Origin of the sequence: Thermococcus sp. (genome assembly GCF_026988555.1) — an archaeon.
GTDB lineage: Archaea > Methanobacteriota_B > Thermococci > Thermococcales > Thermococcaceae > Thermococcus.
Genome location: NZ_JALSLB010000027.1, coordinates 1 through 55701 on the forward strand (window position 1 = coordinate 1; position 55701 = coordinate 55701).

61 protein-coding genes and 1 tRNA gene (1 of these 62 only partly in view) are annotated in these 55701 nt (G+C 52.8%); 32 read left to right on the forward strand and 30 right to left on the reverse strand.

Annotated features, from left to right (window positions below):
• Positions 1-558, forward strand: a 558-nt coding sequence (locus MVK60_RS03575) for a molybdopterin-binding protein (protein WP_297436533.1), incomplete at its 5' end; no start/stop codon positions are given.
• Positions 559-880: 322 nt separating this feature from the next.
• Here the strand turns inward: MVK60_RS03575 and MVK60_RS03580 are convergent.
• Together MVK60_RS03580 and MVK60_RS03585 are read right to left on the reverse strand one after the other, a co-directional pair.
• Entirely contained in the window at positions 881-1975 is a 1095-nt protein-coding gene (locus tag MVK60_RS03580; protein ID WP_297436534.1) for a DUF835 domain-containing protein, read from the reverse strand.
• A 4-nt stretch (positions 1976-1979) separates the two neighbouring features.
• On the reverse strand, positions 1980-3047 hold the full coding sequence (locus tag MVK60_RS03585) for a hypothetical protein (protein ID WP_297436536.1): 1068 nt from the start codon (positions 3045-3047) through the stop codon (positions 1980-1982).
• A 114-nt stretch (positions 3048-3161) separates the two neighbouring features.
• Here MVK60_RS03585 and MVK60_RS03590 point away from each other — a divergent pair, with 114 nt between their 5' ends.
• Positions 3162-4439, forward strand: a complete 1278-nt coding sequence (locus MVK60_RS03590; protein WP_367270833.1) for a phenylacetate--CoA ligase family protein — start codon at positions 3162-3164, stop codon at positions 4437-4439.
• 86 nt (positions 4440-4525) lie between these two features.
• Positions 4526-5776, forward strand: a complete 1251-nt coding sequence (locus MVK60_RS03595; protein WP_297436663.1) for an HD domain-containing protein — start codon at positions 4526-4528, stop codon at positions 5774-5776.
• Between the two features lie 13 nt (positions 5777-5789).
• Here MVK60_RS03595 and MVK60_RS03600 read toward each other — a convergent pair whose 3' ends face one another.
• A complete protein-coding gene (locus tag MVK60_RS03600) occupies positions 5790-6749 on the reverse strand; it encodes a transcriptional regulator (RefSeq protein ID WP_297436540.1) in 960 nt (319 codons plus the stop codon).
• A gap of 44 nt (positions 6750-6793) precedes the next feature.
• On the opposite strand from MVK60_RS03600, the gene MVK60_RS03605 reads away from it, so the two are divergent.
• From MVK60_RS03605 to MVK60_RS03625, 5 genes are all read left to right on the forward strand, one after another.
• Complete coding sequence (locus MVK60_RS03605) at positions 6794-7330, forward strand: GNAT family protein (RefSeq protein WP_297436542.1); 537 nt, start codon at positions 6794-6796, stop codon at positions 7328-7330.
• 29 nt (positions 7331-7359) lie between these two features.
• On the forward strand, positions 7360-8634 hold the full coding sequence (gene tiaS, locus MVK60_RS03610; protein ID WP_297436544.1) for a tRNA(Ile2) 2-agmatinylcytidine synthetase TiaS: 1275 nt from the start codon (positions 7360-7362) through the stop codon (positions 8632-8634).
• A gap of 50 nt (positions 8635-8684) precedes the next feature.
• Positions 8685-10058, forward strand: coding sequence for an ATP-binding protein (locus MVK60_RS03615; protein ID WP_297436546.1), 1374 nt, complete (start codon positions 8685-8687; stop codon positions 10056-10058).
• The gene (locus MVK60_RS03620) at positions 10055-10447 is read left to right on the forward strand and encodes a hypothetical protein (protein ID WP_297436548.1); all 393 of its coding nucleotides are present in this window, start codon (positions 10055-10057) and stop codon (positions 10445-10447) included. Before MVK60_RS03615 ends, MVK60_RS03620 begins: the two co-directional genes overlap by 4 nt.
• A gap of 206 nt (positions 10448-10653) precedes the next feature.
• On the forward strand, positions 10654-11043 hold the full coding sequence (locus tag MVK60_RS03625) for a hypothetical protein (RefSeq protein ID WP_297436550.1): 390 nt from the start codon (positions 10654-10656) through the stop codon (positions 11041-11043).
• Positions 11044-11122: 79 nt separating this feature from the next.
• On the opposite strand, the gene MVK60_RS03630 is transcribed toward MVK60_RS03625, so the two are convergent.
• Genes MVK60_RS03630 through MVK60_RS03645 form a run of 4 tightly spaced genes read right to left on the reverse strand, consistent with a single transcriptional unit; the run spans position 11123 to position 12839 of the window.
• Positions 11123-11245 carry a PIN domain-containing protein gene (locus tag MVK60_RS03630; protein ID WP_297436552.1) on the reverse strand — a complete coding sequence of 41 codons (123 nt, stop codon included), beginning with the start codon at positions 11243-11245 and terminating at the stop codon, positions 11123-11125.
• 17 nt (positions 11246-11262) lie between these two features.
• On the reverse strand, positions 11263-11574 hold the full coding sequence (locus MVK60_RS03635) for a PIN domain-containing protein (RefSeq protein WP_297436554.1): 312 nt from the start codon (positions 11572-11574) through the stop codon (positions 11263-11265).
• Positions 11571-11768, reverse strand: a complete 198-nt coding sequence (locus tag MVK60_RS03640) for a hypothetical protein (RefSeq protein ID WP_297436557.1) — start codon at positions 11766-11768, stop codon at positions 11571-11573. Before MVK60_RS03640 ends, MVK60_RS03635 begins: the two co-directional genes overlap by 4 nt.
• Before the next feature lie 60 nt (positions 11769-11828).
• Entirely contained in the window at positions 11829-12839 is a 1011-nt protein-coding gene (locus MVK60_RS03645) for a deoxyhypusine synthase (protein ID WP_297436559.1), read from the reverse strand.
• A 322-nt stretch (positions 12840-13161) separates the two neighbouring features.
• On the opposite strand from MVK60_RS03645, the gene MVK60_RS03650 reads away from it, so the two are divergent.
• From MVK60_RS03650 to MVK60_RS03670, 5 genes are all read left to right on the forward strand, one after another.
• Positions 13162-13512: a hypothetical protein gene (locus MVK60_RS03650; protein ID WP_297436561.1), complete on the forward strand. Its 351-nt coding sequence runs from the start codon at positions 13162-13164 to the stop codon at positions 13510-13512.
• 307 nt (positions 13513-13819) lie between these two features.
• The gene (locus tag MVK60_RS03655; RefSeq protein ID WP_297436563.1) at positions 13820-14377 is read left to right on the forward strand and encodes a hypothetical protein; all 558 of its coding nucleotides are present in this window, start codon (positions 13820-13822) and stop codon (positions 14375-14377) included.
• 1 nt (position 14378) lies between these two features.
• Positions 14379-15215, forward strand: a complete 837-nt coding sequence (locus MVK60_RS03660; protein WP_297436565.1) for an ABC transporter ATP-binding protein — start codon at positions 14379-14381, stop codon at positions 15213-15215.
• Positions 15196-15888 (forward strand): hypothetical protein, encoded by a 693-nt coding sequence (locus tag MVK60_RS03665; protein ID WP_297436567.1) that lies wholly within the window; start codon positions 15196-15198, stop codon positions 15886-15888. The genes MVK60_RS03660 and MVK60_RS03665 overlap by 20 nt, the downstream gene beginning before the upstream one ends.
• Before the next feature lie 200 nt (positions 15889-16088).
• Positions 16089-16868 carry an SDR family oxidoreductase gene (locus MVK60_RS03670; protein WP_297436665.1) on the forward strand — a complete coding sequence of 260 codons (780 nt, stop codon included), beginning with the start codon at positions 16089-16091 and terminating at the stop codon, positions 16866-16868.
• A gap of 36 nt (positions 16869-16904) precedes the next feature.
• On the opposite strand, the gene MVK60_RS03675 is transcribed toward MVK60_RS03670, so the two are convergent.
• The gene (locus MVK60_RS03675; protein WP_297436569.1) at positions 16905-17777 is read right to left on the reverse strand and encodes a zinc metalloprotease HtpX; all 873 of its coding nucleotides are present in this window, start codon (positions 17775-17777) and stop codon (positions 16905-16907) included.
• A gap of 116 nt (positions 17778-17893) precedes the next feature.
• Positions 17894-19552: a thermosome subunit beta gene (gene thsB / locus MVK60_RS03680; protein WP_297436571.1), complete on the reverse strand. Its 1659-nt coding sequence runs from the start codon at positions 19550-19552 to the stop codon at positions 17894-17896.
• 166 nt (positions 19553-19718) lie between these two features.
• Here thsB and MVK60_RS03685 point away from each other — a divergent pair, with 166 nt between their 5' ends.
• Together MVK60_RS03685 and MVK60_RS03690 are read left to right on the forward strand one after the other, a co-directional pair.
• A complete protein-coding gene (locus MVK60_RS03685) occupies positions 19719-20066 on the forward strand; it encodes a hypothetical protein (RefSeq protein WP_297436587.1) in 348 nt (115 codons plus the stop codon).
• Entirely contained in the window at positions 20041-20703 is a 663-nt protein-coding gene (locus MVK60_RS03690; RefSeq protein WP_297436589.1) for a Kae1-associated kinase Bud32, read from the forward strand. The genes MVK60_RS03685 and MVK60_RS03690 overlap by 26 nt, the downstream gene beginning before the upstream one ends.
• A 2-nt stretch (positions 20704-20705) precedes the next feature.
• On the opposite strand, the gene MVK60_RS03695 is transcribed toward MVK60_RS03690, so the two are convergent.
• From MVK60_RS03695 to MVK60_RS03705, 3 genes are all read right to left on the reverse strand, one after another.
• Complete coding sequence (locus MVK60_RS03695) at positions 20706-21299, reverse strand: hypothetical protein (protein ID WP_297436591.1); 594 nt, start codon at positions 21297-21299, stop codon at positions 20706-20708.
• Positions 21300-21444: 145 nt separating this feature from the next.
• Positions 21445-21714, reverse strand: coding sequence for an AAA family ATPase (locus tag MVK60_RS03700; RefSeq protein WP_297436593.1), 270 nt, complete (start codon positions 21712-21714; stop codon positions 21445-21447).
• 259 nt (positions 21715-21973) lie between these two features.
• A complete protein-coding gene (locus MVK60_RS03705; RefSeq protein ID WP_297436596.1) occupies positions 21974-23719 on the reverse strand; it encodes an endonuclease MutS2 in 1746 nt (581 codons plus the stop codon).
• A gap of 104 nt (positions 23720-23823) precedes the next feature.
• Between MVK60_RS03705 and MVK60_RS03710 the strand changes: the two genes are divergently transcribed.
• On the forward strand, positions 23824-24024 hold the full coding sequence (locus tag MVK60_RS03710; RefSeq protein WP_297436599.1) for a hypothetical protein: 201 nt from the start codon (positions 23824-23826) through the stop codon (positions 24022-24024).
• Positions 24025-24268: 244 nt separating this feature from the next.
• Here MVK60_RS03710 and MVK60_RS03715 read toward each other — a convergent pair whose 3' ends face one another.
• From MVK60_RS03715 to MVK60_RS03755, 9 genes are all read right to left on the reverse strand, one after another.
• Entirely contained in the window at positions 24269-24610 is a 342-nt protein-coding gene (locus MVK60_RS03715) for a hypothetical protein (RefSeq protein WP_297436601.1), read from the reverse strand.
• Entirely contained in the window at positions 24538-24801 is a 264-nt protein-coding gene (locus MVK60_RS03720) for a hypothetical protein (protein ID WP_297436603.1), read from the reverse strand. The genes MVK60_RS03715 and MVK60_RS03720 overlap by 73 nt, the downstream gene beginning before the upstream one ends.
• Before the next feature lie 38 nt (positions 24802-24839).
• Positions 24840-25307, reverse strand: coding sequence for a cyclic pyranopterin monophosphate synthase MoaC (gene moaC, locus MVK60_RS03725; protein ID WP_297436605.1), 468 nt, complete (start codon positions 25305-25307; stop codon positions 24840-24842).
• Between the two features lie 33 nt (positions 25308-25340).
• On the reverse strand, positions 25341-28223 hold the full coding sequence (locus MVK60_RS03730) for an intein-containing RctB family protein (protein ID WP_297436607.1): 2883 nt from the start codon (positions 28221-28223) through the stop codon (positions 25341-25343).
• Between the two features lie 41 nt (positions 28224-28264).
• Positions 28265-29422 (reverse strand): M48 family metallopeptidase, encoded by a 1158-nt coding sequence (locus MVK60_RS03735; RefSeq protein ID WP_297436608.1) that lies wholly within the window; start codon positions 29420-29422, stop codon positions 28265-28267.
• A gap of 101 nt (positions 29423-29523) precedes the next feature.
• Positions 29524-29685, reverse strand: a complete 162-nt coding sequence (locus MVK60_RS03740; RefSeq protein ID WP_297436610.1) for a hypothetical protein — start codon at positions 29683-29685, stop codon at positions 29524-29526.
• A 92-nt stretch (positions 29686-29777) separates the two neighbouring features.
• Complete coding sequence (locus MVK60_RS03745; protein WP_297436612.1) at positions 29778-30236, reverse strand: hypothetical protein; 459 nt, start codon at positions 30234-30236, stop codon at positions 29778-29780.
• The gene (locus MVK60_RS03750; protein WP_297436614.1) at positions 30167-31090 is read right to left on the reverse strand and encodes a tRNA (cytosine(49)-C(5))-methyltransferase; all 924 of its coding nucleotides are present in this window, start codon (positions 31088-31090) and stop codon (positions 30167-30169) included. The genes MVK60_RS03745 and MVK60_RS03750 overlap by 70 nt, the downstream gene beginning before the upstream one ends.
• A gap of 9 nt (positions 31091-31099) precedes the next feature.
• Positions 31100-31528: an archease gene (locus MVK60_RS03755; RefSeq protein WP_297436616.1), complete on the reverse strand. Its 429-nt coding sequence runs from the start codon at positions 31526-31528 to the stop codon at positions 31100-31102.
• A 57-nt stretch (positions 31529-31585) separates the two neighbouring features.
• On the opposite strand from MVK60_RS03755, the gene panB reads away from it, so the two are divergent.
• The 3 genes from panB (at position 31586) to MVK60_RS03770 (ending at position 33840) form a co-directional block, all read left to right on the forward strand.
• Positions 31586-32446, forward strand: coding sequence for a 3-methyl-2-oxobutanoate hydroxymethyltransferase (gene panB, locus MVK60_RS03760; RefSeq protein WP_297436618.1), 861 nt, complete (start codon positions 31586-31588; stop codon positions 32444-32446).
• Entirely contained in the window at positions 32443-33108 is a 666-nt protein-coding gene (locus tag MVK60_RS03765; protein ID WP_297436620.1) for a glycosyltransferase family 2 protein, read from the forward strand. Before panB ends, MVK60_RS03765 begins: the two co-directional genes overlap by 4 nt.
• 300 nt (positions 33109-33408) lie before the next feature.
• Positions 33409-33840: a hypothetical protein gene (locus MVK60_RS03770; protein WP_297436622.1), complete on the forward strand. Its 432-nt coding sequence runs from the start codon at positions 33409-33411 to the stop codon at positions 33838-33840.
• 69 nt (positions 33841-33909) lie between these two features.
• Here the strand turns inward: MVK60_RS03770 and MVK60_RS03775 are convergent.
• Positions 33910-33986: transfer RNA gene (locus MVK60_RS03775), tRNA-Thr, on the reverse strand.
• 55 nt (positions 33987-34041) lie between these two features.
• Positions 34042-34860: a phosphatase PAP2 family protein gene (locus MVK60_RS03780; RefSeq protein WP_297436624.1), complete on the reverse strand. Its 819-nt coding sequence runs from the start codon at positions 34858-34860 to the stop codon at positions 34042-34044.
• A 155-nt stretch (positions 34861-35015) separates the two neighbouring features.
• Here MVK60_RS03780 and MVK60_RS03785 point away from each other — a divergent pair, with 155 nt between their 5' ends.
• The 3 genes from MVK60_RS03785 (at position 35016) to MVK60_RS03795 (ending at position 37270) form a co-directional block, all read left to right on the forward strand.
• Complete coding sequence (locus MVK60_RS03785) at positions 35016-35468, forward strand: HAD family hydrolase (protein WP_297436667.1); 453 nt, start codon at positions 35016-35018, stop codon at positions 35466-35468.
• Positions 35469-35471: 3 nt separating this feature from the next.
• The gene (locus MVK60_RS03790; protein ID WP_297436627.1) at positions 35472-36101 is read left to right on the forward strand and encodes a YigZ family protein; all 630 of its coding nucleotides are present in this window, start codon (positions 35472-35474) and stop codon (positions 36099-36101) included.
• A gap of 74 nt (positions 36102-36175) precedes the next feature.
• Entirely contained in the window at positions 36176-37270 is a 1095-nt protein-coding gene (locus MVK60_RS03795; RefSeq protein WP_297436630.1) for an ATP-binding protein, read from the forward strand.
• Here MVK60_RS03795 and MVK60_RS03800 read toward each other — a convergent pair.
• The gene (locus tag MVK60_RS03800; protein WP_297436631.1) at positions 37257-39953 is read right to left on the reverse strand and encodes a DEAD/DEAH box helicase; all 2697 of its coding nucleotides are present in this window, start codon (positions 39951-39953) and stop codon (positions 37257-37259) included. The genes MVK60_RS03795 and MVK60_RS03800 overlap by 14 nt on opposite strands.
• Positions 39954-39984: 31 nt before the next feature.
• Positions 39985-41640 (reverse strand): bifunctional aspartate transaminase/aspartate 4-decarboxylase, encoded by a 1656-nt coding sequence (locus MVK60_RS03805; RefSeq protein ID WP_297436633.1) that lies wholly within the window; start codon positions 41638-41640, stop codon positions 39985-39987.
• 90 nt (positions 41641-41730) lie between these two features.
• Between MVK60_RS03805 and MVK60_RS03810 the strand changes: the two genes are divergently transcribed.
• From MVK60_RS03810 to MVK60_RS03820, 3 genes are all read left to right on the forward strand, one after another.
• Positions 41731-43509 (forward strand): ribosome biogenesis/translation initiation ATPase RLI, encoded by a 1779-nt coding sequence (locus MVK60_RS03810; protein ID WP_297436669.1) that lies wholly within the window; start codon positions 41731-41733, stop codon positions 43507-43509.
• A gap of 251 nt (positions 43510-43760) precedes the next feature.
• Positions 43761-44969 (forward strand): hypothetical protein, encoded by a 1209-nt coding sequence (locus tag MVK60_RS03815; protein WP_297436635.1) that lies wholly within the window; start codon positions 43761-43763, stop codon positions 44967-44969.
• Between the two features lie 130 nt (positions 44970-45099).
• Positions 45100-46089 (forward strand): AIR synthase family protein, encoded by a 990-nt coding sequence (locus tag MVK60_RS03820; protein WP_297436637.1) that lies wholly within the window; start codon positions 45100-45102, stop codon positions 46087-46089.
• Here the strand turns inward: MVK60_RS03820 and MVK60_RS03825 are convergent.
• Positions 46086-46955, reverse strand: coding sequence for a type I restriction enzyme HsdR N-terminal domain-containing protein (locus MVK60_RS03825; protein ID WP_297436639.1), 870 nt, complete (start codon positions 46953-46955; stop codon positions 46086-46088). The genes MVK60_RS03820 and MVK60_RS03825 overlap by 4 nt on opposite strands.
• 80 nt (positions 46956-47035) lie before the next feature.
• Between MVK60_RS03825 and MVK60_RS03830 the strand changes: the two genes are divergently transcribed.
• The 3 genes from MVK60_RS03830 to MVK60_RS03840 are packed head-to-tail and all read left to right on the forward strand — an operon-like array spanning position 47036 to position 49802.
• The gene (locus MVK60_RS03830; RefSeq protein WP_297436641.1) at positions 47036-47833 is read left to right on the forward strand and encodes a class II glutamine amidotransferase; all 798 of its coding nucleotides are present in this window, start codon (positions 47036-47038) and stop codon (positions 47831-47833) included.
• Between the two features lie 44 nt (positions 47834-47877).
• Positions 47878-48285 (forward strand): cyclic nucleotide-binding/CBS domain-containing protein, encoded by a 408-nt coding sequence (locus MVK60_RS03835; RefSeq protein ID WP_297436643.1) that lies wholly within the window; start codon positions 47878-47880, stop codon positions 48283-48285.
• 5 nt (positions 48286-48290) lie between these two features.
• On the forward strand, positions 48291-49802 hold the full coding sequence (locus MVK60_RS03840; protein WP_297436645.1) for a metallophosphoesterase: 1512 nt from the start codon (positions 48291-48293) through the stop codon (positions 49800-49802).
• On the opposite strand, the gene MVK60_RS03845 is transcribed toward MVK60_RS03840, so the two are convergent.
• Both MVK60_RS03845 and MVK60_RS03850 read right to left on the reverse strand, forming a co-directional pair.
• Positions 49792-50682 (reverse strand): 2-phosphoglycerate kinase, encoded by an 891-nt coding sequence (locus MVK60_RS03845; RefSeq protein ID WP_297436647.1) that lies wholly within the window; start codon positions 50680-50682, stop codon positions 49792-49794. The two genes, MVK60_RS03840 and MVK60_RS03845, sit on opposite strands and share 11 nt — an antisense overlap.
• Entirely contained in the window at positions 50679-51977 is a 1299-nt protein-coding gene (locus MVK60_RS03850; protein WP_297436649.1) for a 2,3-diphosphoglycerate synthetase, read from the reverse strand. The genes MVK60_RS03845 and MVK60_RS03850 overlap by 4 nt, the downstream gene beginning before the upstream one ends.
• Before the next feature lie 126 nt (positions 51978-52103).
• Here MVK60_RS03850 and MVK60_RS03855 point away from each other — a divergent pair, with 126 nt between their 5' ends.
• The gene (locus tag MVK60_RS03855) at positions 52104-52283 is read left to right on the forward strand and encodes a hypothetical protein (RefSeq protein ID WP_297436651.1); all 180 of its coding nucleotides are present in this window, start codon (positions 52104-52106) and stop codon (positions 52281-52283) included.
• A gap of 76 nt (positions 52284-52359) precedes the next feature.
• Positions 52360-53238 (forward strand): MBL fold metallo-hydrolase, encoded by an 879-nt coding sequence (locus tag MVK60_RS03860; RefSeq protein ID WP_297436671.1) that lies wholly within the window; start codon positions 52360-52362, stop codon positions 53236-53238.
• A gap of 17 nt (positions 53239-53255) precedes the next feature.
• On the opposite strand, the gene cas4 is transcribed toward MVK60_RS03860, so the two are convergent.
• Positions 53256-53888, reverse strand: a complete 633-nt coding sequence (cas4, locus tag MVK60_RS03865) for a CRISPR-associated protein Cas4 (protein WP_297436653.1) — start codon at positions 53886-53888, stop codon at positions 53256-53258.
• 172 nt (positions 53889-54060) lie between these two features.
• Positions 54061-54396: a hypothetical protein gene (locus tag MVK60_RS03870; protein ID WP_297436673.1), complete on the reverse strand. Its 336-nt coding sequence runs from the start codon at positions 54394-54396 to the stop codon at positions 54061-54063.
• A gap of 129 nt (positions 54397-54525) precedes the next feature.
• Here MVK60_RS03870 and MVK60_RS03875 point away from each other — a divergent pair, with 129 nt between their 5' ends.
• Together MVK60_RS03875 and MVK60_RS03880 are read left to right on the forward strand one after the other, a co-directional pair.
• On the forward strand, positions 54526-55374 hold the full coding sequence (locus tag MVK60_RS03875; RefSeq protein WP_297436655.1) for a class I SAM-dependent methyltransferase family protein: 849 nt from the start codon (positions 54526-54528) through the stop codon (positions 55372-55374).
• 215 nt (positions 55375-55589) lie between these two features.
• Positions 55590-55701: the 5' end (the start) of an aldehyde ferredoxin oxidoreductase family protein gene (locus MVK60_RS03880; protein ID WP_297436657.1), read on the forward strand. The gene runs 1790 nt beyond the window's last position; only the first 112 of its 1902 coding nucleotides appear in the window; it begins with the start codon at positions 55590-55592; its stop codon lies beyond the right edge, outside the window.

A 55701-nucleotide genomic window follows, 5' to 3' on the forward strand; every position in this document is an offset into this window, starting at 1 on the left:
AACTCGGTGATGCTGGAAAGCCTCGTAAGGAAGTACTTCGGTGAGCCAGTCTTTTACGGAGTCTTTCCTGACGACGAAGAAGATATAAGGGGCGCAATAGAGAGGGCCAAGAATGAGAACGACCTCATTTTGGTTACCGGAGGTTCTGCCTTCGGCGATAAGGACTTCGCCCACCGCTTCGTCAAACTCCTTTTCCATGGAACGACGATAAAACCGGGGAGACCCATAGGCTATGGCGAGCGGATCTTCATAATGAGTGGTTATCCAGCGGCTGTCTTTGCCCAGTTCCACCTCTACGTCAAACATGCCCTGGCAGAGCTCGTCGGTGCTAAGAACTACGAGGTTCGCGTTAAAGCAACGCTCACCGAGCGTGCATCAAGCCAGCTCGGAAGACACGAGTTCGTGAAGGTGTGGTACGAGAACGGGGAAGCCAGACCGATCAAAAAGAAGGGCAGCGGAATAATAAGCTCGCTCGTGGAGAGCAACGGTTATATAGTTATCCCGGAGGACAGTGAGGGGTACCTCGAGGGAGAGACCGTGGAAGCCGTGCTCTACTGAGGTCAAGGGCATCTGTACAGAACGGACTGGGAAAGGCCCGCCTCTCTGTTTTCTTCGTTTGGGGGTGAGATATGGCCCGCCCGTAACACCCGCCCCCATCGAAGCCTACGGCAGAACTCGGGCGGGTTAACCCAGGCGGGCCGAGAAGTGTGCCCGGTCTGGGTTTCCCACGGTCATTGCGCTCCGTAACGCGGAAGGCCCTCCCGCGGGGACCTCGCTGTAAGACCGGGCTGTGGCCCCCGCATCGCCCCCCGGTTCATTCGTCCCCGGGGTCCTCGCGCGGGGGCAAAAAGGGTTGGAGGATTCCGTATATAAGGCTACCTCAACCGACCAGCTTATGAAGTTGAGCGAAGAGCTTCTCCCCCAGACTCATGTTGTCAACGACGAGTATCAGGGTGCCGTTGTTTACCACGACGAAGTCCCGGAGCTTCGCGAGGAACTTCATAACGCTGTCAGGTGGGTTGTACACCAGCAGGTACTCAATGCAATCCATGAGCACTATACCCCTACCTCCAGCCTTCGAGGTCTCCTGCAGGTACCGATAAGAAACCTCGGTTATCCTGGCGAGGTTCGTGGGGATTATGGTCTCTTTGATCTTGTCGTTGAAGGGAACGGTGGTGACGAAGTAGAAGCGCCATGCCTTTGGAACGTCGGTAACATCCCTTATAAAAGCGAGAACCGGAACGTCTTTGAGCTTGTCTTTGATTTTCCCGTATTCTTCAGTGTTAATTATCATAACACCGGGTTCAATTGGGGTCTCTGAGGCTTCAACCGGTTTCACGTTCATGAAGGATTCGGAGGACATCAGTCTCAGCATAAACATTACCATCAGGACTATCAGGGTTGTTGACATGGAAAACCCTATGGGCGCGTACCACTCGTGGATGCCGAAAAGGGCGGCGGGAACCAGATGGAATCCAAAGAGCACGATGCTTATGTATAGATATCGGGCAGCGCTCTTGTATATATCAACGGTCTCCCTGAGGAGCATCCCGGCCGTTATAACAAACATCCCCGTTATGCCGAGGGAAGCAGCCGCCGTGGTGGTCCACACAGCATCTTTGGTGTACGCATAGACCCCAAGCATGTAGAGCATAAATACGGTTGGCATTGGAATGAGAATGTAGATCGAGTCGCGTGGCACTTTGAGGGATTCTTCCTCCAGAAACTTCGCGGCCCCGTAAAGGAGAAACGCTGAGAACAACGTGAGAGAGATGTAGCTGAGCTCATTGAGGGTTGGAGACCCAAACGCACTCAGCAGTATGGCAATGAAATCAAAGAACCACGCAAGTGAAAATATCAGCGCGGCCTTTCTCCTGTTCTTGAGGTATATCCTGAGGATGAGAAACATGGCGGTTAGGTCGGCGATCATAACTACAACGCCCTCAGCCATCACCACCTGCTGCAGCACCGCCATGAAATCACCTCAACACCCGGCGCTCCGGGTCTCCAAACCCATCCCATCTAAACGGACCTTCCGGGGGAGTCCTGACCGCGGTTTCGTTCTCAAGCTTCACCACCAGGAGCTCCGGACGGGCGATGAGCATTCCGACCTGCCCCCTGTCACCGTACCCAACGACACGGTACACCCCTTCTTTCCTCACGGGTAGTATCACCGTGAAAGGATAGTTGGGATAATACCAAAAGCTTTTCGCATGCATCATACCAACGAGGTCGCCGAAACCGTAGTAACCGTACATGGGTATGAGCCTCGTCCCGCTGAACTTCTCCAAGAGGTACTTGAAGAAGGCGTAGTCTATCCCCACACCGCTCACTATGGCCGTCTCGATGTTCTCGCTGTAGGGCTCAAAGAGCATCATCAGCGGAGGGGCCGACCTGACGGTGTTTATCATATCGGCCTCCATCACCCGGTGGGTGTATTTCACGAGGGGATCAAGAAGCTTGAGAACCGCTTCAATCCCCTGTTCTGCCAGAACCTTCTTCGTTCCATCGGTTTCCATTCCTATGAAGTACAGAACGCCCCCATAGCTCCAGACAAGTTCGCTTATCTCATCCTGGTACCAGCCATAGGGACCGTGAGCCAGCGCCCTCATCTGGTGCTCCCCAGTGTAGATGCGGTCCAAACGATAGATAGAATCAAGGGCAGCGCGTAGGTATGCATGCAGGTAGTGGAGATATTCTCTGTCCCAGTGTCCTATGGCGCGTTCCCTTGTTGTTCCAGAGGACTGGTAGAACCTGATGTGCCCTTGGTAATCCCTCGGAACGAACTCCAGCCAGTGGTTGCGCAGGTATTCCTCCTCGGCCACCAGGCCGGCGTTGAGCAGGTTCTCAAAAACCTCCTCCAGAGTTCCCTGGAACACATCATCCAGATTCGGTTTGAGCCTTTCATTGAGTCCCATCCAGTACGGCGTATTATGAAGATGAAACTCAAAAACTGCCCTGAGGTATTCCACGGTGTCACTGTTTTTAACGTTCAAGGGATTATCTTGAAATTTTCCCAACATGTTATCGAATTTCGCGTACCTCATGCTGTGAATTTAGTCCCTTGGAGTATAAAACTTTTCCCATACTACGGTTCGTTGGAGCAAACCCAATGTTTAAATAAAATGAATACACAGTTCATACGGTGGTTACCTGTGGATATGATTGCAGGTAGAGTCGCTAAGGAGGACCTCTCCGATTTAAGGTACACCCTTGAGAGGGCCCTTGAAACAACGGAGTTCTGGAGAAGGAAATTCCATGGGGTAGACGTGGATGGTATAACACCATCCCGGCTCTCGGAACTTACCGAAACCGTTAACATCACACCCCACGATCTCTACAGAACCGATGAGGTCTGGCCCGAGTACATCAGGAGGGGTACCGTGTTCCACGCCGTGATGAGGACAAGTGGAACCACCGGGAAGCCCAAGCGCGTTCCCTACACGCGGGACGACAGGTTCAGGACAGGAAGACAGATCGAACCCTGGGTGCGGGAGTATATGGACAGGGGGGATCGGATCGCCTCGTTCTTCCCGCCGCTACCCTCCTCCTCCGGTATGTTCGCGTACGGCGGATTTGAAGCCATCACCGCAAAGGCCGCGTACTACCAGATCCCCATACAGTACCTCTTGGATAAGAACATGCTCCTAAGCGAGCTCAGGGACATAAAACCAACCGCCCTCTTCTGCTTGACCGCGACGGCCTACAACCTCGGCCTTATTCTCCCAGAGAGTATAAAGAAAGACATCCAGACAATAGTGGTCGGGGGAGAGACGCTAACGCCGGAACTCGCCAAGGCCACCTTGGAGCTCTTCGAGGATGCTGTTATAGTGGACAACTTCGGCTCAACCGAGGATGCGATCACTGGATATCGGGTCGTCAAAAGCGGGAAGACCACCCCGTTCACGTTCCCAGACTCGGCGGTTATCCTCAAGGACAACAACGATGGCTACTCGGAGTACAAGAGAATGTATATAACCAAGGTCATGCACGAAGGAGAGCTAACGGGGCTGCCGCTCTTCAACTACGATATAGGGGACCTAGCCAGGATAGCCGACGGGAGGGTTATGAACATCATCCGCGTCAAGGACGTTGTGAGCCTCGCGGGGGCCAAACTGCACATCGACCAGGTTATGGAGATAGTCTACAATCATCCAAACCTGCTCGACTTCGTGATGATATACCACCCACTCTCCCCAGAAAACCCGAAACCCAAGGTTATCATACGGGTGGCGTACAGAGAAAAGAAGCCGCCGGGGATAGAGGATGAGGTCAGGGAACTCATCTACGAGGCAAACAACCCCGTCAGGTACGAGGTCGAAGAGTCCAAACAGGCCGAGCTCATCATCGAAGCGGTGCCCCCCGAAAACCTTAGGGCGGACCTCCCCCAGAGGCTGGGGAAGACGAAAAGGATATACATAGTCGGCAGGGATCTCTGACCCATTTTCTTTTAACCTTCTACCCCGTTGTCACAATGGCGAAAAATTATTTAAGCAATTTCTCGGAATTCCAACCGGTGATGGGTATGGATGGAAAGATCATCCACGACGGGATACACGGCAGTATGAAGATAAGCGGTCTAATCCTGGATCTCGTTAAGACACCTGAGTTTCAGCGTTTGAGGAACATACGACAGCTCGGTCTTGCCTACCTCGTTTATCCGGGCGCGAACCACACCCGTTTCGAACACTCCCTGGGGGCATGGGATATAGCAAGACGGCTCTCCGCCGAAGTTGGTCTGGATGAGAGTGAGAGCATGCTCCTCCAGGTCGGGGCGCTCCTCCATGATATCGGCCATGGGCCGTTCAGCCACACCTTTGAGAGCATCTACAAACACTACGTTAAGGAGCACGACCATATGCGCCTCGGTCAGGACATCATACTGGGCAGGACGAACATAACGGAGAGGGAGGATGGAGGCAAGATACCCGAGATAATCGAGGCATACGATTACGACTTCACGGCCAGAGACGTTGCCGAGCTGATCCTGGGCAGGCATGGAAACCCCTACCTCGGGCATATGCTCCACGGCGACGTTGACGTTGACCAGCTTGACTACCTCATAAGGGATGCACACTACACCGGCGTCGCCCACGGCATAATAGACATGGAACGACTTCTGAAGGTCCTAAAAATCCACGACGATGAACTGGTGGTTGACGAGAAGGGTATAGAAGCCGTGGAGGGCATGATGGTGGCAAGGTCCCTCATGTACTCCAGGGTCTACTTCCACCACACGGTTAAAATCGCCGAGGGTATGCTGACCAGGGCCCTGGAATTCGCCTTGGAGGAGGACCACCTATGGGACTTCTGGAGGATGATCGATTGCCGAGTTCTGGTTGAGCTGGAGGATCTGGAGGGACTGCCTGTGGAGATAGTGCGGAGAGTTAAATACCGCGATCTGTACAAGGCAGCGGTCTTGGCGAGTGCCGATGACCTGAGCGCCGAGGAGAAGAGGGAGCTTCTGGCCGCATACCGAAACGTGAAAAGAAGGCAGGAAATGGAGAGGGCTCTGGCTGATGCAGTCGGTGCGAGGGAAGGCGAAGTCATTCTGGAGTTCAGCATAGCGGACCTCATGCTCAGCGAGCCGAGGCTGAAGGCCACAGAGATAAACGTCCTCCTAGACGACGGAACGATCGAGCCCCTAACAAAGGTCACCCCACTGGCCAACGCCCTTAAAAGACGACAGACACCGAGATGGGCCGTCCTGATAGCGGCACCTTCAAAATACGTGCCAAAGGTCAGGGAGACGTGGAGAAAGATTGTATTTGGATGAATCGAAGAGGGGACTACCTGGAGAACAACCCTTTCTTTATCTCCCTCTTCAACTCCTCTATGAGGTCTATGAGTTCATCCGCATCCCGAATCTCCCTAAGGCGCTCCTTGGGTATGAGAGGGACCTCCCCAACGACCTGTGTCTTGGTCTTCTCCAGTATGAAGACTCCGTCGCTGTTTATGATCTTCCCAACCTCGGCAACCATCTCGGCCCGTTTAACGGTTGAGCTCGTCTTTTTCTCATCAACCCCCGTTAGTATCCTGAACTTATCCTCCTTGGAAACTGCGTTAAACGGTGCTTTCTTCACCTTGACAACGCCCAGACCCAAGAGGCGCAGACGCTCGAACACCTCCTGTTCAAGGGGAGTTTCGGGCTTAACGTCCAGCCTCGCCTCCACGGTTGAGTGCAGAACGTCTATGGGCTCCGCGAGGGGTTCGTCGAATATCTCCTCAAGTCTGAGGGCAACGTCTATTGAAACCGCCTGCTCCCCACGCTCGTAGTTGAGGAGACTCTTTCGGGAGACACCTGCCATCTTGGCAAGTTCATTAATGGAGTACCCGTACCTCTCCCTGAGTTCGCGCAGGAGGCTACCGTTCACCCGGACATAAAAGCCGCCGCGCTCGGCAAAGATCGCCGGAAGTTCGTTTTCAACGAGGACGTCGTAGAGGGTCTCGGGCCGGAGGGAGTATATGCCGAAGCGGTCGTAAACCACCCCCTCCTCCAGCTCGGAGTTCTTGGTTTTAATGCCGATTATGAGGGGGGATGCGTTGAAGAACTTTGAGAGGCGCTTGAGATCCTCGGCCTGCTCCTGGGTCACGGTATCGATGTTGGTAACCACCTTTATGAACAGCAGGAGGAATAACCTGCTCGCCACTAGGTCGAAGCAGGAGCCCTTAAACTCAAGGCGGGCGGTCTTATACCCTGTACCCCTTAGAATGCCCTCCACAGCCCGTATGAGTCTTTCCCTGTCCATCATACTTAAATAGGATTTCCCCTTAATAAACTTAAGGTGTTGATATGAGACCGATAATCATCAAAGGAAGGCTCGTCTCCCTTGGAGTGCTCACCCGGGAAGATCTAAAACGGTTGTGGATGTGGTACAACGACAGAAGCGTGAGGTCGTACCTCTCTTTCCCCGGGGAGGTCTACTTCTACGAAGATGAGCTTGAGTGGTATGAGGCACTGCGGCGGGGGAAAAAGCGTGAGAAAGTGTTTACCATCCTGGAACGGAGCAGTAAAGGGCTCACCGGGGTTGTGGGCCTTCACGGCATCGACCACGAGAATGGCCGTGCGGAAGTTGGATACTTCCTCTCACCGGAATACTGGGGAAGGGGCTACGCGACTGAAGCAGTTGCACTCGCCCTGAGGTACGCTTTTGAGTGGCTCAACCTGAGGAAGGTCTACGCCCACGTCTTCGAGACGAACCTGGCCTCAATAAGGGTCTTGGAAAAGAACGGTTTTAATCTAGTCGGAAGGTGGAGGAAACATCAATACGTGCCGGGGGAAGGCTTTGTCGACGTTCTCATGTACGAGAGGTTCCGTAGTGGCGTTTGATTTTTAAACCCCCCCTCCCTTCTTCAACCATGCTCCTCCAAATTGGAATCGACGACACAGACTCACCAAACGGCATGTGCACCACCTACATAGGTGCGCTCCTTTACAGGGAGCTTTCCCGCATAGCGGAGCCAATCGACCTGCCGAGGCTGATAAGGCTCAACCCAAACATCCCCTACAAGACGCGCGGCAACGGAGCGGTCGCGATGACCTTCGAGGTCGATGAGTGGGTTATCCCCAAAATCAAAGACACCGTCCTTTTCTACGTTAACCAGCTGGCAGACTTCACCCACGAGAACACGAACCCGGGAGTTGTCTTCTTTGAAGGGAATATTCCAGAAGAGCTCCGCGAGTTTTCGCTTAAAGCCCTGAAGGAGCACGTTACGATTGAAGATGCCGAAAGGGTCGCGAAAGATATCGGGGCGGAGGTCTTCAAGTTCAAGCTCGGCAGAGGGGTAATCGGCGCGCTCGCTTCAATCGGCTACCCTCTGAAAAGGTTCACCTACGAGCTGTTAGCTTACCGCGAGCCTGAGAACTGGGGGACGCCGAGAAGGGTCGATTCGGAGAGCGTTTTTATGGCAGACCACTGGAGCTACCCCTTCACCTACGACAACGTTGACCCCTACAAGAGGAGCGTCATCATAACGCCACACGGCAAAGACCCCGTTCTCGTTGGAATACGCGGGATTGATAAGGGAAAAGTCCTACAGACCTTTGAGCGGGTCGAGTTTGGTGAACCTATCGCTTTCTACCAGCTCTACAAGACGAACCAGAACACCGACGACCACTTGACTCCTAAAAAAATCGGCGAGCTGAGGCTCTACGACAGCGCGGTTGTGAGGGGTAAAGTGGCCGGCCCCTACTGGGAAAAGGGCCGGCACGTCTTCTTCGAGCTTGAGGACGAGACCGGTAGAATCCGCGTCGCGGCCTTCGAGCCGACGAAGAAGTTCAGGAACTGGGTCAGGAAACTCCTACCGGGCGATGAAATCATCGCGGCCGGTGGCGTTAAGGAGCACGATGGAATCTTGACGCTCAACCTTGAGAAGTTCTACCCGGTGAAGCTCGCCTCCAGAATTGAATACCGGAAGCCGAAATGTCCAAAGTGTGGGGGAACGATGAAGAGCAAGGGCGACTATTTGAAGTGCAAGCGCTGTGGCTATAGAATGCCGAAGAAGCTTATTCCAGTCGAAGTCCCGCGCGAGTTGGCCAAGAAAATCTACGAGGTTCCTCCAGATGCCAGGAAGCACCTGTCGAGGCCCCTCGTCCTGCCGGGTGGTGAGGAGAGGATTTTGAGACTTTTGTGAGCGAAAGGGTTTAAAATGATAATTGCCATTATCATAATGGTGATTATCATATGAGCTATTTTGTGGGCAGGAGGGAGGAGCTTAAAGCACTAAGAGAAAGAATCTCAAGCGATAATTTTGAGTTAATCGTCATCTACGGTAGGAGGCGTGTTGGAAAGACCCGTCTCGTCCTCGAAGCCGTGAAAGACGTCCCCCACGTTTACTACCTCGCCGTCGAGGGGGATAACCTGAGGCATTTCCGAGAGACTGCCGGGAGAGTTTTTCAGGAGGTGAGATACGCCCGGGAAGACTGGGAGGGCCTTCTCCACGCCCTCAGAGGGAAAGTCATCGTTATTGACGAGTTTCCGAACCTGATAAAGGAAGACCCCACCGTTCTGAGCGTTTTTCAGAGGGCTATTGACACGGACCTTTCGGATTCAAAGACAAAGCTAATTCTTCTTGGCTCTTCAGTGAGCATAATGACTGAGAAGGTTCTCAGCTACAAGAGCCCGCTCTACGGCAGAAGAACGGGCTCAATGAAGCTCAAGCCTTTGAAATTTTTCCATCTAAGGGAGTTTTTCCCCAATGCCGACTGGAAGGAACTCGTAGAGGTCTACGGCATGACCGATGGGATTCCATTCTACATAACTCAGGTTAGGTTGCCCTTCTGGGAATGGCTTGATAGAGAGCTGAAAAACCCCGTAAGCCTTTTCCGCGATGAGGTTGATTTTCTGCTGAAGTATGAGTTCACGGAGACGAGAACATACCGGAGAATCCTTGAGGCGATATCTCTTGGCAAAACGACACCGAAGGAGATAAGGGACTTCATCGGCATGAGACACTCGGACGTAACACCCTACCTCAGAAACTTAATCGAGACCGGGCTCGTCGTGAGGGAGGTTCCGATAACTGAAAAGCCGAACTCAAAGAGGGGTCGCTACTACCTGGCCGACAACTTCCTCGCTTTCTGGTTCCGCTTTATCTACCCGAACCTCTCGGCCATCGAGGAGGGCATCTTTGACGCTGAGGAGGTTAAGAGGGATTACAGCCACTACCTTGGCCCGGTGTTTGAAAAAGTAGCCAAACAGGTTCTGATCGAGCTGAACAAGACTGGAAGGCTACCCTTCCGTTTCACCAAGATCGGGCAGTGGTGGAGGAAGGGCGAGGAGATTGACTTGGTGGCGCTGAATGAGCGCGAAAATAAGGCTCTCTTCGTTGAGGTGAAGTGGAAGGAGTTGAGCGAAAGGGAAGCGAGGGGAGTTTTGAGGGGCTTGGAGAGGAAGGCTGAGTTGGTTGGTCTTGATGGATGGGAGAAGAGCTATGGACTGATTGCTAGGGGAGTGGAGGGCAAGGAGGAGTTGAGAGCAGGGGGCTGGTGGGTTTGGGACTTGGAGGATTTCGAAAGGCTTATCTCTTCTGAAATCCAAATTCAGAGGGAGGCATGACAATGGTGCTCACGCGGAAGAAAACAGGAATAGTAGTGGTGGAAGAAAAAAAGAGATTCAGAACGGTGAAGAGGAAGGAACAGGTAGATGTATACACGGCACCCACAGGACGTAACAGCACGGTTTTCGCCGAAATTGCCCAGATCGCCGCAGGATTGCCTGACCTGCACCCAACACACACGCACTGGGCCAGCGATGGAACCAATTTTATATCAGAAAGAGACACACCCACAGAGGTAGGATACGATTTTCTGATAGGTCTGTTCACTGGGTTGGCAAGAGATGGCGTCGGCGGCGCACACACAAATCACGTAGAGTTCCGCTTCCACAACATACTCAAGGAAATCGGTGAAGAAGTTGAGATACCATCTACACGGCCTACAAACTGAGGGGAAAGATCAGAGACAAGGAGAAAATCAGAAAAGCCGTTGAGAATGCCATTGAGATTTCGGACAAACTTGCGCACAACATATTCGATAACCGAGCAGATCCGTACTGGATCGCTGTTAATCACTACAAAAACTTGTATAATCAACCGCCGCCAGTCCAGCTGACTGGGATATTTGACGGACTTCTCCGAGTACCGCGGGAGAAGGTGCTTGGAACAATAGGAGATCACATAATCGAACTGAAGAAGGTATTCCCAAACGTCGTGAAACCAGAGGAAGTATATGGTGATCTATGGTTCGAGTTCCCCAAGAAGAAAGGGATCGATCCAAAAACGCTGGAGCCGATTGAGGCAAAACCAAAATCCTCTGAGGAGAAGATTTCCACCTTTACCGAGCTTCTTGCCATAGCTAAAGCCCTCAAATACGCGGGATTCTCAAGCGAAGCGATGAAGCGAGCGGAGATGGACTTAATTAACAGGCTCGACCGGCTTCTCGAAAACCCTGAGGAAAACGCCATCGAGATAGCCCATACGGTTAAGCTCCTCAGGCTCGTTCAGAAGAAGGAGACTGAGAAGATAGCAGAGTTCGCTAAGTGAGAGAATGCGGGAAAATTCCTGTTTTAACATTTGAACCCCTGCAAAGGGATTTAAAAAGAGTTTGCAGTGAGGATGCAGTCTATCTAATGACCTCAATCGCGTTAATGCCCTCAAAGTCAGAATCAAAAGTCGCTATCCTCGGAATGCCGTGCTTTATGCAGGTCGCGAGGATCGTTGCATCGCTTGGCAGGAGACCGTACATGGCGGCAACTTCTTTTATTATTTCGGCTCTATCTTCATCGGGGAGGATATCAATCCAGCATCCCCGATGAGACCTAAGACCATGGAAACCGCCGTTTCAATCAGTTTTAAACCATCTGGAGTCTTGACGAATTGCTTTACATCGTAGATGTTAGAAATTCCGTGTTTCTCTTTGGCGAGCTTCCTAAAAGAGACGTAAACTGCCTCGTTGATTGAAATCGGAGAAATAACCAGCTCGTCTTCTGAAGTCAGCATGTCCCTCGCTCTTGGAGTTAAGGATGTCATGAAAAGAAAGTTGTAGATGATGTTGGCGTCAATGTATGTCCTCAAAGCCCTTTAGATAGAGCGTAGGTGTCGAGCTCCTCAACGGAAGCCTTTCCGAGTATTCCCATGTAGCTCTCAACGGGAAGTTTCTTACGTTTTTTCTTTGATTTTAATTCAAGGTAGATTCGAAGGGCTTCAAGCTCAAGCTCTCTTTCAATGGCCCGTTTGGTCTCCTCACTAACCTTTCCGGGCAGTTTCACGCGAAGGTTGCCCCTTCCATACCCCCACCGCTCTTAGTTTGGGGTTCATTGGATATAACCCTATCCCCTCATCACCTTCCACACTAACAGGGGGAAGACGAGCGTTGCATCTGCCCAGATCTCGACGTAATCAGCTTTTGCCCTTATCTTGCCCCAGCTGACGCCTTCGCTCGGAGGGGCACCGCTCAGAGAGCCGTCCCACGGAATTGCCGTTGTTATGTAAATCGCGTAGTCCGTTCCTCCCCTGAAGAGATTTGCGTTGATTATCGCATGCTTAGGCAGGGAACCTCCGAGGATTATCGAGGCTGTTTCCTTGGCGGTAACGGCCAAGTTGTTGAGTTTCACTATATCGTTGGCGATATCAATGATCAGCTCCCTGTCACCACGCTCCTCCTTGAAGAAGTAGAGCATGTCCCCTATCGAGCCGTCGGTTATGGCGGGACAGAAAATCGGGACGTTTCTCTTGTAGGCCCAGTAGATAACGCTCTTCTCCTTCTCATTTCCGAGCTTCTCGTCCATGTATCTACCGAGCTCGTGGATGAACTCGCTGGCAGTGAGAGACTTTCCAGCTTCGCGCTCCATCTCAAGAATTCTTTCGAAGAATGGAATCATGTACTTCTCGAATTCAATGTAGCGGTCGTTGGGCACGAAGATGTTGCCTATCCTGTTTATGCCCTTTTCCCTGAGAAGGACATCGTTCACCTGCCAGTCGCCGAGGACGAAGGGCTTTAATGCCTTTATGAAGTCCTCCTCGATTCCTCCAGCGGTGGTTACGATGACGTCCACCTTGTCTTCTTTCACGAGCCACGCAACCAGCTCCCGCAGGCCAGAAGAGACTATGTTGGAGGTGTATCCGAGGAAAACCCTGACCTCTTCTCCCTCCGCGCGCTTCTCCTCGACCTTGCGCCATATCTCTATCGCCCTTCCGAGGTGCGTCGCCTGAAAGCCTGTCCTCGTGTAATAATCCAAAACCTCCTCAAGGCTCGAAACCTCATCCAACCATGGACCCTCGATTGGAAGGCCCTCAACCTCTTCGCTTTCTTTAAGAACAATGTCTTTTGGCTCATTCATAGGATGACGTGTGGTTGATTGCTTTATAAATAATTGGGGTACGGTTTTGATAATATGACAATTAACTTAGAAATTCTACCAAGTTTTTTGTAAAATTGACAATAAAGAAAAAAAAATCTTAAATAGTATTGTATTCCTAACTTTACTGAAATAACTCTATAGGAGGGATAGATATGATAAGGAAAAAATTAGCCAGTATTCTTATGGTATTAAGTTCCGTGGTATTAGCAACAACAATAGAGCTGCAGGGATAATTATTCCAGGTACGTACCATAACTACTCAGAGGTTACTGCATACGCAACTGACATTGTTGGATGGCACATGGCGTGGGTGACGTCCAAGTGGACATTCGCAACCTCATCCAATGGGCAGTTCCTCCTAGACAGGAACACATTCATCGAAACAACTACTGGAGGCCACTTAGGAGACTATGGAAGCTGGGATTATACTCAGGCAATCCCAAGTTCCAACGAATTGGAGTTCTGGGGAGTATTCACGCTTCATGGGTTGCCAGGAAACGATCTACAGGGAGTTCTGTATAATAGAGTCCGCTTTAACGGGAAGACTCCAGATGGTATGAACTATAAATACGAGGTATATTATGGGGTTAATGGCATAGCTAGCCAAACTGAAACACTTCCTGTGGAATTCGCCATAGAGATTGATGCATGATAGTTCTTGCAAATACAAATAGCATAATTTTTTATTTATTTAGCCTTGTATACCAGTAGGAGGAACAAACAATGACAAAAAAAAGTACATACCGGATAATCGCTATTACTCTTATAAGTTTTGGCCTTTTAGTCAATTTTGGGCCGGTCATGTCGTATTATGCTAACACATATATTCATGTCCCTCACAAAGGCAACATTGTCAATGGTAGCACACTCTCGTTCTATGCATTTGTGGGGTCTTTCTACGACAACAAGAGAAGAGCCACGAAGAGTTTAATCTCGGGTTAATCCTTAACGTTACCAGTTTGGGGGGTGATAGATATAAAATTAAATACACAATCTATAAACTCCTGGGGGAAAAAGGTGGACTCAACCCTGAACTTCTACCCAAGTTCCCGTTTTATTCAACTGGAGGTATCTCAAAGGTCGTTGATGGTCAAAAGACTTTTACCTCTCAGGATGATTTGATTAAACTTCTTTTGCCTTCAAAACCCTCAAATGGATGTTTTTTGAACAACACCCACACATTTCCAAATAAATTCTACGGGTTCCCCAGAGTGTTGTATTGTGGACATAATAGCACCATAGGTGAGTATACCAGGTTTCAAAATGGCGGGATACTCCTGTTACAGGTCCTCACTTCAAATATTACCTCAATACGTCCGCTATTGTCCCTTACAAACGCCCCTGTTAATGAAACGGATGGGGTGATGATGGGTCTTTTTCTTGGTGGTGGCAACACGGTACCCCCTCAGGACTGGGCCGGCTGGTTGAGGTACGGCTTCGGGACATCTTTTCCATTGAATGTAGGTTTTGTAATTCTCGGAATGCTTTTGCTAATAATAGCATCGAGGAGGACCTAACTTGATAATTGAAATTGAAATTGAAACAGATGGGCTGGGCTTCAGCTACGACTCAAGAACCCCCGCCCTAGAGGATGTTACCTTTGAAGTCACGGCCAGGAGAATCGGCATCGTCGGTCAGAACGGGAGTGGAAAAACGACCCTCCTCTCGATCTTTATGGGGTTCTTAAAACCGGACAAAGGAGAGGTCATGATCAACGGACTCGTGCCCTTTAAAGAGAGGGACAAGTTGCTGAAAATGTTTGCCCCAGCCTTTGAAAAGGGCCACCTTCCCTACGGCATGAAGGTGCGGGAGCTCGTAACACTAATCGGTGAGATAGTGGGGGACGAGAAGGATGTTGAGGATTTGGCTGGAGAACTCGGTCTTCTAAGTTTTAAGGACAAAAAGGTTTACGAGCTTTCCTCTGGCCAGGGGCAACTCCTTTGGATTTTCAATGCCCTCGCAGACAGAAACAGGGTACCTGTACTGGATGAACCTTTTGTTCATCTCGATATACACGCTTACAAGCGAGTTGCCAGGGTTCTAAAGGAACGCTTTGACAGTTACATACTTACGTCCCATATACCTGAGGACGTTGAGCTCTTGACCGAGTCGGTAATCGTACTTGAGGATGGCAGGGTCTGGTGGCATGGCAGCCTGCCGGAAGTTGAATCAACGTACGAGGTCTTTGTTCCTGCGGGTGCAAAAGTTGGGCTTCCAAAGGTTCTGGCGGATTTCGGCAACGTCGTTGTCTGCGAATGTCCCGAAGAGCTCCTTGAATCTTTGATGAGGGATGGTTCTATACTGGGCTACAAACGTGCGGGGGTGCGTTTGCTCTATGCTAAGATACGTAGTTAGGATGTACCTCAAGGAGATATTTACAGGCTCCACGTACTGGATAATTCTTGGAGTCCTTCTATGGTCGGAGTACTTTGCGGCCAGCCAATTTAAAGGAGAACTGGCTCTCGTTGAAATGCTACAGTTCATTGCGATTCCAGTTTACATCTTCCTCGTTTCGACGGTGTTCTTCACCGAGGACAAGGTTCTGACTTTTGAGCTCGTCATGTTCCGGGACTGGTCTACAGTGGCCGTTGGGAGGTTGCTGTCCCTCTTCCTCTCCCTCACGCCCTTCACAGTAGCCACCGTTCTCATAGTGGGGCACTACCATGCGGGCACTTTCATGGTCCCTATCTCCGTCGCTGTCCTCCTTTACAGCACAACGATAATCCTCTCAACCGTCATAGGGGGCGGCAGCAAGCTCTACGTCCTCTCGATGGGACTGCTCTTTATGCTCCCGTTCTCGTCGCTGGTTTTGATACAGAATCAGGCAAGCCTTGGAAACCCAGTACATGGCGCCATGGGGTACCTCACTTATCTTTTCGCCCCGGTTTACGGTTCCTACGCCGTTTCCTCAAGAATCCTGCTGGTTGATTCAAACCTGGCCAACTGGATTGTTTTTGGTCTCTCGGTGTTTCTGGGGATAGGCTATCCTTTCATCTTTAAAAGAAGAGAGGTGCATCCAGGTAATTAGTAACCTCCGATCAAAACCAACCTATCAGTAGGTGGTAACTTAAACCCAGGAGATTACGCGGAGGTTTTGGGTGAACCAACCTTTGTCCCCTTTTCCTGCACCTCCCAAGAAGTTCCGAGGTTTCCATGAGACGTCGCCGGGACAAAGGTTATTAGCCACTCCTCGAAGTGAGTATCATGATCAAGATCAACCTCAGGAAAATGGGCGTAGTTGTTACGGCCTCATCCCGGGGCATAGGCTTCAACGTTGCAAGGGAACTGCTGAGGAGAAACGCAAGGGTTGTGATAAGCTCCAGGAGTGAGGAAAACCTAAAGAAGGCGCTGGATGAGCTTTTGAGCTACGGTGAAGTGTACGGGGTTAAGGCGAACCTCCACAGCCAGCGAGACCTCGAGAATCTTGTAAAAGAAAGCTGGGAACTTCTTGGAGAAATTGATGCCCTCGTCTGGAACGCTGGAAACGTCCGCTGTGAGCCGTGCCTCCTCCACGAGACGAGCTATACAGACTGGATCGAAGCTTCCGCTCTCCACACAGTCGCTCCGGGCTATCTAACAACCCTTTTGGTCCGGGCTTGGCTTGAAAGGAATATGAGGGGAACACTGATTTACCTCAACTCCGTCTCAATAAAGGAACCCATGCCCCCCCTTGTTCTGGCCGATGTTACGAGGGCTGGACTCGTTCAGCTGGCGAAGAGCGTTTCCAGGACCTACGGGGAGGATGGAGTAAGGGCATACAGCATCCTGCTCGGCAGCTTCGACACGCCCGGTGCGAGGGAGAACCTTAAAGCCGTCGCCGAGTCGAGGGGAGAACCCTTTGAGGAGACCTGGGAACGGGAGGTTTTGAACAGAACGCCCCTCCACAGGACTGGAAAATGGAGAGAACTCGGTTCGCTGGTGGCTTTTCTCCTCAGCAAAGAAGCCGAGTACATGCTCGGCTCGACCGTTGTCATAGACGGCGCGATGACCAGAGGCGTCTTCATCTGAGCATCAGGAAACACACCCAAAAAGAAGAGAGAAAGTTCAGAAGTATATGCCCATCTCCTCCGCTATTTTCCTGAGCCTTTCTATCCTAGCTTCAGTGGGGGGATGTGTGGAGAAGAGGGTTGCCAGTCCAAGCCCCCTGAAGGGATTGATGATGAACATGTGAGCCGTTGCCGGGTTTCCGTTCTTCAAAGGCCGATAGCGGACAGCAGTATCTATCTTCATCAGCGCGCTCGCGAGTGCCTGGGGTTTTCCGCTTATTCTCGCGCCCCCCTCATCCGCGAGGAACTCCCTTGAGCGACTTATGGCCGCTTGGATGAGCATGGCAGCGATAGGGGCCAGAACCGCCACCAGGATAGCAGCGAGTACATTTTCACCGTCGTCCCTGTCACCTCCAAAACCACCAAATATGGCTATCCATCGCGCCCAGTAAGCGAGCTGGATTATAGCACCGGCCATGGCGGCGGCTAGGGTTCCTATAAGCATATCCCTGTTCTTTACGTGTGTGAGTTCGTGACCGAGCACCCCCTCCAGCTCATCGCGGTCAAGTATCTTAAGGAGCCCCTGCGTAACGGCCACCACAGCATGCTCCGGGTCCCTACCCGTTGCAAAGGCGTTGGGTGTTTCGGTTGGGATTATCGCAACCCTCGGCGTTGGAAGACCGGCCCTCTCGGCTAGACCTCTTACGATGGAGTAGAGCTCAGGTGCCTCGTACTCGTCAACGACCCTCGCCCTGTACCAGCCCAGGACTATTCTGTCGCTGTACCAGTACGTTATGAAGTTGAAGAACATCGAGAAGACGAACATTATCAACGCCAGATTTGGCCCGCCGAAGATGTAACCTATCCCCATCAACAACCCCGTGAGGATTGCCATCAGCAGACCAGTTCTGAGCCACATCGCAAGCCCCATCATCTCACCTCCAGCAACTCTATCTCTCCAAGACGGCACATCACCCTCAAAAGAACGTTTGGATTTTCACAATAAAAGGTTTTGGAACATAAAAAAGGGCAGAAAAATTGGGGACATCACATGCCCATTCCAGGCATTCCCCCCATGCCACCCATACCAGCGGGCATTTCCCCGCCCTGACCGCCTTCTGACTTGCTCGCCTTCGCGGCGATGACGTCGTCGATTCTGAGGATCATTATTGCGGCCTCGCTGGCGCTCTTGATGGCCTGCTTGGTGACCCTGACTGGTGCTATAACACCGCGCTCCATCATATCAGCCGGCTCGCCTGCGAAGACGTCGATGCCGATGCCCCTGCCCTTGTTCTTGTGTTCACTGATGACCTTCACGAGGACGTCAACGGTGTCAAGGCCGGCGTTCTCTGCGAGGGTCCTGGGGATTATCTTCAATGCTTCGGCGAAGTTCTCAATAGCAAGCGCCTCCTTGCCGCCAACCTCCTTTGCATACTCGTCAAGCCTGATGGCGAGCTCAATCTCCGGAGCACCACCCGCCGGAAGGACTGCGCCGTCCTCCATGACGTCTTTGACGACTTTGAGTGCGTCTTCCAGAGCTCTCTCGACTTCGTCGACGACGTGCTCGGTGCCGCCCCTGATGAGTATGGTGACGGCCTTCGGGTTCTTGCAACCCTCAACAAAGATCATGTTCTCCCCAGCAACCTTCCTCTCCTCAACGAGTTCAGCCTCTCCAAGGTCCTCCGGGGTTAGGTCACGAATGTTGGTGACGATCTTGGCGCCGGTGGCTTTAGCAAGCTTCTCCATGTCACTCTTCTTGACGCGCCTAACGGCCAGGATCCCAGCCTTAGCGAGGTAGTGCTGGGCAAGATCATCAATACCCTTCTGAACGAAGACGACGTTGGCGCCGACCTCCTTGATCTTCTCGACCATCTCGCGGAGCATCTTCTCCTCCTGTTCTATAAAGGAGTAGAGCTGGTCCGGGGCTGTTATGTTGATCTTCGCGTCCGTTTCGGTCTTCTTAACCTCGAGGGCCTCGTTGATGAGGGCGATCTTGGCGTTCTCAACTCTACTGGGCATCCTCGGGTGGACGCGCTCCTTGTCGATGATTATACCACGAACAAGCTCACTCTCCTCAGCACTCTCCCCTGCCTTCTTCTCGATTTTAACGTTGTCGAGGTCAACCTTGTAGCCATCTCCCGTCTTCTCGGCGACCTGCCTGACGGCCTCGACTGCGAGCTTTGCGAATATCCCTTTGTGGGTCTCTGCGTTCTTACCGGTTATCGAGGTGGCGGCGATCTTCGTGAGGGTCTCCTCATCTGTTGGGTCCACTTTCACGGCGATCTCGTCGAGTATTTCTTGGGCTTTTTCGGCGGCCATGGTGTAGCCTTTAACTATGATGCTTGGGTGAATGTTCTGGTCTAAGAGCTCCTCAGCCTTCCTGAGGAGTTCACCGGCAATAACGACGGCAGTAGTAGTACCATCACCAGCCTCCTTATCCTGAGTCTTAGCAACCTCAACCATCATCTTAGCAGCTGGATGCTGGAGGTCGATTCTGTCAAGAATCGTGGCTCCATCATTTGTGACAACGACATCACCGAGGCTGTCGACGAGCATTTTATCCATTCCCTTCGGGCCGAGCGTTGTTCTAACCGTCTCGGCTATAATCCTTGCAGCTAAGATGTTTAACCTCTGGGCGTCCCTTCCGACGTATCTCTGGGTCCCTTCCGGCAGAATAACAACAGGCTGTCCACTAAGCTGTGCCATTTGACATTCCTCCTATTCAGTTGCTTTTTGCAGAAACGCTTCGTCAGCGTTCTATAAAAAGTTTTGGGTTAAAAATTTTAGATAGCTCGCAGAATATGGATGAAATGACTAAAAAAGTACTACAAATTGAGGAAAGGGCTAAAACCTGTTGGGCCGAGTGGATACGGTGAGCGCCGTGGAGCCAATGATTTACAGGGTACCCCATGAAGAAGTTAGGGCGATCCTGGAGAAGATCCCCGGATACGGATTGATCGGGGTTGACGTTGAGAACGAGGCGTCGTTGATGGACGACATGCTGGCCTCGGAGAAGGATAGGATCGGGTACGCCCGCAAGAAGGTGACCGAAAACGGAGCCGACTCGGCAATCTTTCTTGTAAAGGACGATACCGGAATCCTCACCATAAATATTGGAGACGTTATAACGATCCGGATAAGGATAAGGGGACATAGAAGGTTCTTAAACGATCTCGGCCTGAGGAGGGAGGGGAATGGAACTGATAAAACAGGGTGCTGAGGCGAGGATATACAAAGCGGAGTTCGGGGAGCTGTATTTCCCGTGGGATGACGAAAAGGTCATCGTAAAGGATCGCATTCCAAAGCGCTACCGCATAGAGGAGATCGACAGGAAGCTCAGAAAGGAGCGGACGGTTAGGGAGGCGAGGATACTCCACAGAGCAAAGGAAGCTGGGGTGAACTGTCCGTACGTTTATGAAGTCGATACACTGAACATGAGAATCGTCATGGAGTTCATCAATGGGAAGAGGATGAAGGAGCTCCTTGAGGAGGTTCCGATGGACGAGCGTCTCTCCCTCTGCAGGGAGATCGGCCGTCAGATCGGCAGACTGCACGAAGCTGGACTAATGCACGGCGATTTGACAACGAGCAATATGATACTCCGCGGGGAAAAGGTTTACCTTATAGACTTCGGTTTGGCGGACTTTGACCCCACCCTGGAGGCCCAGGGCGTCGATCTGCATCTCCTAAGGCGGGCCATGGAGAGCACGCACTACACGTGGTTTGAGAGAGGCTTTAAGGCGGTTCTGGAGGGCTACGCCGAGGTTCGCGGCGAGGAGGCCCGGAGAGAAATAGAGGCAAAAATCGATGAGATAGAAAGCCGCGGTAGGTACCGGGAGAGGAGCTGGGTGGGGTAAGTTCAATATATCAAGCCAAAAAGGAAGAGCGGAATCCTGCCGTTTCCGGTCAGCAGTCCATCCATGGCTATGTAATCCGGCCTCTGATATCTCCTCTTCTTCTCACCACCAACTTCTATTGTCCAGTCTCCAACTTTAAAGTCCGCGGTTTTTTCACCCCGCTTTCCCTTTAGGTAGCACGGCTGGGAGATCCACCTCACGTGGTTCACGAAGAACTCTTCCCTCAAAGCACCCAAATGGACACTGAAGCCCTTTTTTGCAAAGAACATCCTGAGTGGAACGGTAAGGTAGAGCTTTGGTTCCTTTCTTACGCTACCGCAGGGCTGGAGGGTGTATAGCAAACCTGCCTTGGAGAGGTCCTCAACGAGCCTTATGGCCATGTTCTTTGAGACGTCCAGCTCCTTGGCAATTGAGGAATAATTCACCTCAAAGGGAGCAGATTTAGCCACGAGATAGAGCAGGCGGTATGCATCTGTCTCGTACTTCACGCTGATTTCCCTCAGCGCGGATAGGTCCTCGAGTATAACCTTTCTAACTGAGTTTTCAATGGCATCGTAGAATCCGCTCCCGGGATAGAGTACCTCTCCCCTTTCCATATACTCCATCCAGAGAGCGTGGGGTCCATGTACATCTGTGTCATGTCAAACGGTCTGGAAATCACTTCTTCCATTGAGTGAACGGGGATATCCATACCCTTTTGTATGTTCGGCCACTCCCTAAACGATGCCGGCGGCAGCTCCTTCAGTACGACCCTGTGGGATAGATCCGGCCCGGAATGCAGATATCAATGGTAAATAAACCGGAAAAGGATATTCTAACCTCATGTTCGTCGTACAGAGTTTTTACGTCTTCCTCCCAGTCGGGTTTTCTATGGATTTCGTCTATGAAGACGTTCCTGTATCCGAGGCTGGAGAAAGCCTTGACAACCTCGTAGAGGGGGAAAGGCTTTATAAGCGTGGAATCCACAGAGAAATATGTACTCTTCTCCGTTTCTATGGCAAGCTGGAGCATTAAAACCGTTTTGCCAACGCCCCGAATTCCTTTGGATGCCGACGTAGTATTCCCCGTCTATTCTTTTTAGTTTCGGGTAAAGAAAGCGCTTCTTTGGAAATTTTTTCGCCCGCGCCATCAACCGCCGGCTCGTTGCTACCAGGGAAGTTAATATTCTATCCCCCATGATACCCCCTGCGCGTCGTTTTTTACAAACCTTATCCCTACGTGAGGACGATATGCATGCATTTCGTCACCACGTAAGGACAAAGTGCAGAGCTCACTCCTGCCTGAACGCCCTCAGAACCCTCTCAAATATCTCCCTCTCCTTCCCGCGCTTCCTCCTCGCGAGGCTCTCCACTATTAGCTCGGGGGTGCTACGCCCGAGTTTTCCAAAGACAGGCTGCCTGTCAACGATAAGGTTAAGGTCATCATCAAGGCCCTTCGCCTCTATCCCATCGACCCTCGCGAATGGAAGCTCCTCCCCCAGTTCCCCGCCTAGATGGGAGACTATAACAACGTAGAAGCTACGCTCATATGCTATCTTGAGGAGCCCCCCGATTATCCTCACCGCAGCACCGGGCTCCGTTATCGCCTCAAATTCATCTATCAGGATAAGCTTTCTCTCGGAGCGCTTTTTCCTTGAGTTCCGCAGGGCCCTTACGAAGGAACGCAGGGCAGTTTCAAAGGTACCGGCCCCATAGCTGCTCCTCTTCCGCCTGAAGAAGAACAGCCCGTCAAGGGGCTCGATCCACGCCCTCTCCGCCGGAACCGGAAAACCCATATGGGCTAGAATTTCTATCTGTGTTATCAGCTCCAGGAGACTGGTCTTCCCACCACTGTTGGCACCGGTGAGGATAACAACGCTCTCGCCGCGGACGTTCTCCGAGCCCGAGACTGAAAAACCATCGGGTACATCTCCAACGACGTGGCTGACCGGCTGCGGGTTCTCGATAAAGAGGTGCCGGCCGTTGACAAACGCTATCCCCCCATCCGACAGTTTGGGAAAAGAAAACCCACTGGTGAACTCACTAACTGCCAAAAGGAAGTCGAGCTCGTGGACCCTCTCAAGCTCCCCCCTGAGTCTCGGCAGCAGGGGCCTAATCTCATCAAGCACCTCACGGCTTTTAAGGTAGATCCCAACCTTCAGCTCACGTTCGAGCTCCTCCCGGAGCAGCTCCACCTCCTCCGGGGGAACGGTTACCGGATAAAGCTCCTCACGCGGGAACAGTTCAACTGTAACGCCCAACTTTTCGCTCAGCTCGTTTTCAACCTCGTTTATCAGCTCAAGTATTTCGTTCTCAACATCACCAAAGTGCCGGAATATGGCCCCGTAGTTTCCTGCCCTGAGCTCCCCAAGGAAGTCGAGTAGCTCCTTTCCGCTTAGCGTCAGGCTGAACTTTTCGAGCTTTTCCGCTATCCTCTCGTTGAGCCCGCGCTCCTTCTCGGCTATCAACTCCTCCAGACCGTCGAGGAGCTTCCGTCTTTCCATCATCTCTTTAATTTCGCTCAGCTCACGGAGGATTTCCGACGCTACGCTTCCCTCTCCCCTCAATTCGCCTATCCTCGCCAAGGCTCCCAGCGTCTCCTGGTTCTCCCAAAGGGGCATGATATAGAGTTCCGGCACTATCTGGGACGGTGTCAGTTCCACGTCGATTCCATACCCAACGGTGCTCAGCACCAGCGAGTAACCTTCTACATCCTCAAGGTTTGTGGACACTTCGCAGAGGCCCAGGTTTTTGGCCCTTTCGAGCTCGTCATCATCGACTATTAGAATCCTGTCGTGGAGGTAATCGCGACGGAACTTTATCGGTTTGACATTAGCTATCTCTCCCTTTAGTTCTGGCCGGAGGTTAGATAGGTTTTCCCGGAAATAGGCCTGCCTGCGAAGAATCTCTTCCACCTCAGGTGTAGGTTCAAACTCGTCGAGAATGTGCAAACTCCCAGGCAGGACTAACCTCCTTTTTATCTCCTCCCTGATTGAGCGATATACTGCCTTTGCCTCTGGGTTGAGCTTGAGCGCCATCGTTAAGGGGATGTTTAAAATGGCTAAAAAGGTATCCTTTGCCACAACCTTAAAAGTTATAAATGCCGAGCGTAACCCAATGACGATAGCATCGGGTGATTGCCATGGTTTTCAAGCGATTCTTCAATCCAATCTACTTATTCTACTGGCTGGAGCTTACGGAGGGAGATGCCGAATTGGCTCTTCAGAGCTTTAAAAATAGGGGGCTCGTGTTCACAGGATTGAAGGAACCATGGAACCCGAACTTGAGATCGAATCCTTTCTCGCCTCCAGCTTTGGGAAGTATGTTTACCTCATATGAGTGAAGAAAACATCATGGAACGGAAGTGGCGGCCACAGAGTTACCTTGTGAGGGACGAAAACGGCCTCAAAAGGCTCATCGTCAAGGAAATTTCCCCTTTCAGGACACTCCCCTGGAAAACCCTCTATCTGGTCCTGTGGATTGGGCTATGGTTCCTCCTATGGGAAAATTCACGGGAGTTTCATGGCCACAATGGTGTTTTGAGCAATAAGCTTTGATTCCCTCTCTGGAAGACGTTGTCCACTACATTACGATCGGTTACTGCAACCGATGACTTTCAACCTTCCAACGAACTCATCCCTATCCATACAGGGCCCATTCCTTTTGAGCATCACCGCGGCGACCTTGTAGTTCCCTTTTCCGATAAACCTGCAGGCTTTTTCAGGCTCATCAACGAGCCTCGCAACTGCGTAAGTTATACCTTCGAGCTCGATGTAGTCTATGACCGTGTCCTGAAAGCCCGTAAAGATTACAACGCACTTCCTGTTCGGGTCAAATGGTTCCAAATCCCCATCTATCAAAGGGAGTCTCTTAACTGTGCACTCCTCCGGAAACTCGTGGGCCTTGAGTCTTCTAACCAGTTCGGGCATCTCCCCCTTTTCTCAAACCTCTCAAGCTCCTCCTCCGGAACCTCAACCGGCTTCATCGAGTAGCAGAGGAACTCCTCATCGTGGAACATCATGTAGGTTCCGTCCTTAAGGAACATGAAAGCTACCCTCTCACGCGGAAGGTCGAAGATGTAACCCGATCTGCTCTTTTTAACTGAGTACATCGTCACCACCGGGCCCAATTTGATGGGCCACTTATAACCATTGCTGGTCATTTCTGTTTAATCTTTTCCACGACGTGAACGTCTTCAATCCTCGTCAGTGGGTACTGGCCGTTCTCGTCCTTTTCAACGGCCTTGACCATGTCCCATATCGTCAGCAGGGCAACGGTTACACCCGTTAGGGCCTCCATCTCAACCCCCGTCTTGTAGTATGCGCGGATCTCACAGGTCGCCTCGATGTAGTCCTCACCGAAGTCGAAGGTTATGTCAACGCCCGTGAGAGGTATCGGGTGGCAGAGTGGTATGAGTTCCGGGGTTTTCTTGACGGCCAGTATTCCTGCGATCTGGGCGGTCGCTATTACGTTGCCCTTCTTCGTCTTTCCAGCTTTGATAAGCTCAATTGTTTCCGGTTTCAGCCTGATCCTGCCTTTGGCTACCGCCCTCCTGAAAACCATGTCTTTGTGCCCGACCTCGACCATCTTGACGCCCTTCTCATCGACGTGTGTGAGTTCCTTCATCGTGAAGCCCCCGCTTTGAATAAAAAGAAGGTATCAGCCCTTGGCAACGCCCATCGGCCTCATCCTTGCCACGAGGTTAGCTATGCCCGCCCGGTGGACGACGTTGACGACGTTGTCGACGCTCTTGTATGCACCGGGAGCCTCTTCGGCAACGACCCTGAGAGAAGCCGCACGGATGTAGATGCCCCTCCTCATGAGGTCGTTTCTCAGTCTGTCGCCGCGGTACTGCCTCGTTGCGGCTTTTCTGCTCATCAGCCTTCCCGCACCGTGGCACGTTGAGCCGAAGGCCTCTCTCATTGATCCCTCCGTACCGGCCAGAACATAGCTCGCGGTCCCCATTGAGCCCGGAATCAGGACGGGCTGGCCGACGTCGCGATACGCTCTGGGAACGTCCGGATATCCCGGCGGAAAAGCCCTCGTCGCTCCCTTCCTGTGGACGACCACCTTAACCCTCCGTCCATCAACCTCGTGCTCCTCAAGCTTGGCTATGTTGTGGGCGACATCGTAAACGATGTTCATCTCCATGTCCTCCGCTTTTCTCTTAAAGACCTCTTCAAAGCTCTCCCTGATCCAGTGGACTATCATCTGCCTGTTTGCCCAGGCGAAGTTTGCCGCCGCTTTCATCGCGCTGAAATACCTCTGCCCCTCTTCGCTCTGGAACGGAACGCTCACAAGCTCACGGTCCGGCCAGGGGACGCGGTATCTCCTTGCAGCCTTCTCCATTATCCTCAGGTAATCGCTCGCAACCTGATGGCCCAATCCCCTGCTTCCGGTGTGCTCCATCACAACGACCTGTCCCTCGAAGAGGCCGTAAGCTTTAGCTATCTTCTCGTCGAAGATTTTATCAACCACCTGAACCTCTAAGAAGTGGTTTCCGGAGCCGAGGGAACCGAGCTGCGGAGCGCCTCTCTGCTTCGCCTTCTGGCTGACGGCCTCTGGATCTGCTCCCTCCATTCTGCCTCCTTCCTCAAGGTGCTCAAGATCCTCCTTCCAGCCGTAGCCGTTATCAACTGCCCACTTGGCTCCATCGGCCAAGACGTCATCGAGCTGGCTCCAGTGGAGCCTCACGCGGCCTTTGCTGCTGAGGCCACTTGGAACGTTTTTGAAGAGCGTATCGACGAGCTCCTTTATCTTCGGTCTTACCTCTTTCTCGGTCAGGTTGGTTCGGATTAGCCTGACGCCGCAGTTGTGGACAACTACGCCATTGGCTATGAAGTTGTGGGTCCTGTGATAGACACCGATGTCGTAGAATTTCTCATAGTCCGGCCTGACTCTCTCGACCTTGACGACCTTCTCCGCCACGAAGCCACCTTCGTAGCCCCTATCCTCTGCAAACTCTTCGAACGCTGGAAAGTCCTTCGGGACGCGTGGTTCCTTTTTGCCTTCGTAGATTGCCCTCTCGACGAAGCGTCTGTTCACGGTGTCTTTGACCCTGAGATAAGCAAGCTCAATTCTTCCGGTCTCTGCATAAACTTTTCTCGCGGTTTCAGCGGCTTTCCTCCTCCCGGCCCTGGCGTGCCCCTTTAAGAGGAGGTATGCGTAGGCGATCAGACCTTTTGCCTTCTTTTCAAGGTCATACTCGTAGTTTACCCTTCCGAGGAAGTTTCTAACGCTCTCCTCACCAACGAGGGCGAGCCTGTATGTGATGCCCTTCTTTGACTTAACTGGGTATACTGTTGTTCTAACGCCGAACTCGGCAAGAAGCTTTGCTACATCTCCCATGAACTTCCTAAGGCTTTCCTCAAGCTCTTCGACCTTTGACTGGGTAAGGTTTATGGGCAACGGAGTAACGCCTTTGAACTCAACTATACTGCCGTCAGCCGCGAACAGTCCCGCCAGGAAGTTCCTCTTTATCCAGAGTGGGGCTTCCTTAATCCACTCCGGAATGGTATAAGGCTTCTCGGCCTTCCTGCCCCTCGGCATGCCGAGCTTCTCCATGAGGAAGGCAAAGCTCCTAGAAGTTATCCTTAGCTCGGCGGAGATGCTTTTACCGCTGTATGAACCACTCACCGTTTCGATGCTGTAATCCCTCTTCCTGACGTATAGGTTCGCATTGATCCCAAGCATTTCAAGGTCTTTTTTGAGCTCCCTCAGGGTTTCCTCCCTTCCATAGAAGCTTAGGTAAAGCCTCCCATCCATCTCACCGAGGTGACCGTCGCCAAGGGCAAAGCCAAGGATTCTCGCGAGGGTTCCTATCTTTGGATCCTCCCAGCGAAGCGGTAGAAGACCTTTCTCCCTCAGGAACATTATCACCTGTTTATCTAAACCGTCAAAGTCCTTTTCATCAAGGAGAACGCCCTTTCTCTCCTCGAACTCCACGCCCTCGAACGGATAGACGATGACCATGTCCCCCTCTCTGACGTTCCTAAGGTAAACGTAGCCCTCTGGTGTCAAAACAGGATGGTCCTTACTGCCCTCGATAACTTTTCCGGACTCTGTGGTTATCCTGACGGCGAGCTCTCCGGGCTCGACTTCCCTCTCTGCCACGAAGGACACTCTTGAAAAATCGTTGTGGCCCTCATCGATGTTGTAAACCCTCAACCCCTGAAGTTTGAACTTCTCCGGCATTTCTTCAACCTTAACCCAGTAGCCATGCTCGGTTAAAACTTTCGAGCCCGGAGCAAGGCAGTTGATATCGTAGCCCACTCCTCCGGGGCTTATTATTCCCTCTTTGGCATCAAACGCTGCAACACCGCCAATTGGGAAGCCATAGCCCTGATGGCCATCCGGCATGACTATCGAGTACTTATATATTCCCGGGAGCATGGCAACGTTTGCCGCCTGCTCAAGCGTCCTATCCGAGCGCATCTTCTCTATCAGAACATCATCCGCATAAACCCTTCCCGGAACGCGCATTCGTTTGTCATACTTCGGGATCTCCCACCTTATCCTGTCAATTCTCTTCAGCGGAACCATCCTCTCACCCCATCTTAGATTACCCTGAAGTTATTTAAAGCTTAAGCTGGCCATTCAATCTCCCTGAGATGTCTTACCCTTTCCTCTATTGATGGGTGGTAGTTGAGCAGATTGAACCACTTTCCTGTTCTCTTTGGAGTCAGGTTTACCTCGGCAAGCTTTTCGAGGGTTCTTATGACGGTTTTCTTTCCAACGACCTCTGCCGCGAACTCATCCGCCTTAAACTCGTTTCTCAGCGAGATTCTTCCCTGAATGATTACAAAGTAAATGACGTATGCGACACCAAAGGCTCCGAAGAACACCGCAGGGGATAGAATATCCACGCCGAGCTTTATCAGGGCAAAAACTACGCCCATCCAGAAACCAAACCAGCCAATTGCAACGAGAAGGTTTATCCAAAGGTGTTTCCCCTTAATATGGCCTATCTCGTGGGCTATCACTGCCTTGATCTCCTCCGGCTTAAAGGTTTCGAGCATGTATTCCGTAACGAAGATGTACCTCGCGAAGGGAAGTATCCCAGTGACCCCGGCGTTTGCTATCCTGTACTCTTTCTTTCCGGTCACCCTTATGTCCTTCACTCTGAAGCCAAGGCCTTCGCAGAACTTCAGAAGTTCGCTCCTCATGGGCTCGGGCATCGGTTTCGGTTTGCTGAAGAACCTCGTGAGATAGGGCGAAAGCGCGAAGAAGGCAATGATATAAACCACGAAGATGCCAAAGCTCGCGGGGGTGCTGTTCCTAACCCTATCAGGAAGGGCCGTATAGATGGCGAGCCATATGATTCCCGGAAGAAGAATAAAGGCGAAGGCTTTGAGGATTCCCTTGACTATTTCCAGGGTTCTGATGCTCAATCCTTTCTCTCTGATTTCAATTTTTGAGGCAGCGAGTATTGTGAGTGCAATTGAAATCAGCAGGGGAGCAATAAGAATTCCCATAAAAATCAGGGCACCAAAAAACGGGCTGGAGATGTGCTCGGCGAGGGGTTCCATAACCTTTCCAATGATTCCCAACCCGATGACGGGTGGAAAATAAACTCCAACCGCGAGAAGGGTGCAGAACGTTATTCCCCTAACTCCCTTGTACATCTTTTCGTCGTCTGGAATGTCGCTCCCCAAAATTCTTTTTGTGTAAAGTTTCATAACCAGCGGCGGCACAACGACGGTTAACGCGGAAATTATGATGAAGGTGAGGAGCCAGTGCATACATCATTCACCCCCTTGGACTACCCCGGGGCTATCATGGGAGTCCCCAATCCCAGCACATACTTGTTCCATGTCACCCCAGGACTTCATTGAATCCCCTCTCAATGATGCCTCCTGGGATTGTATTCGGTTAGTATGTATGTTAGAACAAAGAGAAGGGCTCCGCTCCAAGTTATAACCCATCTCATGCTGAAGATTCCAAGCAGAATCAGCAGAGCCCCAGCAAGAAGCCCCGGATTCTCTATTAGTTTATCCAGATTCATCTTCGGTCACCCAATGCTCAGGAAAGTGCCATTTACAATTTGTGAGAAATTTTTCAATTAAAAAATTTTTGGTTCAACTCTGGAAATGCTTCTCACTCAATCCTTAGCCTCCTCTCCTTAGGGATGTAGTTGTGCACCCTGCCTCCCCTCAACTTACCCGTTCCGAGGTAGTAACTTCCCCACTTCAGGATAACCCACCCCTCCAGCTCTGCATTAACCTCGATGTCCTCCCCGCTCAGGTAGCGCCTCGCCCTCTCGTCGTCGAGCTCGACGACGTTCTTGGTCGCTTTTGGCCCGACGAGGAAAGAGCCCTCTATGCTCAGCCTTATCCCATCCGCTTCGATCCTCCCGAAGTATATTCCCCTGTCTGTCCTGACTTTGGGGTCAAATCCGCACGGCCGGTATGCGTATATCTTCCTGCTTCCCCGGATTTCATAAATCAGCCCGGGGGCATGGCCAAACTGCTCTATCAAAGCCCTTCTCACGGCTTCACTATCTTCGCCACGAAGAAGGCCTCGCTGTCGTTGTCCTGCGGGTGCAGCCTGAGGCATTTGCTCACCTCCTCCGAGTATTTCCTCCCCTCAAACTCAAGAACCGGCTCGCTTGATTTTAGGGGAAGCTGAATCCTCTCAATCTCCGCATCCGTTTTCTTCAGGAGGTAATCCACCACCTCCTCATTTTCAATCGGGTCAATCGTGCATGTCGAATAAACCAAAACACCGCCGGGTTTTAACGCCCTGTAGGCGGCAAGAATAAGTCTTTTCTGGATGTTTGAGTATCTCAGAGCTGTTTTAAGCTGCCACTCCCTCAGGAACCTGAAGCTCTTCCTCACCATTCCGACGCTTGAGCATGGCGCATCGAGGAGAATCCTGTCAAAGGTGTTATCGAACCTCCCGAAATAGCGGCCGTCCTTTATCGTGACCCTCGCATTCAGCACCCCCATCCTGTTAAGGTTTGCTATGAGGACATTTACGCGTCCCTTCTTCATGTCATTTGCAATCAGGCAGCCTCCGTTCTTCATGTACTGTGCCATCTGACCGGTCTTTGAACCCGGCGCGGCGGCCATGTCGAGGACCAGCTCACCCGGCTTCGGATCGAGGACAACTGGAGGTATCATGGAACTCGCTTCCTGGCCGAAGATTAGGCCAAGACCATGCTCAGGAACGCCAGCGAGGTTGTCCGAATTTATAAAGAAACCCTCCTCGACCCATGGAACCGGTTCAAGCTCGAACTCCTCGCTAAGCCTCTCAACGACCACATCAAGAGGCGCCTTGAGGGTGTTGACCCTTATGCTCTGCCGCAGGGATCGAATTATGAACTCCCAGAACTCGTCGGTATCTTCGAGCAGGGAGTAGCGCTCGTAGAATTTACGGTTTGCTTCACGCACGATGTCTCTCGCACTCATGAAACCACCTCATATGTCCGGAACAAGCTGCGCCATCCACCTGCCATCTGGCAATTTCTCAATCCTCATTTCGTGGTAGGTTATCGCCTTCACCTCTTCCTTTGGCTCGTGCCTTTCGTAGTCGAGGGGTTCACCACACACCTTTGCCTTAAGCCAATAGCCGTTTTCGTTCTCCTGCATCTGAACTCTAACATCCCCAAAGACCAGCCCCTCCATGTCGTGGAGCACGAGAAGCTCCTCAAGGAAGCTGTAGAGGAGCGCCATCAGGTCCTCGCCCTCAACTTCAACCTCTCGGCATTCTCTGCTCTTCACCTTCCTTACGTTGACCATCACGTCAAAGAGCGCCAGCGCAACGGCCTCAAAGGCCCCCCTCAGGGTATCACCGTACCCCCTGATACCAACATCAGCGGTGTGCTCGTAGTGTTCCCAATTCCGCATACCTCCACCCCCAGAAGGCTTATAGGGACGGAGGTTTATTAGCCTACGGGTGAGAAAATGAGGGAGACAACGCCTCGGAAAATAATCGAGATGAAGGGTAAGGAACCGGTAGTTATGGTTACTGCTTACGATTACCCCTCGGCTCTGATAGCCGATAGAGCCGGGATGGATATAATCTTCGTCGGTGACTCACTGGGGATGGTGGTTTACGGAGAGGAAAACACGCTGAACGTCACGATGGAGCAGATGATCCTCCACACCAGGGCGGCCTCAAAGGCCGTCAGGAGGGCACTCGTTCTGGCGGACATGCCCTTCGGGAGCTATGAAGTGGACACCGAGGATGGTGTCAGAAACGCGGTTAGACTCATACAGGCCGGGGCGGACGCGGTGAAGATCGAGGGCGGTTACGATCACCGAAAGCTCGTGAGGAAGCTGGTTCGCATGGGCATTCCCGTTATGGGGCACACTGGTCTAACACCACAACGCTACCTCCGCCTGGGTGGATACAGGCTCATGGGCGAAGCCGAAGAGGAGATCGAGGAGATCCTCCGCGACGCCAAGGCACTGGAGAGGGCTGGGGCCTTCGCGGTAGTCATCGAGTTCACACTGGCGGACGTTGCGAAGCTCGTAACCGAAGAGGTCTCAATACCCACCATCGGAATTGGGGCCGGCCCCTATGTCGATGGACAGGTTCTCGTCTGGCACGACCTCCTTGGAATATATGATAACACACCCCCGTTTGTGAAGAAATACGCCGATATTGGTTCAATGATTCAGCTTGCCCTAGAGAACTACCGCGAGGATGTTAAAGGGCTCCAGTTCCCGGGCAGGGAGCACTACTGGGAATACCTCGACAAGAACGACTTTGAGAGAAAGAAACGAAGAGTTCTTGAAAGGCTGGAAGAGGAAGGGCTATGACCGGGGGAAAGAGAATAAGCATTGTCGTACCCGCGTACAATGAAGAAAAGCGGCTTCCGGAGGTCCTCAAGCGGGTACCTGATTTCGTCGATGAGTTAATCGTTGTCGACGACGGCAGCACGGACGGAACTTACAGTACTGCCCTTAAGATGGCGGAGGAGGATCCGCGTGTGGTGCCGATCAGGCTTGAGGAGAACTGTGGTAAAGGTTGTGCCATGAGGGAGGGAATTAAACACGCAAGGGGAGACGTGGTAGTGTTCATGGATGCCGACGGACAGCACCTCCCGGAGGAGATAGGTAAACTCGTGGGACCAATAGTGCAGGGAGAAGCGGACGTTGTTATCGGGGCACGGAGGCTTGAGGTACAGGGAAAGCGACCCATCCACCGACGGCTCAGCAACATGATCACCACACGGTTGCTCAGACTGAAGCTTGGAACGTACGTGTACGACACTCAAAGCGGTTTCCGGGCATACCGAAGGGAATTCCTACCTAGAATAGAGAGCAGCAGGTATGAGGTCGAGAGTGAGATGCTGATAAAAGCTGTCAAAATGGGGGCCCGCATAAGGGAAGTACCCGTGAGCATGGTATACGGGGTTGAAACCGGCCATTTCAAGGTTGAGGATGTTTTCAGATTCTTGTACGCCCTCATCAAGTTCTGAGTCGCTTTTCATCTTTACAGCGCCCACGATCCCTGACACCGGGAGTGAAGAGGTGATGAAACTGCCCCGTACCCCTTACCCCACCACTTCCTCTTAAAAAATCCCCGGAAAATCATTAGAACTTCTACAAATCCCTATAGTCACAGAAATCCGGGTAAATTCCCCCTCTCTTGGAGTTTGTTCAATTTAATGGACATGTTACAGATTATGAAGATATAAGTAATAAAAAACAATAAAATTAAGACTTAAAGTCACAAGATTTAAATACAGTGATAACAAGATTACAATGGGGGGGTAGGGATGGCAGCGACAACCACTAGGGTCCTTAAGACAAAGAAAGCAGAGGTGTTTGGGTTCACGATTCTACTCATCGGGGCTATTCTCATATCCACCATATTATTGGGGGCTTCATACAGCTCCCAGAGGAAAATCGTGATACCCCCAGGAGGATACTACGTGTACAAACTAAGCGGACACGAATGGAGTATGATACAATTCTCCATGAGGTCGAATGAGCCGGTGACCGTATGCATCACAGACGAGACGGGATTTAGAATACTAAAATCCGGCGACGGGGCCCTGTGTTTATTCAAAGTAGACGGTGCCACTCGTATAGATAAAGTCTGGAGGTTTCCCAAGAACGGTCCAATGTACATGGTGATAATCCCAGACTCAAAAGAGGACCCCGTTTCAATCTCCCTCCGTGTGAAGGGCGGGCTGATTCTGTGGTGAGCTGCAATGGGGGGATAGTCCACGAGGGCTTCTTCCGAAGTAAGGGATTTGAGAAAGGGACGAAGATTGTGGAGCCGGGAGCGGGATTTGAACCCGCGACCTGCGGATTACGAGTCCGCCGCCCTGCCGAGCTAGGCTACCCCGGCACGACCGATGCATTGGAGGTAGGCTAGGTTTATAAGTTTTTCCCGGCCTTCAAACCTAAGGTTTAGGGGTGTGGATGGCGAGAAGTAGCACCGATAGGCCCACAAGGAGCCCAACCACCGTCACCCGCTGGATGTGAGAAACCCCCATCTCCCTGATGCTCTCCGGTACTTTAAGCGTGTGTCCACTGGTGACTTTCACGATGATGAAAGCAAGCAGGATACCCGCCACTGCGTCGTATACCCAGTGATGCCCCAAGAGAACCGTCGCAAAGGGTATCATCAGGTTCAACAGAATCAGGAATTTTGCCCAAATTTTATCCCTGTGGTGCCATATAGTCAGCAGATTTATCATCGCAACGGTGTTGTGAAGTGAGGGAAAGACGAACTCCTGCCGGGTGAGGTAGGTGTTGTCCAGGTAGAATCCGGGGATGTGATAGACGTAGTGGGGGGCATAAACGTGGAAGATTGAGTAGATCAACCCGCATGAAACATAGGCCAGCAGGTACCTCACGGCAAGCTCATCGGATGCCTTTAAGTCCCTCCAGTAAATCAGCATGAAAAAGACGGTGAGGGCTATCGAACCCGTGAAACCGATGTAGTACGTTACCCTCAGGGTGATGTAGAGGGGAGGAATGGAGTGGGTGAACCGTACCACGGAGAGGACAAAGGACTTCGAGGTGAGCGGCAACCTCAGGAGCTCCTGGGTTACGTTCCTGCTGTGGTTTTGGATGAGCCCGTAGGCGACGGTAAACGCGATCCATCCAAGGTACAGTAGAAGAAGGACGTTCAAACGGACCAATACCTCTTTGTCGTTAAGCGAGGACTTCACCACCCGAGCAGTGCTGGCAAGCACGTCCTTCACCCTTCCCGCCATTTCTGATCAACCGCTCCAACTTATCGAAGGTTATATTTAAACTTTTCTGAGTTGTACTGTGACATGTCAACAATTTTAACGGGCTTCATCTATCCGATTAGCCCTTGTTCACAACCTTTTTATGGGTTCCGGTGTAACGTCCCCCGGTGAGTGAAATGGAAGCAGTTGTCCCCAACTTTGGGAGAATCTCATTTAAGAATGTACTTTTTGACCTCAACGGCACTCTGGGGGAAGAAGGGCATTTAGAGGGGGAGGTTAGACGTCTCATTGAAAGGCTCGCGGATAAATACACGGTCGTCGTTCTGAGCGCGGACACCTTTGGAACGCTGGAGGAGGAGTTTAAAGGACTTCCCGTGAGGATTGAGAGGGTTTCCAGCGGCACTGAGAAAGCCATGATAGCCGAGGGCTACAAACCCTACGCCGCGGTCGGAAACGGCAACAACGACGTGGCCATGCTCGAAGGTGCAGAGCTTGCTTTCTGTGTGATAGGGCCGGAGGGAGCGAGCATAGATGCTCTCCTGGCGAGCGACGTAGTGGTGAGGGACGTTAAGGACGCCATAGGCATGCTCCTCGATGAGAAGAAGCTCACAGCGACCCTGAGAGGGTGAACTATGGACTACAGAACGCTGAAGGGTATCGGAACGGCGGAGCTGGTGATCAAGAAGTCCGTCTTCATAGGCTACGCCTTGCCAGCGAAGACGGAAGAAGAGGCCAAGGCCTTCATCTCAAAAATCAAGGCCCACCACAGCGATGCAACGCACAACGTCTCCGCATACCTCATCAACGACGGAAAGAACTTTGCGGTTCGCTACGATGACGACGGCGAGCCCAAAGGCTCTGCCGGAAAACCGGTTCTCAAGGTAATCCAGAATAAAGGTCTCAGTAACGTTGTGGTCGTCGTTACCCGCTACTTCGGTGGCATACAACTCGGCTACGGGGGTCTGATTAAGGCGTACAGCGATGCGGCCAGTTTGGCCATTGAGAACGCGGGTATAGTCGAGGTTTACGAGACGGAGCGCTTCCAGGTTGCATTACCCTACAGCCTCTTTCACCCCGTCAGAGAGACCGTTGAGAATTCCGGCGGGAGGGTCGTTGGGGAAGAGTACGGCGAGCTGGTAACCTTCACCGTCGAGACGAGAAAGGGGGAGGCGGAAAAGCTGATGGAGCTTTTGACGGAGAGGACGAGAGGGAGGGTTAGACTAAGGTCCCTCTTCATGAGCTCGTTTGAGGGCAACCTTTAAATTTACACGGTATGTAATTTACATGGGGTGTAAATTACATGGGGTGTAAAAACTTCTTCCGAACCAGACCGGTGATGGAGGAGGAATGTCTCTGGGGAGAGGGCCACAGAAAGACCGTTGAGAGCCTTCTCAGAGCAGTTCTCCGGGGCAATGCTGCGGTTCTTCTCGGTCCGAGAAGAGTTGGAAAAACGAGTGTGGTCAGTGTGATGGCAGAAAAGCTACGGAGAAAAAGGGGACACCACTACGTCTATTTCAACTTCTCCCGATTCCTCGGGTCGAAGGCGATTTCAATATCGGATATAGAACCCAAGAGAACATCGCTGAAGATGATAACGACGAGCAAGAGCTATACACTATCTCTCAGGGGCCTCAGCGTGGAGGTGAGAAAAACGAGCATCGAGGAGTTCAGCAGGGACTTTTCAAGGCTGGTCAGGGTATTGTCTGAGAACGCCAGGCTGGGTGTTTTGATATTCGACGAAGCCCAGGTCTTAGCGAGACTGAAGAACCTCGACTTTAGAGGGCTTTTGCAGGAGATAACGGACAGCTATCCGAACATCTCCCTCGTTTTCACAGGTTCAATGCCGGGCATGCTGGTTGAATACCTGAATCCAAGCGCCGAAAGGCCCAACTTCATGCGCTCGGCGGAAATCTTTACCCTTCCAAGGTGGAGCATCAGTGAGGGAAAGGGCTACCTCATGGAGGGGTTCAGAAGTTACGGAATAAGCCGGGTGAACGAGCTGGAGCTCTCAAGAGCCGTTGAAGAGCTGGGGGGAGTTCCGGGATTTGTCTCCCACTATGGCATCACGGTCGTCAACTTCGTGAGGGATGGAAAAAGCCCGGAAGAAGCTCTTCCAATGGCACTTATGGAAAGCAGGAGGTATGCGCTTGAGGAATGGCGGAAGGATATAGAGGCCTTTCTGAACGTCTACAACAGTACGGTTTACATGGGGATCCTCAGAGTCCTTGCCGGGGCTTATCCCAGCGCCCTCAGGGGGGCCGAAATCTACAGGAGGCTTCAATCCATAGGTCTTGCTCCTACCAGGGTACAGCACGTTTACAAATACCTCGAAACGCTGGAAAAGGCGGGCTTCGTTCGTTCATCGGAAAAAAGGTACTGGGTTGAGGATCCACTCCTCCGGGAGGCAGTTAAAAGATTCAGCACCCCTTGAAGCCCTCCCCTTTATTTTCCAGAACCTTTTCCCACACCCTTATCGCTGTCCACTTGTCAAGGAACTCATTGAAGGTGCCGCACTTCGGTGAGAGCGTGCACACGGGACAGCCATCTTTACATGGGCAGGAACGGAGGTGCTCTAAACTCTTCTCCATCAATTTTTCGGCGTTCCCATAGATTATCGGAACTAAACCACTTCCCCCTTCGTTCCCGTCGTAGATGAAAACAACCGGCCTTCCAGCGTGAGGCAAACCAGGAAAGCTCGCGTAGCTGTAGCCTCCGAGCTCCCTGCTGTCAATGTAGGTGAAGATGGGGGCGATTTTTATCATGTTGTGCTCTATCGCATGCAAAGCGGAGCCGATTCCGTCCTTGCTGTCGACCATCTTCTTTATAGCAAAGGCCAGCTCCTCGTCGCTGATTCCGAGCCTCTGGAGGGCATCACCTATTGTTTTCCTTATGACGTGGGTGGTAGTCCCGAGGTAGAGCGGAAAGAGCTTTCTCCGGTCGAGGTCGCTGTAGAGGGTGAAGGCGAGGTCTTCAGAGCCTTTCTCGACGGCAACATCGAAGAACTCCTTGAACTCCTCGGAAGCAGCTTCCCTTATCGAGTCCGGAAAGACGAGCCATATTCCTTCGGTCTCAAACTCCCTGACGTGTGGCTCCTCGAACTCGACCTTCGCGAACTTCTCCCAGTTGAGGATCGAGTAGTCCCCTTCATCAACCCTCTCGCCGGTCATCGGGGAATATATTTCGGCTCGAAGGATTCCGCTTTCCTTCAGCTTGAGAAGTTCTTCCACGTAGTTCCCTGTGTCGGCCCCCTTGACGGCGAATCCGGTGTAGACGTGCCTGACCCTCAGCCGGCCGAGATGAATCTCCACTCCCCTGTAGGTTTTCTTCTCCCCCCTTTCCAGTATCTCGACCTCTTCCCTCTTGGCCGCGAAGGTCTCAACACGCCAGAAGCGGTTAAGTTGCCTTGCGAAGACGAAGTGAAACTTTCCGAGGGAGAGTCTATCCATGGCCATGTAGAGCTCTCCCCGCGAGAAGTAGGCCATTCCCGGAAGGAGAGAGCGGTGATACTCGTTGGAATCGACCTCCTCGATGATGTAGCCCTTGAGCTTGAGCCAGTTGGTGAAGTTGAGGAGCTCCCTGAGTGAGGACTTCTCTATCAGCCTGTCCCGTATCCATGGCTCGTCTTTGACGAGGAAGAAAGTCTCATCGCTCGCCGTCCTCAGGGAGGAGTAGCTGAAGGCCGGCTTTCTGAGGCGGACTTCAAGTTTGCCCGTGAGCGGATTTCTCTTCAGGTCCGACTTCCGTTCGATAACGAGCCTCTCCACGACTTTCCTCTCGAACTCGTCAAGCTCGTCCCAGTCGACTATTCCCAGCTCCGTGAGGAGGTAGTGGAGGTGCTTCTCGGCTATGCGGTCGTTCTCCAGGTTGACCGGCATGTATTCGATTATACCCCTCCCCAGCCTCTCAACGAGCTCGTCGAAGTGTTCCCTGTAGTAGTAGTCGAGACCGTTCTTCCTGAGGACTATGGCGTTCAAAGCTTCCCTATCGGCACTCCTCCCGGCCCGGCCGAAGCGCTGGATGAGGGAGAAGAGCCCGTCGGGTGGGATTCCGTAGTTCACCACCGCATCGAGGTCGCCGATGTCTATGCCGAGCTCGAGGGCGTTGGTCGTCAGGAGAACAAGCAGTTTGCCGTCCTTGAAGTCCCGTTCTATCTCCCATCGGACGTTCCTGGGCAGGGTTCCCTTGTAGGTGGTCACCTTCGAGAAAGCCGTTGAACCGAGGAGGAATCGGAGGAGCTTTTCGGTTCCCCTTCTGCTGTCGAAGAACACAAGCGTCTTGACCTTCTCCCAGGTGAGGCGCTCGACCACCGCCCGGAGGAGCTGCCTCTCGTCGAGGTTTTTGGGTTCGAAGAGGACGAGATATCTCCTCGGAAAGGGGTTGGTGGCACCGCTTATCGCCCCAAATTCCTTCCTGAAGAGCTTCTCCGCGAAATCCCTCGGGTTCCTCAGCGTTGCCGAGAGCGCTATGATCTGGGGCCTTGCTCCAAGTTTCCTTAGCCTGAAGTCGAGGCGGCGGAAGAGGTACGCGAAGTTGCTCCCGAAGACGCCCCTGTAAACGTGAAGCTCGTCAACGACCAGGTAGCGGAGGTTTCTGAGGAGCCACTCGTAGTCCCTCCATCTCCTCAAAATGTTGTAGTGGAGCATGTCAGGGGTGGTGAAGATAACCCTTGGTCTCTCGCGGATTAGGGTTTTCCTCTCCTCCCATGGGACGTCGCCCGTCAGAACCCTCGCGCTCACGTGTTTTCCGGTGAGGCGGTAGAAGACGAGGTTCTGGATGGAGAACTTTTCGAGCTGATTGTTTATGAGGGCCCTCGTGGGGTATATGAGCAGATAAGTTGCGCGGGGATTGGAGAGGTAGGAATCAAAAATGGCCAGCCGGAATATCTCGCTCTTGCCGCTGGCCGTTGGTGTTGTAACGACGATGTTCTTTCCAGTGTAGAGGCTCTTGAGGGCCTCGACCTGGTGGTGGTAGAGGGAAAAGCCGAGCTCTTCGAGGAGTTCGTTTACCTCCGGGTTGTCGAATCGGAATTCCCCGAATTCGCCTTCCTTTGGGGGAAAAACGTGAACCCTCGCTATCTCGGACTTGAGGGGCTTGAACGTCTCAAAGAGGGACATGAAAAGTTGGTAACGGGGAAAGGCTAAAAACCTAACCCCTGGGATCCCCGACGCCCCTCCCCTCAATGAACTCCCTGTGGTACTCGTCGAGGGTCTTCCTAATGGTCCGTCCTATCTTCAGGTAGTCCACCTCACGCAAGTTGGCCAGTGAAACCCTGGCTGAAGGATGGGGCACGTCAAAGCCTTTACCTGGAAGGAGAACGACACCCGCCTCCCTGGCGAGACGGGCTATGAACTCCTCCGGCGGGAAATTCTTGATGAACCATCTGCTAAACTCCCTCCCGTAGAGGCGCTCCGCGAGAGCCTCAGCGTCCAGCAGGGTGTAATAGTACGCGTAGTTCTGAAGGCTCAAGGGCTCAATGCCAAGCCCCCTGTAGAGGGCCTCATAACGGCGCCTCAAGATGTGCTTCACCGCTTTCTTATATTCCTCTTCCTCATCCATCAGGGCGTAGAGGGCGAAGAGCACCATCTGCACCTGTTGGGGCGTCGAAAGGCCTGCGGTGTGTCTCAGAGCAACGTTCCTGCTGTCAGCGACCAGCCTGTCCATGAACTTCAGCTCCCGTGGGTTGGGGGTTATCGGGGCATACCTCCCATCCAGCTCCCTCTTAATGTCCTCCGGTAGCCCTCTGATCAGTCGATCGACGACGTTGTCCCTGTGAAGGGCTATTACACCGAGGCGCCAGCCTGTCGCCCCAAAGTACTTGGAGAATGAATATACAAGTATCGTGTTGTGGGGCAGGATGGCGTAGAGGGACTTGAATCCGTCCACGAAGGTCGCGTAGACGTCATCGGTTATGATGATCAGGTCCCTCCTGTCTCCCTCAACCAGTTCTTTGATGCGATTCAGAGTGCCCTCGTCAAATTTGACAGAGGTGGGGTTTCCCGGATTTACGACGAAAAAGACCTTTATATCCGGATCGCGAAGTTTCTCAAGCTCCTCCCCAGGAATCTGGTAGCCCACCTCAGGATCGGCCCGAACCTCGATCTCAACGAGGCGGTAGGTGTCGAGTTTGGGTATCTCCAGGTAGGGGCTGAATATCGGGACTGCCAGGGCAACCTTGTCCCCAGGGTTGAGTATCTTGTTGGCACTGAGGGATTCGAAGAGATAAGCCATGGCCGCGGTTCCTCCCTCAACGGCGAAGAGCTCCGTCTCGTCGACGAGGGAGTACCCGAGGTCGTAACCGGCACCCATCTCCTTCAGCAGATACCTCACGACGATTTTTTCAATTATTCTGAGCATCCTTGGTGGAGAGGGGTAGTCGCAACCGAGGTAACCCTGAACCATCTCGTGTAGGAATTCGCCCGCCGAAAGGCCCAGGTAGTCCCTCACATAACTCACTGCAGAGTGCAGGAACCTTGTACCCCTCTCGTTCCAGTGGTTCCGTACGAATATCTCAAAGCGGGCCTCTATACCCTCCCTCTCGCAGTGGCCCCCTATAAGGTCACCCATGTACCCAAAGTGCCTCTCGGCCTCACTCAGCGCAAACCTCCCGAGCTGCAGAAAGGCGTACCTCGGTTCCAGGGCGAGGAAGTTTGGGTTTCCCCTACCTGCGTTCAGCATCACCCTCTCTGACGTCCTGCCCGCGAGTTTGATCAGCAGGTCTTTAAACTCAAATGGGCTGAGCTCCCCAAGGCTCTTAACATCCTCAAGGATGTTGCCCCCGTTGGTCCCATCGGATGAATCCATCGCCCGCACCTCCGTTAAAATCCAGTGACATGACGTAAGATTCCCGCAACCCTTTAAAACCCTCCCCCTCAGCCTAACCCGGTGGTGGAAATGACGAGGATAGCGGTCATCGATTACGACAGGTGCAACCCGGATAAGTGTGGCAACTTTCTGTGCGAGAGGGTATGTCCGGTCAACCGGATGGGCGGTGAGGCTATAGTGATAGATGAAGAGAACTACCGCCCGGTGATCCAGGAGGCGAGCTGTACCGGCTGTGGGATATGCGTCCACAAGTGCCCCTTCAACGCAATAACCATCGTCAACCTTCCGGAGCAACTGGATGAGGACTGCGTTCACAGGTATGGAATCAACTCCTTCGTTCTCTACCGCATGCCGGTTGTCAAGGACGGTATGGTCGTCGGAATCCTCGGTCCAAACGGTACAGGCAAAACAACGGCGGTTAAGATACTCTCCGGCCAGATACTGCCTAACCTCTGCGGCGACAACAAAAGCTGGGACAGCGTTATCAAGGCATTCCGCGGCAATGAGCTCCAGAACTACTTTGAGAAGCTGAAGAACGGAGGGATACGCCCTGTTGTAAAGCCACAGTACGTTGATCTGATTCCCCGCGCAATTCGGGGTAGGGTCGAGGAGCTCCTCAGAAAGGCCGATGATAGGGGGACACTGAAGGAGGTCGTCGAGGAGCTGGGACTCGGGAACATACTCGATAGAGATATAAAACAGCTCTCCGGCGGTGAGCTCCAGCTAGTTGCGATCGCGGCCGCCCTTCTGAGGGACGCTCACTTCTACTTCTTTGATGAGCCGTCAAGCTACCTCGATATACAGCAGAGGCTCAAGATCGCCAAGATAATACGACGCCTTGCCGAGAGCGGGAAAGCCGTCCTCACGGTCGAGCACGACCTAGCAATCCTCGATTACATGAGCGATATCATCCACGTCGTCTACGGCAAGCCAGGAGCGTACGGCATATTCTCCAAACCAAAGAGCACACGCAACGGAATAAACGAGTTCCTGAGCGGCTACCTCAAGGATGAAAACGTCAGGTTCAGACCATTTGAGATAAGCTTCACAAAGAAGAGCGAAAGGAAGAGCCAGGAGGGTGAGATACTCGTCCAATACCCCCGTCTTGTCAAGGACTACGGTTCGTTCAGGGTTGAGGTGGAAGGTGGGAACCTCCACATCGGAGAGGTCGTTGGAATAGTGGGACCGAACGGTATAGGTAAGACGACCTTCGTCAAGATGTTGGCTGGGGTCGAGAAGCCGACCGAGGGAGAGGTTGACTGGAACCTGACCGTCAGCTACAAACCACAGTACATCAAAGTGGACTACGAAGGAACCGTGTTTAACCTCCTGGGCAAGATAGATGCCTCAAAGCTCATGAGCAGCTTTTACAAGAGCGAACTCCTGAACCCACTCGGAATCCCCGAACTGTACGATAGGCAGCTCAACGAGCTCTCCGGCGGTGAGCTTCAGCGTGTGGCGATCACGGCCTGCCTGATACGGGATGCGGACATATACCTCCTCGACGAACCCTCCGCCCACCTGGACGTTGAACAGAGGCTTGCGGTTTCGAAGGCCATCCGCTCGCTCATGGCAAAGAACGACAGAACCGCCCTGATAGTCGAGCACGACGTCATGATGGTTGACTATCTAAGCGACAGACTCATAGTCTTTGATGGCGAACCGGGGAAAGCGGGTAGGGCTCTGCCCCCTATGGGCATGAGGGAAGGAATGAACCGGTTCCTCTCCTCCGTTGGCATAACCTTCCGTCGTGACCCAGACAGTGGGAGACCAAGGGCCAACAAGGAAGGGTCCGTCAAGGACAGGGAGCAGAAGGAGAGAGGCGAGTATTACTACACTATCCCGTGATGTGTTTTATCTTTGGAGGCACCATCCTGCTCTTTATCCTTTTAATCCAGCAGTCTACCGAGAACAACCGAGTTCTGGAGGTATCCGTCCTCCATGAACGTAGGTAAACAGTGATCAACGTTGTTTAACGATAAAACACAGGGAAGGGCAGCATCCGCCTCCTATTTGAACAAACATTAATCTACACAGACGATTTCCTGAAAAAAGCTTAAATAGAGGGTATTAACCACATATCAACGAGGTGATTGGCCATGATGTGGAAAAAACTTGTTTCGGTGCTCATTGGTTTAATACTATTGGGCACCACGGGAGCCGTAAGTGCGGCCAGCGGAAGTGGAGGGAGCGCCGGAGCTTCCGTGACTGTGATACTGGTGAGTGATAATGCGGCCGACTCAGCACTGGCTCATTACATAGCAAACCTGACCGGGAGCGTGGTGGTCACAATCCCCTGGGGGGTCTACGACCCGAACGTCACCGCCGAGATAGCGGGTTACGGTCCGGACCTTGTGATAATAATAGGGGGCCCAGACGCAGTGCCCCAGCAGTACGCCTCGGACATTCAAAACTTGGGGATACCGGTGAAACGCTGGTGGGGTGAAACCAGGTACGGTACCAACATCGCGGTCATAAAGAACGCCACGGTAGAGCTTGGAATAAAGTTCAAGGGGCCTGTGATAATAGTCCCTGGAAACGACACCGCCGCCATACAGGTTGCCCTTCAGAACGCCTTGAAGAACATGGGGGTCATCCTCCTGGCAAACGACACAACCAACATAACCAAGGTCATGATGAAGATTAAAGTCGCACCCAGCAACGTTACTATAATCCGGAGCCGTGTCTTCGGGGTTCACCTGAACCGGCTGATGGAGGAGCTGAAGAGGGAGGCGATGTGCAACTGCACCGAAATCGACGTAAACATCACCGCCCAGATGGCTCTCAAAGCGATAAACGCCAGCGAGGAGAGGCTTGGCATTGCTAAGGAACTCCTGCAGAACATGACTGAGCAGAACGTAACGCTGAGACCGGGGCCCAAGATGATGATCTCCAGGATGATCAACATTGCAGAGAACGAGATCAGAGCCGCAAAGGAGGCCTACGAGCAGGGGTACTACGGAAGGGCTTACGGACAGGCGATAGCCGCAAGGGCCCACGCGGACGTTGCCATCAAGCTGGCATCCCACAAGTGGCTGGACGAAAGCGAAAGGAACCCCAGGCTCAGGGGAGACATGACCTTCTGGAGGGTGAACGCCACACTGTGCGTGCTTGAAAAGGCGGGCGTGGATGTTACCCTGCTGACAAAGCTGCTGAAACAGCTTAAAGAGGCCGTAATAAACGGAAACAGGGAGCAGATAGAGGCCATAATAGAGCAGATCCACGACATCCTGAAGCAGATATACAAGCAGAACCGCGGAATCGTTAGGGCTCACTCTTTCGAAATGCACCACCATGGCCGAGGCTGACTTCTCCACTCGGCTTTCTTTTATTTTTTGTTACGGGGCTTTTCTGGGGTTGATACTTAACGGGGCCGTTGACGGAACTTTTTTATTGGGAAAACCGAAAGAGGTCTAGAGTTTAGTGGGGGGGCAGGAGATGCTACCAGGGAAGGTTCCACCGGAGGTCCTGGAAAGACTGGTATTTACTAATCTGGGCATCAGCGATAAGAGGGTTCTAATGGGTTCTGGAAAAGGCATAGACGCGGCCGCAATAGAGTTCGGGGACCGTGTTCTCGTCGCATCAACGGACCCCATAACAGGTGTTGGGGAAAATATCGGCTTCTACGCGGTTCACATAAACGCAAACGACGTTGCCACCTTCGGCGCGAGACCGCGGTGGTTTCTGGTCTCCATACTCCTTCCGGAAGCGGCAGATGAGTCGACCCTACGGGAGATTATGGGGGAACTCCACGAGAACGCGGCTAATCTTGGTGTTTCAATAGTAGGAGGGCACACCGAGGTAACACCGGGTCTGAACAGGCCAGTGGTCGTGGGGACGATGATGGGTGAGGTTGACCGGGAGAGACTTGTGACGTCAAACGGGGCCAGGCCTGGAGACGCTCTGATCGTAACAAAGTGGATCGGACTTGAGGGCACGTCGATAATAGCCCGTGAGCGGGCCGAGGAACTGGAACAAACCTTCGGAAGGGAGTTCGTCGAACGGGCAAAGGGGCTGATAGACATGATAAGTGTTGTTAAAGATGCCCTGGTGGCCGCTGGAATAGGTGTCAACGCGATGCACGATCCAACGGAAGGTGGAATCGCCAATGGACTCCACGAAATGGCCGATGCCGCGGATCTGGGATTTAAGGTGTACGCGGAGAGGATTCCAGTTAGAGAGGAAACCCTGAAGATCTGCGGGCTGTACGGCTTGGACCCCCTGGCCCTCATAAGCTCCGGAACCCTCATGGTAGCGGCTCCTAGGGAGAGAGCCAGCCGGATAGCCTCCGCCCTCGAAAGGGAGGGAATCCATGCCACGGTCGTAGGAGAGTTCGTGGAGGACCCGGACGTCAGAGTGCTCGTCGAAAAGGACGGGGAAAAGGAGCTCCCCCAACCCAAAAGCGATGAGATATGGAAGGTCGTCTAAAGCTCAACGGAGATCCTCAGTTTCTCCTCTTCTTCCAGCTTTTTCAGGATTTCAAATGCCTTGGCCGGAGGCAAATTCAGTGCCCTGAGGTGCTCGTAAGCCAGCCTTATCTCCGAACGTTCCGGCTCAGGAGCTCTGCGCTCCATGTACATCAGAACCGCCAGAAGAACTCCCCTGATGCTCGGCTCCTGGAGGGGCAGGAGCTTCCAGCCGTTTTCGTAAACGTACGCTGCCCTAGGGGTATCCGTCTCCGAGATCTCATCTATGGGGAGCAGGTTCGAGGAGCTGGCCGTCAGATAGCCAACGAGGGTCTCCTCAGAATAGCCCTCCTTCTTGAGGCTTGAGAAACTGAGCTCCAACGCCTTCAACAGGGAGGAGCGACGCTCGATTCCTGTGATTCCATCCTTAGAGAGGAAGGATAGCTTCAACACGGATCTCTCAAGCGGCTCAGCCTCCAGGTTAACCCTTAAAAGAACGCGATCGCTAAGGCGCGAACCCTCCTCGAAGGCCTTTATAGCTATCCAAACGGCTCCGTTTGTAAGGATTCCATACCTAACTCCAGCGTTAAAGCAGTACCTCCCAAGCTGGCGCAGGGGCCCCTCGTTCTTCAGTATGTTGACTCCCAGGTTCTTGGCCTCCACAAAGGCAAAGACCGATCCGTTCAGTATCAGTGCATAATCGGCCCTACCGTCCTCGGTCCGTTCCTCGGGTCGGACTTCCTCAGGATTGTTCCAGTCCCACCCAAGTGCCCGGAATATCTCACCGAGAAGGTGCTGTTTCACCGCCTCTTCGTTCTTTTCGTAGAGGTTTCTGTGTGCCCGCATCCTCCGGGACACCCTAAGGACCGCACTCCTAAGTCCGTCCATGTGTACCACCGGTCCCTCTGGACTACACCCAACAACCTAAAAGCTTTTGTGGTTGAATCCGAAAACCCAAGGGGATTGAAATGTGTCGGATACTCTTTGCAGCCGGGGAAGGGGGGCGGATACGACCGCTTCTGGATGCACTCGTGAACGCATCAAAGAAGGACCCGTACAAAGAGGCCAGGGGAAAGGGGAGCCAGCACAGGGACGGGTGGGGGTACCTGCTCATCAGGGATGGAACGGAGAGGCACTACAGATCGGTTAACCCGATGTTCCATGATATAGATGAGATCCAAACCCTCAACGAGAGGCTGAACGGTTTCGTGGTCTTGATGGCTCACGCACGAGCTGCCAGTCAGGGAAGCGTCGGACTCCTGAATACACACCCGTTCGCGTTCTCCTCCCGAAGGGGTTTCAGTTTCTGGTTGTTCCACAACGGGGACCTAAACAAAAAGCAACTGGTCGAGATGGCCGGGTTTGAGGAGGAGGACCTTAAAGGAGTTTCCGACAGCTACGTACTGGCAGCTTACCTCTGCAGGCACCTGGCGGGTACGTCAAAGGAAGACGTGATTGAAGCTTATAGAGAGGCGGTAAAAGCCACCAGGACCTCGTTAAACACCGTGACGGTGTTCCAGGATACCTCACCGGAAATCCGCGCTTTCATAACAGCGTATTCGACGGAAAACCGCGTTAAGGAACCCAAGGACTGGGACTACGCCAAGATACTGTCCCTTGAGGAAGATGACCTCTTCGCTATTGCCTCCTCAACAGTGGAGCTTTACCACCCCTCGGACTGGAGGGTTCTTAAAAACGGAACCGCGCTGTACCTCCGGATCGACCCACGGAAGAGGAGGGTGGACCGCACAGTGGAGAGCCTCTGAAATGTTATATACTCCTTTTCCCAGAACAGTATCACGGTGATCTCATGGAGAGGGACACCCCCATAAAGGTCTACATGACGAGGAAACTAATCGGTGTTTCTCCGGGAGACTCGGTAAAACAGGCGTGCGAGATAATGGTGGAGTTCGACATCGGCTCCCTAGTCGTCATAGAGGATAACAGAGTGGTCGGTTTCTTCACAAAGAGCGACATAATAAGACGCGTCGTTATCCCGGGCCTCCCGAACTCAACCCCCGTGAGGGAGATAATGAGCAGCGAATTGATAAGTGTGGACAGCAACACCCCTCTGAGGGAGGTTCTGGATCTGATGGCCAAGAAGGGCATAAAGCACATGCTTGTCGAGGACAACGGAAAGATCGTGGGCATCTTCAGCCTGAGCGACCTTCTCACCGCCAGCAGGAGGCGGCTTGAAACCGCCATAGCTGCGGAGTGATACGCATGATAAGGATAGCCCACATAAGCGACACGCACATAACGAGCGACGCGGCCTACAAGGGATACGCGTTTGACCTGATAGCCGAGGAGATAAACCGCGGGGACTTCGACTTCGTCATCCACACCGGTGACGTGACCAACCAGGGGCTCAGGGAGGAGTACGAGAGGGCGTCCTACGAGCTGAAGAAGATACGCAAGCCTATCGTAGTGCTACCCGGGAACCACGACGTCCGAAACGTGGGCTACAAACTCTTTGAAAAGTTCATAGGCCCCCCAAACGGCGTGTTTGAGTTCCAGGAGGGGGTTCTGATATGGGTTGACTCCACGATCCCGGACCTCAGCGACGGCAGGATCGGGGAGTATAAATTCAGATGGCTCAGGGGAAAACTTGAGGAGTACTCCAGCAGAAGGATAAAGATAGTGGCAGCCCATCACCACCTAATACCACTCCCAGACACGGGCAGAGAGAGGAACGTACTGTACAACGCAGGGGACGTGCTTGATCTCTTCCTCAGGCATGAAGTCACCCTGTATACCTGCGGACATAAACACGTGCCCAACCTGTACCGCGTGGAGGACCTCGTGGTGGACAACGCGGGCTGTACATCATGCCGCAAGACCCGCGCGGGGGACGTCAATAGCTACAACGTGATAACTCTGTACGACGACGGCCGGATGGAAGTCAGGATAAGGCGCGTGACGGGGGACGAATTCAGAAAAGAGCACAGAGCCGTAAAACCCAAGCTCTTTATCCCCAAAGGAAAACGGCTCGTGAGAGTAGTCCAGATGAGCGAAAGCAATGTATCCGACCGTGTGTACTTCAGGAAGAAGGTTCTAGAGCATGCGATCAGGATGATAAATGAGAAGCTCAAACCCGATCTCGTCATACACAACGGTGATCTGGTGGACGCCGGCATCGAGCGCTACTACGCCAAGGCATACGAATTCTACGAGAGGATAAAGGCCCGAAAGCTGATAGTACCTGGTCATAACGACATAACCTACCTCGGACACGACCTCTTCAAAGAGTACTTCGGAAGGCCCAACACCGTCGAGATAGGGAAGTTTGCCTTCATCCCAGTTCAGAGTGCACAGTACGAAACCCCAATCGGTGTCGTCGGGAGGATGGGACAGCGTATCCTCCGCGATCTACTCCGGGAGCATGATGACAAGTTCACCACGGTCGTAATGCACCACAACATAATCCCAGTCCCACGGAGCAGGGAAATCGGCTTTCTGGAGGATGCTGGCGATGTGCTGAAGATGATCACGGAAGAAAACGCCAACCTTGTCCTCACGGGACACGGGGGAAACGCCTTTGGGGTAAAGGTTGAGGACTCCCCGATAGTGAACGCGGGATCGGTGAGCTGGGAGCTCCACAGAAACCCCTACGGAAACACGTTCAACGTCATAGACATTTACACTCACATCGTGGTGGCGTTTGAGGTCCAAGCGACATGGGGCTCCGGCAGGCTCCTGGGGATATGGAAGGTAAAGAAGAACCTCAATCCGTGAGGTCCTCCACCCGCTTCATCATTCGTTCCATCAGGTCCTTCATTATCCTTGAAACCGTTGCCTCCAGCTCAATGTTTTCAAAAACCGGAACTCCCCGCTCCTTCGCCTTACGCACTATGAACTCCTGTATCTCCATTATCTCATCGAGATGTTTCAGGTAGTACTCCGCGGGACGCCTGCTGTACCTTCCCCTCTCGTAGAACCGCGCCCTGAGGTCCTCCTTGGTGGGCACGGTTATCACGTACATGAAGCTGTTCTCCGCGGGGTCAACGTACCCGGGAACCAGATGTATGCCCTCTAATATCGCATTGAGACCCTCCCTACGGGCCCGTTCGACAACCGCGTTGACGCCAACCGAGACGTGTTTCACCTGATTTTCAAAACCCCTCCACAGGGCGACCTCCCCCCTTCGATCCGGAGAGTGGAGTGTCCTCCAGGCAAGGAACGAGGAGGTGTGAAGGTCGGGCAGGAGTTCGGGGGCAATCATCTTCCTCATGACCTCCCTGATGGTGTCGGTTCCGATAACGCTCCTTACCCCAAGCCGGAACGCCAGCTCCGTGGCTATCGTTGATTTGCCCACCCCGGTAGTCCCACCGATCAGGAGAACCATCGGGAGCTTAAGCCGTTTGAACCTGCGCCAGAACACGTACCTCTGGGCTTCCTCAGTGAGGCCGTGCTCCCGGAGTTTGAGGTAGGTCAAATCACGGATTTCATCGGAGGTCACGACCCTCTTTCTCCTGGCCTCAAGCTCCTTCTGCACCTCGGTGGCTATCCCGTAAGCTATTCCAACGTCCACCCCAGCTAGGGTTATTGAACGCGTTAGTATCCCTCTGGAAAACGGGAGTCGGGTGTTCCGCTCCCTATCGGCAACTATTATCATCCCCCCGCCTCCAGAACCCTCTTTCCAAGCTCAACGAATGCGGCCGCCAAGTCCTTGCCGTCTATGTTCAGAGGTTCGTTGTCTAAGTATACAACTTCCACCCCCCTTTCAAGCGCCCACCTGGTTACCACATCGACGGCGGCCGCTTTAAGCTCCACCGCAACCGCATCCACCCTTTCAAACCTCCGGAGATCCCTAATGAGCCGGGGTCGGTTGGCAAGGTTTCCCGAGACCTCCACTACATCCGAACCGAGGGGCTCAAGGTAGCTGCGTGCCTTGCCCGCCGCCTCCGTAGAGGTCATGATTACCCCGATCCTTTTCCCAGTAACGTCGCCCAGTGGCCTCGGCCTAAAAGCCGTGAAATGGATGTCGGCTTCAGGGTTTACCTCCATCACGATCCTCTCGATCTTTTCAAGCTTATCCGCACTGACCACGTCTGCCATAGTCACCACAACAACGTCCGCAAAGGCCAGTCGCAGAGGGCCGAAATAGCCGGATATATGAGTTAGGGGTTGCTTTGCCCCGACAACCACCACATAAGCATCCGCACGATAAGGTGGGAACGTCGCCCCGCTCCCCTCCAGGATCACGAGGTCAACCGGGAGGCTCTCCGCGAGCTTTACTCCCTCGTGTACAACATCTAAAAAGGGAAAACCCGCCATTCCACCACCACACCGCCTGCATCCGATGGTCTTCACTCCCGATGTCAAAGCATCCTCCAGATGGTCCGAGGCCGCGTGCTCACCACCCTCCACCAGTTCAATGAGGTACTCCGGCGTAATATCTTCCGCATCCCCCGGGATAAGCTCAGGCTGCTCCGGGCCCCCCCTTCCCATGGTCACTATCACCGGTTCACAGATCTCCTTCAGGGTTCTGGCGAGAAAGCCGCTAACTGCGGTTTTCCCTATCCTTTTTCCCGTCCCTATAACCCCGACGCTCGGCTTTTTGACGCGACCCAGAGGCTTTGGGGTAAAGTGAAAGTCCGCTCCCCGGTAGGAGACCCCGTGAAGGAGGCAGAGTGAAGCGATCTTAAACCGGTCCTCGTAGGTGACAACTGGCTCATCGCTTAGATCAACCACTTCTTCAACGTGATTCTCCATGAGCGCCCGTTTAAGGGAGGCCAAATACTCATCCGAGTAATACAGACGGATTCCAAGTTTTTCAGCCAGTGATTCAATGGAACCAACCTTCTCGATGCCACCGAGAAAGACAGCACAGCAGACATCACCGAGGGTCCTCACGGCCCAGGCGGTTACGTCGGGGTAATGTTCCCCATCGATGAGGACCATTCTCATGAGATCACCATAGAAGAATCCGCACTGGAGGATTTAACCTTTGCCGATGGCAACACAAGCGTTATAAATCCTAAAAGGACTATACTTACGACGCCACTTAGGGCGTCATGTATGGAGGTGTAAGCCATGGTTGAGATGCTGGTTAAGTCCAAGATTAAAGAGGCCGTTAAGGCCGTTGACCCCGACATGAGGGTTAACCCAGAGTTCTACGACGCCCTTGAAGCGGAACTCAAGGCCCTTGTCGAAAAGGCCGTCAGAAGGGCCAAAGACGAAGGCAAGAAGACCCTCTACCCAAGGCACGTCTGAAGGTATACTTCGGACCGTTTTCGTTCTCAACCGGTGGTCTTTTATCCACCGCCCCCTAATTTCTTTGGTGCTGAACATGGGAGTGAGAAAACTAGGTGACTCTCTGTACATATACCCTGGAAGTCCGGGCACGTTCATAAAAGTGGTTGAGGATAAAGCGGTCCTTGTAGACCCCGGACACGGGGGTAAGAGGCACAAAGACCTCCGGAGAGAGGTCAAAAGACTGGGAGTCGATGTGCGAGCCCAGCTGGCTACCCACGGACATGCCGATCACATATCCGTCTGCCCGCGGATTGGGGCACCCCTCTTCATGCACCGCTTTGAATTCAGCGTGGCGGAGAGCCCCCTGAACCGGGAGCTCCTGACCTTCGGATCGAAAGCTCCCGAAGGATTTCTGGTGTTTCAGTTCCCCGAGGAGGTTAAGGTTCACGCGGTTTTTGAGTGGAACGACAACCTCTTTGGGCTCAGGGCCCTCAAGCTCAACGGCCATTCCCCTGGAATGACGGGCTTTCTCGACGAGGATGAGGGGGTGATCTATGCGGGGGACTCCTTCTTCGGGGAGAGGGTTCTGGAGTCCGTCGGTGTTCCCTATCTGATCGACCCAGTGTTATTCAAGACATCAATAAACGAACTGCATAATTATACAGAGAAGGGCTACACGCTTGTACCCTCCCACGGGAAGATCGTCGAAGGGGAGGAGGCCATCGAGCTACTTGACCTCAACATGAGGAGGATTGAAGAAACAGAAGCGCTTGTCCTTCGTCTGCTTGAGAACCCCCTGAGCATGGATGAACTCGCGTTCAGGATAATGAAGGAATACGGCGTCGAGATAACACCACAAAAACTCGCCCTCAACTTGGTGCCCCTCCGGGCGTTCATCGCAGAACTCCACGACAGGGAAGAGGTGGAGGCACTGATCGAGAACGGTCTGAAGTGGAGGGTTAAAAGGGTGTAAACTTGTGAGTTGCGGTTCTATTCCCCGTCCTCGGGGTAGCAGATGTACTTGTAGGGACAGAACCTGCACGCGTATGAGTACTTCCTTGGGGGAAGTCTATCATTCTCGTAGTGCCGCTTCACCGTGTAAAAATGCCTGAGAGTTTCGCGGAACATTTTGCCATCGTAGAGGACTTCAAACGCCCTAAAGTTCGGGCCCTTGACAACCGGGAACCCCGAAAAGTCTATCTTGCTGATGATTTTCATAGGCTCCTCATGAAGCTTGACGTAGTATAAATAGCCATAGTCCGCCTCCGCCCACCTCATGTAGATGTTGAGCTGGGCCATGTGGTAGTCGTAGGGCTCCCTCGGGAGACTGGTCTTGCCCTTTATCTCTATGGGAAAATCCCGTATAGCATCGATCCTGCCGTGGATCTCGAATCCAAGCCTCTCAGAGCGTAGTATGAGGTGTTTCTCCAGCTCAAAGCCGTACCTCCGCGAGAGTATCCCCTGAAGGACATTGTGGGTGTCTATCCCCTGATTCAACCGCACCCTCACGAATTCAGGCCAGCGTTCGGGGTAGCCCTTCAGCCTGAAGTATATCCTCCTCGGGCATGTGAGAGCCTCACTGGCGTAAAATTCCAGCAGTCCATCACCATCGTTCTCTTCCATGAGTTTCCCCCCAGGAACGGGGCGGGTCATCGGTCCGCGAGCCTCACCACCCCTGCGTCAGCTAATACCGACGTCATCACCCGTTCAGACTGGGCAAGGGTCGTCATCCGCGCTGATACTTAGTGCAGAAACCCTCTTTAAAACCTTTGGGGAAAGGAAGCAAAGAGAAGCGTCAGAGTATCGTGCCTTTCTTCCTTTTGAGGGAGTAGCTGAGACCGTAGGCGGGCCAGATGCTTGGGGGCTGGTCGTAGTGATGCAGGTTGCAAAGTATCTTCTCCGCGGTTTCCCTGTTTCTGGCCCTGACGCGGAGGGTGCCATCTTCAAGTTCCACCACACCCTCGGCCAGACGAAGCCTTAATCTAGAACCGTCCCGTTCAGGTCGGGCCCTCATCAGGAGCCGTTCGTACTCCTCGTATGCCTCCCGACTCAGTCTCTGCTCAAGAAGTGCACTTTTTTTCTTATTCTTAAACAGGCGTGACAACCAACTATTCGGTGGGTCTTCCTCCATACCGTTCATCGACCTCCAAGAGGATTCTCATCATCTACTCTCTCTTTCGAGTTTTTAAGGATTTCCCGTCGACTTTCACCAAAACGGCAAGTGGGAACCTTTTTAAGGAACCTTCCTCAGGGAAGTGCGATGGATGGAATAAAAAAGACCCAGCTCATAAAACCCCGCATAAGGAGGATACTATCCAAGGAACTCCCCCCAGAACTCATCCCAAAGCTTCCCAGACACTGGGTTCTGGTAGGCGACGTTCTGATTCTTCCAATCCGCACCGAGCTTGAACCCTACAAGCACCGTATAGCCGAGGTCTACGCGGAGGTTATCGGTGCCAGGGCCGTTCTACGAAAAGGAAGAATAAGCGGTGAGTTTCGCGAGACGAACTACGAGCTTCTCCACGGGAACGATACTGTGACGGTGCACGTTGAGAACGGGATAAGGTACAAGCTCGACGTTGCCAAGGTCATGTTCTCTCCGGCCAACATCAAGGAGCGCGTTAGAATGGCGAAGGTTGCAAGACCCGGCGAGCTGGTCGTCGATATGTTCGCGGGAATCGGGCACCTGAGCCTTCCGATGGCCGTCCACGGAAAGGCCCGAGTGATAGCCATAGAGAAGAGCCCTTACACGTTCCAGTTCCTCGTTGAGAACATCGAACTGAACAGGGTTCAGGGCAGGATGACAGCCTACAACATCGACAACCGCGACTTTCCCGGGGAGAACGTAGCGGACAGGGTCTTAATGGGCTACGTGGTTAAAACCCACGAGTTCATACCAAAGGCACTGGACATAGCCAAAGACGGGGCGGTGATCCACTACCACAACACGGTACCTGAGAAGCTGATGCCCGAGGAGCCATTCAGGACGTTCCGGGAAATCGCGAGGGAGCACGGCTACGAGGCCGAGAAGCTCAACGAGCTGGTAATCAAACGCTACGCCCCGGGTGTCTGGCACGTTGTCGTTGACGTGAGAGTGTTCAAGGGATAACCCCCAACGTCCGGTTTTAAGGTCCCCCATCACGTTGTTCGACCACGTTCACTGAGGGAAATTTCAGGACATCCGAATAAAAATTTGAGCCCCCCCGCCATCCCTTGATACCCTGTGGTTAACGCATGAACTTAACCTCTTATCCCCTGTGAAACGCTTCCTTTTGCGAAGACCTTATATCTTCGGACCCGAAAATCTTTCGAGGTGATTCTGACATGGAAGCTAAGGGTGGTTACTGGGGCAAGGTTCTAAGGGTCAACCTGACGACCCACGAGATCAGGGTGGAGCCCCTGTCCGAGGAGTTCCCGAGGAAGTACCTCGGCGGCG

Coding starts and splice junctions, on each gene's coding strand:
- MVK60_RS03580 (WP_297436534.1), bottom strand. CDS start 1,975: ATGGCGGTGCTGCAGCAGGTGGTGATGGCTGAGGGCGTTGTAGTTATG.
- MVK60_RS03585 (WP_297436536.1), bottom strand. CDS start 3,047: ATGAGGTACGCGAAATTCGATAACATGTTGGGAAAATTTCAAGATAAT.
- MVK60_RS03590 (WP_367270833.1), top strand. CDS start 3,162: ATGATTGCAGGTAGAGTCGCTAAGGAGGACCTCTCCGATTTAAGGTAC.
- MVK60_RS03595 (WP_297436663.1), top strand. CDS start 4,526: ATGGATGGAAAGATCATCCACGACGGGATACACGGCAGTATGAAGATA.
- MVK60_RS03600 (WP_297436540.1), bottom strand. CDS start 6,749: ATGGACAGGGAAAGACTCATACGGGCTGTGGAGGGCATTCTAAGGGGT.
- MVK60_RS03605 (WP_297436542.1), top strand. CDS start 6,794: ATGAGACCGATAATCATCAAAGGAAGGCTCGTCTCCCTTGGAGTGCTC.
- tiaS (WP_297436544.1), top strand. CDS start 7,360: ATGCTCCTCCAAATTGGAATCGACGACACAGACTCACCAAACGGCATG.
- MVK60_RS03615 (WP_297436546.1), top strand. CDS start 8,685: ATGAGCTATTTTGTGGGCAGGAGGGAGGAGCTTAAAGCACTAAGAGAA.
- MVK60_RS03620 (WP_297436548.1), top strand. CDS start 10,055: ATGACAATGGTGCTCACGCGGAAGAAAACAGGAATAGTAGTGGTGGAA.
- MVK60_RS03630 (WP_297436552.1), bottom strand. CDS start 11,245: ATGTACGGTCTCCTGCCAAGCGATGCAACGATCCTCGCGACCTGCATA.
- MVK60_RS03645 (WP_297436559.1), bottom strand. CDS start 12,839: ATGAATGAGCCAAAAGACATTGTTCTTAAAGAAAGCGAAGAGGTTGAG.
- MVK60_RS03650 (WP_297436561.1), top strand. CDS start 13,162: ATGGCGTGGGTGACGTCCAAGTGGACATTCGCAACCTCATCCAATGGG.
- MVK60_RS03665 (WP_297436567.1), top strand. CDS start 15,196: ATGCTAAGATACGTAGTTAGGATGTACCTCAAGGAGATATTTACAGGC.
- MVK60_RS03670 (WP_297436665.1), top strand. CDS start 16,089: ATGGGCGTAGTTGTTACGGCCTCATCCCGGGGCATAGGCTTCAACGTT.
- MVK60_RS03675 (WP_297436569.1), bottom strand. CDS start 17,777: ATGGGGCTTGCGATGTGGCTCAGAACTGGTCTGCTGATGGCAATCCTC.
- thsB (WP_297436571.1), bottom strand. CDS start 19,552: ATGGCACAGCTTAGTGGACAGCCTGTTGTTATTCTGCCGGAAGGGACC.
- MVK60_RS03690 (WP_297436589.1), top strand. CDS start 20,041: ATGGAACTGATAAAACAGGGTGCTGAGGCGAGGATATACAAAGCGGAG.
- MVK60_RS03695 (WP_297436591.1), bottom strand. CDS start 21,299: ATGGAAAGGGGAGAGGTACTCTATCCCGGGAGCGGATTCTACGATGCC.
- MVK60_RS03700 (WP_297436593.1), bottom strand. CDS start 21,714: ATGCTCCAGCTTGCCATAGAAACGGAGAAGAGTACATATTTCTCTGTG.
- MVK60_RS03705 (WP_297436596.1), bottom strand. CDS start 23,719: ATGGCGCTCAAGCTCAACCCAGAGGCAAAGGCAGTATATCGCTCAATC.
- MVK60_RS03710 (WP_297436599.1), top strand. CDS start 23,824: ATGGTTTTCAAGCGATTCTTCAATCCAATCTACTTATTCTACTGGCTG.
- MVK60_RS03715 (WP_297436601.1), bottom strand. CDS start 24,610: ATGCCCGAACTGGTTAGAAGACTCAAGGCCCACGAGTTTCCGGAGGAG.
- moaC (WP_297436605.1), bottom strand. CDS start 25,307: ATGAAGGAACTCACACACGTCGATGAGAAGGGCGTCAAGATGGTCGAG.
- MVK60_RS03730 (WP_297436607.1), bottom strand. CDS start 28,223: ATGGTTCCGCTGAAGAGAATTGACAGGATAAGGTGGGAGATCCCGAAG.
- MVK60_RS03735 (WP_297436608.1), bottom strand. CDS start 29,422: ATGCACTGGCTCCTCACCTTCATCATAATTTCCGCGTTAACCGTCGTT.
- MVK60_RS03740 (WP_297436610.1), bottom strand. CDS start 29,685: ATGAATCTGGATAAACTAATAGAGAATCCGGGGCTTCTTGCTGGGGCT.
- MVK60_RS03745 (WP_297436612.1), bottom strand. CDS start 30,236: ATGCCTCAGGCTGCACCCGCAGGACAACGACAGCGAGGCCTTCTTCGT.
- MVK60_RS03750 (WP_297436614.1), bottom strand. CDS start 31,090: ATGAGTGCGAGAGACATCGTGCGTGAAGCAAACCGTAAATTCTACGAG.
- MVK60_RS03755 (WP_297436616.1), bottom strand. CDS start 31,528: ATGCGGAATTGGGAACACTACGAGCACACCGCTGATGTTGGTATCAGG.
- panB (WP_297436618.1), top strand. CDS start 31,586: ATGAGGGAGACAACGCCTCGGAAAATAATCGAGATGAAGGGTAAGGAA.
- MVK60_RS03765 (WP_297436620.1), top strand. CDS start 32,443: ATGACCGGGGGAAAGAGAATAAGCATTGTCGTACCCGCGTACAATGAA.
- MVK60_RS03770 (WP_297436622.1), top strand. CDS start 33,409: ATGGCAGCGACAACCACTAGGGTCCTTAAGACAAAGAAAGCAGAGGTG.
- MVK60_RS03780 (WP_297436624.1), bottom strand. CDS start 34,860: ATGGCGGGAAGGGTGAAGGACGTGCTTGCCAGCACTGCTCGGGTGGTG.
- MVK60_RS03785 (WP_297436667.1), top strand. CDS start 35,016: ATGGAAGCAGTTGTCCCCAACTTTGGGAGAATCTCATTTAAGAATGTA.
- MVK60_RS03790 (WP_297436627.1), top strand. CDS start 35,472: ATGGACTACAGAACGCTGAAGGGTATCGGAACGGCGGAGCTGGTGATC.
- MVK60_RS03795 (WP_297436630.1), top strand. CDS start 36,176: ATGGAGGAGGAATGTCTCTGGGGAGAGGGCCACAGAAAGACCGTTGAG.
- MVK60_RS03800 (WP_297436631.1), bottom strand. CDS start 39,953: ATGTCCCTCTTTGAGACGTTCAAGCCCCTCAAGTCCGAGATAGCGAGG.
- MVK60_RS03805 (WP_297436633.1), bottom strand. CDS start 41,640: ATGGATTCATCCGATGGGACCAACGGGGGCAACATCCTTGAGGATGTT.
- MVK60_RS03810 (WP_297436669.1), top strand. CDS start 41,731: ATGACGAGGATAGCGGTCATCGATTACGACAGGTGCAACCCGGATAAG.
- MVK60_RS03815 (WP_297436635.1), top strand. CDS start 43,761: ATGATGTGGAAAAAACTTGTTTCGGTGCTCATTGGTTTAATACTATTG.
- MVK60_RS03820 (WP_297436637.1), top strand. CDS start 45,100: ATGCTACCAGGGAAGGTTCCACCGGAGGTCCTGGAAAGACTGGTATTT.
- MVK60_RS03825 (WP_297436639.1), bottom strand. CDS start 46,955: ATGGACGGACTTAGGAGTGCGGTCCTTAGGGTGTCCCGGAGGATGCGG.
- MVK60_RS03830 (WP_297436641.1), top strand. CDS start 47,036: ATGTGTCGGATACTCTTTGCAGCCGGGGAAGGGGGGCGGATACGACCG.
- MVK60_RS03835 (WP_297436643.1), top strand. CDS start 47,878: ATGGAGAGGGACACCCCCATAAAGGTCTACATGACGAGGAAACTAATC.
- MVK60_RS03840 (WP_297436645.1), top strand. CDS start 48,291: ATGATAAGGATAGCCCACATAAGCGACACGCACATAACGAGCGACGCG.
- MVK60_RS03845 (WP_297436647.1), bottom strand. CDS start 50,682: ATGATAATAGTTGCCGATAGGGAGCGGAACACCCGACTCCCGTTTTCC.
- MVK60_RS03850 (WP_297436649.1), bottom strand. CDS start 51,977: ATGAGAATGGTCCTCATCGATGGGGAACATTACCCCGACGTAACCGCC.
- MVK60_RS03855 (WP_297436651.1), top strand. CDS start 52,104: ATGGTTGAGATGCTGGTTAAGTCCAAGATTAAAGAGGCCGTTAAGGCC.
- MVK60_RS03860 (WP_297436671.1), top strand. CDS start 52,360: ATGGGAGTGAGAAAACTAGGTGACTCTCTGTACATATACCCTGGAAGT.
- cas4 (WP_297436653.1), bottom strand. CDS start 53,888: ATGGAAGAGAACGATGGTGATGGACTGCTGGAATTTTACGCCAGTGAG.
- MVK60_RS03870 (WP_297436673.1), bottom strand. CDS start 54,396: ATGGAGGAAGACCCACCGAATAGTTGGTTGTCACGCCTGTTTAAGAAT.
- MVK60_RS03875 (WP_297436655.1), top strand. CDS start 54,526: ATGGATGGAATAAAAAAGACCCAGCTCATAAAACCCCGCATAAGGAGG.